Here is a 56106-nt window from a genome sequence, read left to right as displayed (position 1 = left end):
CCACGATGGGCGCGTCGATCAGGCGGTCGTTGGCCTGGCCCAGCTCCTCTACGGTCATGCCGATGCCGGAGTCGGTGATCGACAGCATGACGCCGCCGCCGTCGATCCGGCTGCCGGAGACCGTCACACGGGTCTCGCGCGGCGAGAACGACAGCGCGTTCTCCACCAGCTCGGCGAGCAGGTGGATGACGTCGTTGACGGCCTGGCCGGCGACGGACACGCCGTCGGGCACCTGCAGGACGACCCGCTCGTAGTTCTCGACCTCCGAGAGCGTGGCGCGGGTCACGTCGATCAGCTTGACCGGCTGGCTCCAGCGCCGCGGCGGGTCCTGACCGGCGAGGACCAGGAGGTTCTCACTGTTGCGCCGCATGCGGGTGGCCAGGTGGTCCAGCTTGAACAGGTTCGCCAACCGGCCCTCGTCCTGCTCGCCCTGCTCCAGCCCGTCGATGAGGGTGATCTGCCGCTCGACCAGGGTCTGGCTTCGGCGGGAGAGGTTGACGAACATCGCGTTGACGTTGGTACGGAGCTTGGACTCCTCACCGGCCAGCCGTACGGCTTCGCGGTGTACCTCGTCGAACGCCCGCGCCACTTCCCCGATCTCGTCCTTCGACGAGACGGCGATGGGCGGCACCTGTATGTCGTCCGTGCTGACCTCGCTGGTGCGGAGCTGCCGCACGAGCTCGGGCAACGTCTGGCCGGCGACCTTGAGCGCGTCTCCGCGCAGCCGCCGGAGCGGCCGGACGAGCGAGCGGGCCATGACGGCGGTGACGGCGAGGACCAGGATGATCAGGGTGATGACGAGGGCGATGTTGAGCACGGCCACGTACTGGTCGTTGCTCTGCACGTCGGTGCTGATCGTGGTGACCTGCTCCGACAGCGCCTTCTGCACGGTGTGCGCGCTGTCGACGGTGTCGCTGATGGACTCGAACCAGCGGGAGACGTCGTCGGAGGTCGAGGTGTCGAGCCGGCGCAGGGACAGACCCGTGTTGGTCAGGAAGACGGCCCTGTTCATGTAGAACTCGCCCCGCCCGACCTTCACGCTGGCGACCGTGTTGTCGAAGAACTGCCGCTGGGCGACGGTGGCCGCGGTGCGGAACGCGGTGCGCGCGCTCTCACGCCTGGAGCGGGCGTCGAGGAACGCCTTGTACTCGGGTTCTTCGAACGACCCCCTGACGAGCGCGATCATCAGCAAGCCCCGCAGCTTGGAGGTCTCCTCCTCATAGCGGGCCATCGACTGCAGGGCCGCGGTCGTGGAGATGAGCTGCTCGTCCGTCGAGCCCTGCGTGACCTCGTCGTAGAGCTGCAGCATCTCGGCGATGGCCTCGGAGTATTTCTCCATCGTCGGGAGCGGCGGCAGCAGCGAGCCGGACACCGTGGCTCGCAGCGAGGTGAGCTGGGTCAGCCTGGTGCGTACGGTGGCCAGCTTCTTGCGGCCGAGATCGGACAGTGAGTCCTCGGCCGCCGTGGCCGCCGCGCCCGTGCGCGCCACGCTGGCGTTCACGATGCCGCGCTGGGCCTCGAGCTGCTCCTTCTCGGCCGACGCCCTGTTGGCGGCGACGAACTGCGCCGAGAGGTCGCGTTCGAGCGCCATCTCGCGGGACAGCTCGCCGAGCTGCGCGACAAGGGCACTGACGTTACTGATGTGCTGATACTGCTGTGCGCTGCTGACCGAGGTGGTCACGCGTAGCCCGCCCAGCATAACGGCTACCAGCGTGGGAATGGCAATGAGAGAAATGAGACGGGTTCGCACCCGCCAATTGCGGAGGGCCATCGCGCTACCGGGTGCGGGCACCGGCTCGGCGGACTTCTCGTCAGCCACGGACTGACCCGGCAGAGCGGGGGCCCCGACACGACCATGTTTGGTCGTCGTTGTCCTCACTAGTGGCAACCTCTCGCGTGGCCTGCTTCAGGGACTTGGTCACTCTGATGAATGCTCGCAGGCAAGTTTGGGCCCAATTTGAGCATGAACCTCACTAGTTAGCCAACGCCTCACAGATTTCAATCGGTCCATTTTGTTCGTTGATTTTTCAACAGATTAATTCCGGCGCGTGGAACGCTAGAACCATGACAAAACGGACACAAGATCATCAACGGAACTCAAAGGGCGCTTGTCATCCATCCACCCCATCTATTGCTTTTTCTTGAAAAACTCGGATATGCGTGACATGGCGCTTCTGCTTTGATCTACCCTCCGGTACGCTTCACGCTCGGTGTCGCTGATGCCGCATCTCCAGACGTGCTTCCCCTGGTAGGAGAACCCCCCGATGACCCGCACCCTGCGCTGTCGCGCCCTCGTTCTCGGCGCCGCAGTCGCTCTCACCCTTACCGCCTGTGGCGGGAACAGCGACTCCGCTGGCTCGTCGGCCAACAGCAAGGGTTTAGAGAAGACCGTAATCAAGGTCGGGGCGTTGCCGATTCCCGACGCCGTGTCGCTCTATATCGCCAACGCCAAGGGCTTCTTCAAGGAAGAGGGCCTGACGGTCCAGCCGGTCGTCATCACCGGCGGCGCGGCGGCCATTCCGCAGGTCAAGAGCGGTGCGCTGGACATCTCGCAGACTAATTACGTCTCGACCTTCCTGGCCGTCAGCAAGGGTGAGAAGCTCAAGCTGGTCGCGGATATGTATCAGGCCGGCCCGAACACCTTCAACATCATGGTTCCGAAGGATTCACCGATCAAAACGGTCGCTGACCTCAAGGGAAAGACCGTCCTGGTCAACAATCTCCGCAACGTCGCCACGCTGGCCGTGACGACGCAGCTGAAGGTGGCGGGACTCACCGAGACCGACGTCAAATTCGCCGAGAAGCCGTTCCCCCAGATGGGCGATGCGCTGAAGAGCGGTCAGGCTGACGCCTGCTGGATCACTGAGCCGTTCATCACCGCCCTCCAGAGTGCGGCGGGCTTCCGCAAGCTGGCCGACACCATGACGGGTGAGACCGAGGACCTGCCCATGGCGGGCTGGATGGCCACGGACGGGTGGGCGCAGAAGAACCCGAAGACGCTGGCCGCCTTCCAGCGGGCGGTCGCCAAGGCTCAGGACCTCGCATCGAGCAACCGCAAGGAGATCGAGGCGATGCTGCCCACGTACACGAAGATCGACGCGAAGACCGCCTCGGTCATCACGCTGGGCACCTACCCGAGCGCGTTGAGCGCGACCCGGCTGCAAAAAGTGGCCGATCTCATGCTCGACTACAAGTACCTCAGCAGTCCTTTCGACGTGAAGTCGATCATCGCGGCACCGTCCAACGGATGACACGTGCACAACTGCTCCGCGGCGTCGTCGGCGCCGCGGGCTTTCTTGTCGTTGGAGAGCTGGTCATCCGGTTCGGGCTGAGCAGCGGCGTGGTCTTCCCGCCGCCCTCGGTCATCCTGTACCAGGCGGTGCTCCTCCCGGCCGACGGAGACTTCCTGCAGGGAGTGCTCACGACGCTCACGAACTGGGCGCTCGGCCTGCTGATCGCGGTGTTGGTGGCCGTCCCGGCGGGAGTCCTGCTCGGCGCGCTCACCCCGGTGGAGCGCGCCGTCCGGCCGCTGCTCGAGTTCCTGCGGCCCATCCCCTCTGTCGCGATCATCCCGCTGGCGATCCTGCTGATCCCGGTGGACGAGCTGCTGAAGGTCTCCGTCATCGTCTACGCGTCCGTCTGGCCGATATTGATCAACACGTTGTACGGCATGCACGACGTCGACCCGCTGGCCAAGGACTCGCTGCGTAGCTTCGGATTCGGAGGGCTGGCCGTGCTCGGCAGGGTGAGCCTGCCCAGTGCCGCGCCCTTCGTCGCGACCGGCATCCGGATCGCCGCCGGGATCGCGCTGATCATCGCCATCAGCGCCGAACTGCTCGCCGGAGGCACCGCGGGCCTGGGGGTCTTCGTGATCCAGGCCGGGAGCGGAGACAGGACCGACCTCATCATGGCGGCCACGTTCTGGGCCGGCGGATTCGGCCTGCTGGCCAACGTGGCGTTGCAGGCGGCGGAGCGCCGCCTGTTCCGCTGGCACCGGGCGCGGACGGGGGCGGCGTCGTGAAGTCGCTCGCCAGGCTCTGGCTGATCCCCGCCGTCATCGTCTTCTGGGAGCTGGTCGCGCGACGGCTGGAGAACACGGACTTCCCGCCGCCCACCACGATCGTCTCCCGCATGTACGACCTGTGGTTCTCCGGCCCGGCCGCACGACTGTTCCTCACCGACGAGGCGATGGCCAACATCCTGCCCAGCCTGGGGCGCATGTTCGCCGGCTGGATCCTGGCCTCGATCATCGGAGTGGTGCTGGGCGTGGTCCTGGGGCGCTCGCGGGTGGCGGCCGACTACGTGAACGCGCTGATCGAGTTCGGCCGAGCCATCCCGCCGCCGCTGCTGCTGCCGTTGTTCCTGGTGGTGTTCCGGGCGGGATTGCAGATGCAGCTCGCCGCGATCGTGTTCGGGGTGATCTGGCCGGTGCTGCTCAACTCGATGGACGGGGCCAGAGCGGTGGACCGGACCTACACCGAGACCGCCATCGTCTTCGGGCTGTCGAGGGCGCAGCGCCTGCGCCAGGTCGTCATCCCCGCCGCCTCACCCAAGATCTTCGCGGGCCTGCGGCTGAGCCTGTCGCTCGCGCTGATCCTCATGGTGATCTCCGAGGTGTTCGGCAGTACGGACGGCATCGGCTACCAGCTGCTTACCATGCAGCGAAGCTTCGACACGCCTGGCGTGTGGGCGACGATCGCCCTGCTGGGGGTGCTCGGCTTCCTGGTGAACGCGCTTTTCGTACTCGCGGAACGTCAGCTGCTGGTCTGGCACCGGCAGGCCACCCGAACGCCGTGACCAATATTCTTGGAAGGGAAACATGCCACACTCCGACGACCTCCTCTGGGGAGCGGTTTCCGGCATTTCGCGTTTCGCCGCTCTGTTGACCATGGCGGAGCTGGGCGTCGCCGACCAGTTGGCGGACGGGCCGCTCGACACCGAGGAACTGGCCGAGAGGTGCGGGGCACACGCCCCCTCGCTCCGCCGGGTCCTGCGTGAGCTGGCGAGCATGGGGGTCGTCCGCAGAGCCGGTGCCGACGGCTTCGACCTGACCGACGCGGGCGCCGTGCTCCGCTCCGACGTCCCCGGCTCGATCCGGTCCTCGATCCGCATGCTCGGCGAGGACGGCTTCTGGTACGCGATGGGCCGGCTGCCGGACACCGTGCGTACCGGCAGTTCAGCATTTGTCGCGAAATATGGCCAGCTATACGAGTATCTGGCGACAAATCCTGATTCGGCGAGGATCTTCGATGCCTACATGACCGCCAGGGCGATCCCGCTGACGGAAGGTCTGGTCAAGCGGTACGACTTCGCGGGCGTGGGCACCCTGGTGGACGTCGCCGGGGGCAGGGGGCACATTCTGGCCACGGTCCTGCACGCCCATCCGGACATGCGCGGCATCCTCTATGACCTCGACCACGTGGCGGACGGGGCCAGAAAGCTGCTGGCCGCCGAGGGGCTGGCCGATCGGGCCGAGGCCGTGGCCGGTGACTTCTTCGCCTCGGTGCCGGCGGGCGCGGACGCCTACCTGCTGGCCAGCGTCATTCACAACTGGGACGACGGCGATGCCGTGCGGATTCTGCGCAATGTCCGCCATGCGATGAACCCCGGCGGGCGCGTGCTGGTGCTGGAGGTGGCGCTGCCCGACGACGACGCGCCGCACCTGGGCAAGGATCTCGATCTGCGCATGCTGGCCATCTTCGACGGCGCCCTGGAGCGTAGCCGGGAGGAGTACGCGACGCTGTTCCAGCAGGCCGACCTGGAGCTGGTGGAGGTCATCGAGCTGGGCGCGGGAGCGAGCCTGCTCGAGGCCAGGCCGGTCTGACGCGTAGGGCGGCACGGATGACGGTGGCGGGATCGCCGAGGTGGTAGATCCGCTCCGACGGTTCGATGCCGTCCAGGAACTCCTGGTAGCGCACGGCGTACGACAGGTGGGCCAGCGGTTCGGCGACGGACAGCGCTCGGGCCGGATCGCAGCCCGGCACCTGGGATGTCCAGGCGTCGATCCAGGCCCGGGCGGCCGCAGGCCGTTTGGTTTCGGGCAGGAAGTCGCAGACCCGGACCCCGTCCAGCACCGGGTTGCCGAGATGCGCGTCGGCGAAGTCCACCACCACCGGCGGGCCGCCGTCGCTGCGCCAGTTGCCCGAGTGGAAGTCGCCGTGCACGATCGTGTCGGGCAGGCCGCATTCGTCCAGCATGGGCCACCGTTCGACCAGCCGGTGGGCCCCGGCCAACTCCTCGGCGGTCAGCTCGCGGCCGACCGGCCCGGCGAGCAGGTCGCGGACCTGGCCCGCGATGACGGACCCGCGCAGGTCACGCAGCCCGAGCCCGGCCGGACCAGCGAACCCGAGCCCGGCCGGACCGGCGAGGCCGTGCCCGGCTGGGCCTGCGAGGCCGTGCCCGGCTGGACCGGCGAGCGCGGACTGTGCGGCGACCATGCGGGTCACCGCGCTGGTGATGGCCTGGACGGAGGCGTCCCAGCAGTCCTCGCCGGGTAGGTGTTCGAGCAGGACCCGGCCCGGTCCGGCCGCGATGACCGTGGGCACCAGGCCGGGGTCCAGGTTCGCGAACGCGCCGATGACGGCGCCCTCATCGGCGGCGAAGTGCGGCGTGGTCTTCAGCCACACCGTGCCCCGATCGGTGGGCAGGAGAAACAGCCCCGCCAGGTTCCAGGTTTTGCGCTGCCGGATCGGCCCGGTCACCGGCCGACCCGCGGCGGCCAGCAGCTCCGTCGCCCAGCCGAACACCTCCCGCAGCCCCGCCACGCGGGCCCACGGCGACCGCAGCCTTTCCGGCCTGGTCAGTGCGGCCTCATCGATGGGTCGTCGGGTCAGCAGCCCGGGCGCGGGCCGCCGCAGGGCCTCGACATGGTAGGTGACGTGACCGTCACGGCCGCCTTCCCCGCCGTCGACGCGCAGCAGCCGCAGCACCAGCACCTCGACGTCCAGCACCCCCTGTACGTACGCGATGACCGGCTCGACCTCCGCCCACCACGGCACGTCCACCGCGAATGGCCCGACGACGCCGAGGTAGTCCGCACCCGAGGTCACCCATGCACTGACCGTTCGACCCATGCCGCCAGTGTGAACAGTCCGCGCGACATCAGCGACCCAATATCCGCGAGCCGCGGGCGGCCGGGCCGCCCGCAGCTCTATCGGGTCATTGGACGGTGATCTTGTCCACTTCGACGGTGATCCCCTTGACCTGCGGGGTCGAGGTGGCCGTCGTCACGTTGCCGACGCCGGGACTGACCCCCTTGATCTTCATCGAGTACGTCAGGGTCCCTCCGGGCGCGCCCGGAGTGCTCGTGACGACCAGGTCCTGGGTGGGCGGACCGCTGATCTGGGCGCCCGCCGTACCCTCGTCGTTCTCCGCACCCACGGTCAGGCCGGCGCCGGCGGGGGCGTCACCCGGCAGGTTGGCCGGGTCGTAGGCGTAGCTGATGTCCTCCACTCCATTGAGTCCGATCCACTGCTGGAACACCTTGGTGCTGGTCGTGCCGAAGGTGTTCACCCGCCACTCCAGCACCAGCCAGCGGCTGACGCCGTCGGTCAGTATCCCGGCGAAGACGCCGGGGGCGCCGGTGCCGTCGAGGTCGGTCCAGTAGGAGGCGAGTACCGCGTTCGGCCGCGCGGGGTCGGGCAGCGTCTGCGGGAGGAACGCGATGTCGTCGCCGCCGTTGCTGCCGCCGGCGATGCTGTAGCCGTTGGAGACCACGCCGATCCTGGTGTAGGTCTTGCCGGCGAAGGTGAAGGCGGGCACCGTGAAGTTCACTGCCTGCTCGTCACCGATCGGCGTCGGGGTGATGCCGAAGGCGTCCAGCGGAAGATATCCGGCCGGCCCCTGGCCCGGCGCGATGGTCGGCTTGTCGGGTTGCCGGCCGGCCAGCGTCACCTTGGTCGTCGCGATCTGGGTGCCGACCTTGGTGGCGCCGGTCACGCTGTTCAGCCGCAGGCGGGAGTCGAGCGTGCTGAGCGCGGTCACCTCGGCGTTGGCCAGGCCGTTGTTGTGCACGGTGACCGTACACGTGGATTCGCCGGTGTTCCTCGGGATGGTGGACGGCGCGCAGGTCTGGTCGACCGGCACGATGCCTTCCTGGCGGAAGAACGCCACCGGCAGGTGCAGCGCACGCGAGCCGCCGACCTGCTTGAGGTTCACCTGGCCGAAGTACTGCCCGTCGGGCAGATCCGGTGCGGTGATGAGCACGTTCAGCTTGGCGCTCTTGCCCGGCGCGACGGTGAAGCGCGCCGGCAGCACCGTGACGTCGGCGCCGCTGACGGTCGTGCCTGAGGCGGTGAAGGTGAGTGTCTTGTTGGTGGTGTTCGTGACCGTGCGCTTGGCGTTGATGATGCCGGGCATGGTCGGCGCGTTCACCGAGGGCAGGTTGAGATCGATCCGGTTGAGCGGGTCGGCGGCCGAGGCGAGGAAGTTGGCCGCGCTCTCGTCCAGGGTCAGTCCGGGGTCACCGGCCTTGGTCAGGTCGATGCGCCCGCCGCCCATGTCGAACGCGTCGGCGGCGGTGGTGCGGTCCGGCTTGGTGACGGCGGTCTTGGCCGTGGTCTCCAGGGCCGACTTCACCTGTCCCGGTGTCCAGGTCGGGTGCAGGGCGAACACGAGGGCGGCCGCGCCGGTCACGTGCGGCGCCGACATGGAGGTGCCCTGGATGACCTGGTAGAGGTTGCCGGGCGGCCCTTCGAGCGGTGACTCGGGAGTCGGGGTCATGCCCGCCAGGATGTGCAGTCCGGGCGCGGTGACGTCCGGCTTGAGGAAGTCGCCGCCGGGACCGCGCGAGGAGAAGTACGTCATCACGTCGCCCTGCCAGCTGGCCTTGACCCCCTGGGTGAACGACGCGGTCGCGCCCGGATGCGCGGTCAGGAAGCTCAGCAGGGTGTCGGTCGCGGGCTTGTCGACGTGCACCGACGGGATCCAGTGAGCGTCGGTGAAGACGTCGAACGGGAAGGCGTTGTAGAGGATCATCCCGGCGGCGCCGCCCTGCCTGACGTTGAAGCTCTTCAACACCCGGTTCGGGCCGCGCTCACAGGCGACGATCTTCCCGGTGAAGATCCCGGCCGGTGCCGGGGTGTCGCACAGCGCGTTGGAGTACGGGGGAGCGGACGCCAGCACCACGGGCAGCGGCGCGGCGATCCCCGAGGTGACGGAGGCGCCCTTGATCGTCGCCGTCGCGCCGCCACCGGACAGCGTGATCGTGGACTGGAACGTTCTGGTCTGCGTGGACGCGGCCACCGTGGTCACCCACGGGCTGCGGTGGTCGGTGGTGTTGGCACCGGGCCCCGAGTTGCCCGCCGACGCCGAGACCAGCACGCCCGCCGCGTACGCGTCGAGGAACGCCAGCTCGACCGGGTCGCTGTACGGGTCGCTGCCACCGGAGATCGAGAAGTTGATGACCCGGACGCCGTCCAGGATGGCACGTGCCACCGCCTGCGCCGCGTCGGACGGGAAACAGCCCTCCGCGCCGCACACCTTGTAGACCGAGACCTCGGCGGCGGGCGCTATGCCGTGGATCGGGCCGCGGCTGATCCCCAGCGGGTTCGCGTCGGCCACGGGGCCGCCGGCCGACGTGGTGGCGGTGTGGGTGCCGTGGCCGTTGGAGTCACGGGCGCTGTCGGGGTAGACCTCGCCGCCGAAGACCGCGTTGTAGGTCTCCAGGAACGGCTGGCCGCCGATCAGCTTGTTGTTGCAGGTGAAGGGGTCGCTGGCCGGGGTCAGCGGGTTGTCGCCGAAGTTGCAGACCCGGGCTGTGCCGTCCTTGGTCGGGGCGGGGGCGGGCAGGCCGCTCGGCGCGGCGAAAGAGGGGTGCTCGGGCCAGGCGCCGGAGTCCAGCACGCCCACGATCACGCCCTTGCCCGAGGAGTTGCTGCCGCCGAGCTGGCTGTAGATGGTGCCGGCGCCGATGAACTGCGGGCTGGAGTCGGTGAGGAGCTGCTGGGGCTTGTCCTCCTGTACGGCGACCGCGCCGGGCAGCTTCAGCACCTCGGCCACCTTGTTGCCCGGAATGCGGAGCGCGATGCCGCCATAGACCGTCCTGACCCGCTGGCCCACGACGGCCCCGGGGACCTTGCTCGCCAGCGCGCCCAGGAACTCCTTCTCAACGCTGTCGATGTGCTGGCCGTACTTCTTGGCCTCGGCACTTCTGGTGTCAAGAGCCTTGCCGGTGACGGCGGGACTGGTGCCCGGCAGCCCGGGCAGCCCGCCCCGGTAGGCGGCGAGCGAGTCGTAGTCCAGCTTGACCATGATGTTGATCGGCGTCGGCGAGGTGACCCGCAGCAGCGCCTGATCGCTCTTGGCCAGCTTGCCCGTCGGAGACTTGGCGCCCTCGACGAGCTGGGCACCGGTGACGGGAGTGGCCTGCCACTTCGCTTTCGAGGGAGAGGGCGTGGGGGTGGCCCGCGCCGCGGCGGGGCTCATGACCACCACCATGCTCAACCCGATGGCCACCGCGGCCAACCGTCGCACGCGGGATAAGCGGGGACTGGGTAACACAAGAACCTCCTCATCGAGGTGCCGCATGGACTCACCACGCCGCCAAGGAGGCATCAGGTCACCCTGCGTCGAGGCACACCGGAGAGATCACTGAACCCTCCCCGGTGGGTGACGAGCTGAAAGGGGCCGCCCTGTCGGGCGGCTCGGTTTCCGACCGGAGTGTAACCAGCGATCACGCGGCCGAGAACCCTATCGAGTTGCCAGAATCCTGCCGACAATCCAGCACATTTCACGATGTCCAATGGTCGGTTCTGCGGCCAGCCGGTAGCCCGCGATTGCAGCCACCTGGAAGCCCATCCGGGCGCCACCCGCAATGCCTGGAAGCCGCCCGCGAGCGAGGCTTGACGGTATGACCGCCACACGGCGCGCCTAAGAGAGCATCGGACGGACGGAAGGGACAGCGGCATGCGACAGGTTCGACTGGGACAGACCGGTCTGCGGGTCTCCGTGATCGGATTCGGGACCTGGGCTTTCAGCGGCGACTGGGGCGCCGTCGACCTCCGGGAAAGCGAACACGCCATCCATCACGCCCTGGACCTGGGCATCAACCTCTTCGACACCGCGCATGGGTATGGCGTCGCGGAGCGCCTGCTGGGCAAGACCCTACGGTCATGTCGCGACGACGTGGTCATCGCTACCAAAGGCGGGCTCCGCGCGGAGGGCGACCGCCAGCTGCGCGACGCCGGCAGACAGTGGCTGCGCGCGAGCGTCGAGGAGAGCCTGCGTAACCTCGGAACCGACTACATCGACCTCTATCAGGTGCACTGGCCCGACCAGCACACCCCACCCGAGGAGACCGCCGGGGTGCTGGAAGAACTGGTCGGGGAGGGCAAGATCCGTCACATCGGAGTGTCGAACTACGATGCCGAGCAGATGGCGGCGCTGGCCCGGTTCGGCCGGGTGGAGACACTGCAGCCGCCGTACCACCTGTTCCGCAGGGAGATCGAGGACACCGTCCTGCCCTATGCCGCCGCGCACGACATCGGTGTGCTCGTGTACGGGCCGCTGGCCCACGGACTGCTGTCCGGCCGGTTGACCGAGTTCACCAGCTTCGACGCCGACGACTGGCGCGGCAAGAGTCCCGACTTCACCGGCGAGGCCTTCAGCAAGAACCTGGCCGTGGTGCGGCGGCTGGAGCAGGCGGCGCGGGAGCGGGGCATCAGCCTGCCGCAGTTGGCGCTCGCCTGGACGCTGGCCAATCCCGCCGTCCACGTCGCCATCGTGGGCGCACGCCGGCCCGCCCAACTGGACGGCACCACTCCGGCGGCCGGCATCCAGCTCTCCGAGGCCGACCTGCGCACGATCGACGCCATCCTGGCGCAGGCCATACCGGTGTGGGGCCCATATCCCGAAGGGATGTGATCTTCAGCGACACACCATCCGTGATGTCCATATAAGCGACAAACTGGAACAATCACTGTTTTCTGTTATTTCAGTGGTGATGTTCCCGTCTCCTGGTCGGAGCATCGGAGGCTCCGGATCGGGGTGATGGATGTACGCGCGGTCGACGTACGAGGTCGAAACGGTGCTGGCGGCCGGGGCGGGCGATCACGGAGCGGTCGACGAGCTGGTCAGGAGCCATCTGCAGCTCGTGTACAACATCGCCGGGCGCGCCATGAACGGCCATCCGGACGTGGACGACGTCGTGCAGGAGACGATGGCCAGGGTCGTGACCGGGGTGTCCGGGCTGCGTGACCCCAGGAGCTTCCGATCCTGGCTGGTCGCCATCACCATGAACCAGGTGCGGGAGTGGCGGCGGGCCACCGCCGGCACTTCCGCCGCCCTCGACGAGGTGCTGGGCATGGCCGACGCCAGTGCCGACTTCGCGGGTCTCACCGTGACCCGGCTCGGCCTGTCCGGGCAGCGCAAGGAGACCGCGGAGGCCGGTCGCTGGCTCGACGGCGACGACCGCGAGGTGCTGGCGCTGTGGTGGCTGGAGGTCGCGGACGAGCTCACCCGGGCCGAGTTGGCCGCCGGGCTGGACCTGACCGAGAAACACGCCGCCGTCCGCGTGCAGCGGGTCAAGCAGCGGCTGGAGTCGTCCCGCGCGGTGGTGCGCGCGCTCTCGGCCCAGCCGCGCTGCCCCGGGCTGGTGTACGTGGCCGACGGCTGGAACGGTACGCCGTCGCCCCTCTGGCGCAAGCGGCTGTCGCGGCACGTACGGGAGTGCCAGACCTGTACGGATCAGTTGTCGGACCTGATCCCGGCCGACCGGCTGCTGGCCGGGCTGGGCCTGGTGGCCATCCCGGCGGGTGTCGCGGTGGGGCTGCTGGAGCTGGCGCGGACGGCCGCCGTACCGGCGCTGAAGGGCGGCCTGATCGCCAAGGGCAAGGTGGCGGCCGGTGCGGCGGGTTCGTCGTTGGCCGTGAAGCCCGTCGCGATCGTCGCCGTCAGCACCGCGCTGATCGCCGGCGGCGCGGTGGTCGTCCAGAACCTGCGGCCCGAGCCGCAGCCCAACCGGGCCGCACCGGTGATCGCCACCTCCCTACCCGCGTCCTCCCCACGCCCGACCCGCCCCTCGCCGACGCCGACGCCGACGCCGACGCCGACAAAGACGCCGACGAAGACGAAGACCCGCCTGGTCAGCCCGTACGGGCGCATCATCGACGCGGCGGACCAGGCGCCGCCCAAGAACCGGCGCCCCGCCCCGCTGCCCCGGCGCGCCGCCGGCACGCTGGCCATCGGCGGGAAGCACGGCTACTCCAGGTACGGCGGCGCCCCGCAGATGACGCACCGGGGCGACTACATCACCATCACCGGCAAGGGCTATCTCGAAGTCCGGTGGGGCATCCTCTACCGCAGCCGGATCGGCGACTTCCGGCCCGCCACCTGGACCGGGCTGAAGGGCAAGCTGTTCCACGTCGCCTCGGGCGGCGGGCGGCGGATGGACGACGAGCAGGCGCCGGGCGTCACCTGGATGGGCGCCCCGGAGGTCGGCTTCGTCCGGCTGCCGCGCGGTCAGCAGCAGATGTGGCAGAACGAGTTCTACTACCTGAACGGCCAGGTCACCTTCCACAACAACGAGAGCGGCACGGACATCGACCTCAGCGTGGCGCCCAGGACCTGGAGCGAGGTCTGGGGGGACATCTCCACCGGGCTCGACCCCGCCAAGGGGATCGTCCGCTACGGCCTGACCCGCGACACCGGCGACGACCGCGCCCCCGTCCCGCAGTACCTCACGAGGGCGCGGCCCGCCGACCCCGCCCAGGTGCCCCAGCGCAGCCGGGTCTCGGTGTCGTGAGAATTTCTGTTATCTCCGGCGGCCGCGTGCGTCTCCTGTGACAAGAGTGACCCCTGTGAAAGGACCTCCATGACCACGCAGCCCTCCCGCCGGAGCCTGCTGAAGGCGGCCGTGACCATGGGTGCGGGCGCCGCCGTACTGCCCGCGCTGCCCGCCGCCCTCTCCTCCGCCGCGGCGCTCAAGCACCCCGGTCTGCTGCACACGCAGGCGGATTTCGACCGGATGCGGGCCCAGGTGAACGCCGGATCCCAGCCGTGGAAGGCGGGCTGGGACAAGCTGGTGGCCAACGGCCGCTCCAAGAGCACCTGGAAGCCCCGTCCGCTCGAGACGGTCGTCAGAGGCGGTACGGGCGCGAACCATGTGCAGCTCGCCATCGACGTGGCCGCCGCCTACCAGAACGCGCTGCGCTGGAAGATCAGCGGCGAGAAGGCCCACGGCGACGCCGCCCGCGACACCCTCAACGCCTGGTCGGCCGCGCTGAAGGCGGTGACGGGCAACGCCGACCGCTTCCTCGCGGCCGGGATCCAGGGCTGGCAGCTGGCCAACGTCGGCGAGATCATGCGCGGCTACCCCGGATTCGACCTCGACCGCTTCAAGAAGATGATGCTCACGGTCTTCTACCCGCTGAACGACCAGTTCCTGAAGGGGCACAACGACGCCTGCATCACCAACTACTGGGCCAACTGGGACCTGTGCAGCATGGCCTCCATCCTGGCCATCGGCGTCCTCTGCGACGACCAGGCCAAGGTCGGCCAGGCCGTGGAGTACTTCAAGCACGGCAAGGGCAACGGCGCCATCATGAACGCGGTGCCGTTCCTGCACCCCGGCGGTCTCGGCCAGTGGCAGGAGAGCGGTCGCGACCAGGGCCACTCCAGTCTGGGCATCGGGTTGATGGGCGTGCTGTGCGAGATGGCCTGGAACCAGGGCATCGACCTGTACGGCTACGCCGACAACCGGTTCATGAAGGGCGCCCAGTACGTCGCCAAGTACAACCTCGGCGAGACCGTGCCGTTCACCACGTACAAGTGGGGGACCGGACAGAAGTGCGCACCCCGCGAGCAGACCGAGGCCTCCACGGCGGGGCGCGGCGCGAACGACCCGATCTGGGCGGTGCTGTACAACCACTACGGGGTCCGCCGCGGGCTGGCGGTGCCCTACCTCGAGGCGTACAGCAAGCGGGTCGCCCCCGAAGGGGGAGGCGGCGACTACGGCGGCGCCAAGTACGACCACCTCGGCTTCGGCGCCCTGACCTTCACCCGGGCCACGGCCACGAGCGGAGGCGGAGGCGGGCTGCTGCCGACGGGCGTTTCGCGGACCTTCGAGTCGGTCAACTACCCGAAGGCATATATCCAAGCCACCGGCCGGATCGGGGCGACCGCGCTCACGCTGCGGATCGTGCCCGGCCTGTCCGACGCCAAGGGTTACTCCTTCGTCGACTCCGAGGGCCGCTACCTGCGGCACAAGGACTTCCTGGTCCGGTTCGACACCAACGACGGCACCGCGCTGTTCAAGCGGGACACGACCTTCCACGCCCGCCCGGGTACGGCGGACGGTTCGGTGCGGCTGGAGTCGGTCAACTACCCGGGACGGTTCATCCGTCATCGTGACAACGTCCTCCGCCTGGACAAGGCGGAGGACACGACGTTGTTCCGCGCCGACAGCTCCTTCCGCCCAGCCACCTGACCTGGGGGCGGCGGTCAACAGGCTGAGGGGGTGGGGTCCGCTTCGAGGATGAGGCCCGCGCTCGCCTCCAGTTCGGCGATGCTGGCGCGTACCCGTGCCGCCTGGCTGTCGGCCAGGTGGTCGAAGATGGTCAGGGCCTGCTGCCAGGTCTCGATCGCCGACACCGGGCAGCCGGTCGCCGCCAGCGCCTGGCCGAGGATGTGCAGGGTGCGGGCCTCGGTGTTGCGGTCGCCGATCTCACGGCAGCGGTCGAGCGAGCGGTAGCACCAGCGGATCGTCTCCTCGTGGTCGCCCAGCGCGGCGTACGTGGTGCACATGTCGGTCAGCGCGATGCCCTCGCCCCAGAGGTTGCCGATCGCGCGGAACGCGGCGAGTGCCGAAAGATGGTGCTGGAGGGCCGTACGCGGCTGGTGGAGACGGATCAGGGCCCGGCCGATTCCGGCCGAGGCGATGCCCTGCCCCCAGGGGTAGCCGAGGTCGGTGAAGATGGCCAGCGCCTGGCGGTGGCACGCGACGGCCTGCTCCGGCGAGTCCAGGTCGACATGCACCAGGCCGAGGGTGTTCAGCGCGTTGCCCTCGCCCCAGCGGTCGCCGAGCTCGCGCTGGAGCGCCAGCGCGAGCTCGGCGTGCGGGAGCGCGTCCTTGAACTGCCGCCGGTCCCAGAAAGCCACCGCCAGGCTGGTGCGGACCGGGGCCTCGGCGTGCGCGTCGCCCAGCAGCAGCGCCGCCTCCAGCCCGATCTCGTGGCTGGCGATCCAGGAGTCCCAGTGCTTGCGCAGGTTGAAGAAGCTCCACAGCGCGCACGGCAGCCGCCAGGCCAGGGTGTACTGGCCGAGCTCGAACGCCTGCCGTACGGCGGCCATGAGATTGGCGTGCTCGGTCTCGAGCCAGAGCAGCGCGTCCTCGTGGCCGGAGAACGTGTACGGCTCGCACGACGGCGCGAGCGGGGGGAGCGGGAGCTGCTGGTGCTGGGGGTTGAGCACCTGATCGGCCCGGTCGACGGTGTGCAGGTACCACGACAGCAGGCGCTGGACCGCGGCCAGCCGGTCGGCCTCGGACTCCTCGGCCTCGACCAGTTCGGTGGCGTAGACCCGCATCAGGTCATGCATGCGATACCGGTCGCGGGCGCCGGTCTCCAGCAGGCACCGATCGGTCAGGATCTCGAGCAGCCGCTGAGCCTCGACAGGCGGCACGCCGATCAGCGCGGCGGCGGCGCCCACCCCGAACGCGCGCCCCCGGTGCAGGCCGAGCAGCCGGAACGCCCGCGCCGCCCGCGGGTCGAGCGCCTGGTACGACCACGAGAACACGGCCCGCAGGCTCATCTGCGGATCCTCGTCCACGCCGAGCAGATCGAGCCGGGACCGCTTGTCCCGCAACTGGGCGACCAGGTCCGCCAGCTGCGCGCCGGGCCGCCGGGTGACGTGCTCGGCGCTGATCGCCAGCGCCAGCGGGAGGTGGGCGCAGAGCCGGGCCAGCTCGGCCGCGGCCTCGGCCTCGGCGGACACGCGCCCGGCCCCGAGGATCTTGCCCAGGAGCGTCTGCGACTCCGCCTCGCGCAGCCTGCGCAGGAACACGTGCCGCGCGTCATCGTGTACGGCCAGCCCGGCCAGGCGGGTACGGCTGGTCACCAGCACCAGACAGTCCGAGCCGGGTAGCAGCGGCCGTACCTGGGCGGTGTTCCGGGCGTTGTCCAGCAGCACCAGCACGCGCCGCCCGGCCAGCGTGCTGCGCAGCAGCGCGGAGCGGGCCTCGACCTCGGCGGGGATCTGGTCGGCGGGTACGTGCAGGGACCGCAGCATCATCTCCAGCGCGGTGGCGGGCGCCATCGGCTCGCCGGGCCCGAACCCGCGCAGGTCGACATGGAGCTGCCCGTCGGGGAACCGGTCCCGAACCTCGTGGGCCCAGTGCACGGCCAGCGCGGTCTTGCCCACGCCGCCGGTGCCACCGATCGCCGCGATGACGATGGGCCGGTTGTGCCCCTCTTCCGGAAGCAGCTCGTACAGCTTCGCCAGGTCCGCGTGGCGGCCGGTGAACCGGGCGATGTCGGACGGCAACTGGCGCGGCACCGACGGCGGGGGAGGAACCTCGGGCGCGGGCGGCGCCGACGCGGGTTCGTCTCCTGGCACGGCCTGCGTGGGCTCGCGCGTCAGCCCGGCCGGCGTGGGCTCGCCGTTCAGCACGGCCTGGTGGAGACGGCGCAGCTCGTGGCCGGGGTCGATGCCGAGCTCCTCGCGCAGCAGGCCGGCGACGTGACGGTAGACCTCGAGCGCTTCGGCCCGGCGCTCGGCCAGATGCAGGGCCAGCATCAGCTGCTCCCACAGCCGCTCACGCAGCGGGTGCTCGGTCGTGGCGGCCTTGAGGTCCGCGATGATCTCCTCGTGGCGGCCCGTACGCAGCCCGAGATCGAACCAGCGCTCCAGCAGCCGCATCCGCTCCTCTTCCAGCCGGGACACCTCGTCGCGGTGCAGCGACTCCGACAGGACGTCGACCAGCGCCGGGCCCCGCCACAACCCGAGCGCCTCGCGCAGCAGGCCGGACTCTCCCGACCGGTCGCCCGCGCGCCCCGCCCGCGCCGCCTGTACGGCGAGCTCGCGGAACCGCTCCATGTCGAGGCTGCCGGCGTCGGCCCGCAGCACGTAACCCGCCCCCAGGGTCTCGATCAGCGGCGGGCCGTCGACGCCGCCGTCCAGCACCCGGCGCAGCCTGGTCATGTGGGTGTGCAGCGCCCCGCGCGCCTGTTTGGGCGCTTTGTCGCCCCACATGTACTCGATGAGCTTGTCCAGTGACACGTGGTGGTTGGCGTTCACCAGCAGCGTCGCCAGCGCGATGCGCTGCTTGGCCGCGGAGAGCCGTACCGGCCCGCCGTTCCGTGTCATCTCCAATGGTCCCAGCACACTGAACCGGATCCCCGTACCCGTTTCCATCCGTGGACCTCTCCGCGATCTCCCGGCGGCATGACGCGCCATCCCCAATGGCGCGATCACCCCGTTCGCAATCTCCACCCTGCAACAAAGGAGGACGGTTTCCGCGGGTATGGAAATACATCCTGCCCGGAGACCGGCTTCATGCCCATCCTTAATTCGGCGCTTTCGTGCGGGCGACAGGTAGGCGAAAGGATGACGACAGTGCCCTTGTTTAGCGTGATGACCGCAGGGGTCAGAAATTTCACGCATTCAAGGGGGAGAAAGATGCGCAAAAGAAATCTCGGGATGGTCGTGGCGTCGGCCTTCGTACTCGCCGGCGCGCTCATGTCCACCCCCAGCGCGTCCGCCGATACGGCGGTGGCCGCGGCCGATCCCATCGACTGCGGCGGCTGGTGGCACTTCACCGGAAACGACCCGAAGTCTGCCCGCATGGTCCGCTGGAACGGCACGCGGCCGCAGTTCAACCTCATGTACGGCAAGATCCAGGGCATCCAGCACGGCTGGGCGCAGCTGTCCGGCGCCAAGAAGGGCGACTGGGTCACCCTCGACGTGACCAGCGACGGGGGCCGCACCTGGGGCTACTGCGGTCCGTTCGAGGCGCGATGGGACGGGGACCTCGTGACCACGCCCGCCGCACGCACCTCAAGCGATCCGAACCTGCAGTTCCGCGCCTGTGGGGCACCGAGGGGCGTGCCCGGCAGCCGCGCCATCTGCACCGCGCCCTGGTGACGGAGCCCGCGTCCTGGCCGGTCCTATGACACCGGCCAGGACGCGGACGCGGGTGCCATCGGACGGCATCGCCTATTGACGAGGCCGGTCAGATTTGGGCCTTCTCGCGAGAAGACATCCTATCTATGCTCACACATACTCGTTAGTTAACTTTCCTAATGAACGAGTAGGAGCACCCCCCGATGCATCGATCCATACGGCTCGTCGCACTGGCCGCGATCGTCGTCGCCCTCTTACCCGCCGTTCCCGCCCAGGCCGCCCCCACCAGGTATGAGGCCGAGAGCGCCACGATCTCCCAGGGTGTGGTCGAGTCCAACCATGCCGGATACAGCGGTACCGGCTTCGTCAACTACGACAATCTGACCGGCAGCTACGTCGAGACCACCATCAACGCCGCGAGCGCGGGCACCGCCTCCATCACGCTGCGCTTCGCCAACGGCACCACCGTCAACCGCCCAATGTCCATCGCGGTCAACGGCACCACCGTCAACCGGGACTTCCCGGGCACCGGCGCGTGGACGACCTGGCAGGACGTCACGATCACCGCGCCGGTCAACGCGGGCGCCAACACGGTCCGGGCCACGGCGACGACCGCCAACGGCGGGCCCAACCTCGACTACATCGAGGCCGACGTCGCCGCGCCGTCGAACGACTACCAGGCGGAGGACGCCACGATCTCGCAGGGCGTGGTCGAGTCGAACCACGCCGGGTTCACCGGGACGGGCTTCGTCAACCTCGACAACGTCGTCGGCTCGTACGTCGAGTTCACCGTGAACGCGGCCACGGCGGGCAACGCCACGCTGGCCTTCCGCTTCGCCAACGGCACCACCGTGAACCGGCCGATGGCCATCGCGGTCAACGGAACGACCGTGAACCGGGACTTCCCGGGCACCGGCGCCTGGACGACCTGGCAGGAGGTCACGGTCCCGGCGGCGCTCAACGCTGGCGCCAACACCGTCCGCGCCACCTCCACCACGGCGAACGGCGGGCCCAACCTCGACCGGCTGAGCGCCTCAGTCATCGGACCACCCGACACGGAGAAGCCGACCGTGCCGGCCAACCCGCGCGCCACGGGCACCACGTCCGGCTCCATCAGCCTGGCCTGGGACGCCGCCACGGACAACAGCGGCACCATCAAGGACTACCGGGTACGCGAGGGCGACACCGTCGTGGCCACCGTGCCAGGAGCCACCGCCCAGATCACCGGCCTGGCGGCCAGCAGCACGCACACCTACACGGTCACCGCCCGCGACCCGTCGGACAACGAGTCGGACCGCAGCGCCACCGTCACGGCCACCACCCAGCCGGCCGGCGCCGGCACCCCCGTCGCGGCCAACGGCCAACTGCACGTCTGCGGCGTTCGGCTCTGCAACGAGCACGGCAAGGAGATCCAGCTCCGCGGCATGAGCTCGCACGGCCTGCAGTGGTACTACCAGTGCCTCAACACCGCGTCACTGAACGCGCTGGCCGACGACTGGAAGGCCGACGTGCTCCGCATCTCCATGTACATCCAGGAGGACGGCTACGAGACGAACCCCCGGCTGTTCACCGACCGGGTGCACAACCTGATCGAGCAGGCCACCGCCAGAGGCATGTACGCGATCGTCGACTGGCACATGCTCACCCCCGGCGACCCCAACTACAACCTGGCCAGGGCCAAGACGTTCTTCACCGAGATCGCCCAGCGGCACAACGGCAAGAACAACCTGCTGTACGAGATCGCCAACGAGCCCAGCGGCGTCTCCTGGTCCACGATCCGGAGCTACGCCAACCAGCTCATCCCCGTCATCAGGCAGTACGACCCCGACACCCCGATCCTGGTCGGCACCCGCGCCTGGTCCTCCCTCGGTGTGTCCGACGGCGCGAGCGAGACCGAGGTCGTCAACAACCCGGTCAGCGCGACCAACATCATGTACACCTTCCACTTCTACGCGGCTTCCCACGGCACCGAATACCTCAACACGCTGTCGAGGGCCGCCGACAAGATCCCGATGTTCGTCACCGAGTTCGGCACCCAGACCTCCTCCGGTGACGGGTCGAACAACTTCACCAGGTCGCAGCAGTACCTCGACCTGATGGCCCAGAAGAAGATCAGCTGGACGAACTGGAACTACTCCGACGACGAGCGCTCCGGCGCCGTCTTCACCGAAGGCACCTGCCCGAACGGCCCCTTCACCGGCACCTCCCGCCTCAAGGCGGCCGGCGTCTGGGTCCGCGACAGAGTCCGCACTCCGGACGACTTCTGACCGGCTCGTGCGGCCTGGTACGGCTCGCCGTACCAGGCCGCACGCTCTTTTGAGCGCGACCAGGCGCCCGCCGGGACACAGGACGGCCACTTCCGCACGCGGCGGGCTGCCGTCCCACCTGCACCATGCTCGGCAGGGTCGGTCAGGTGCCGGTGACGATGTCCAGTCGCCAGGCGCTGAGGATACCGGCCGTGGCGTGTGAGGGAGCGAGGTCGCTGACCCGCAGGGTCCAGCCGCCTCCCGCAGGCTGGCCCACGAGGGGTGTGACCACGGACGGTGGTTCGGTCTTGTACTCCAGCAGCTTCGAGGTGTCCAGTTCCTCCCGATGCGACAGGACGACCCGCCGCCCGGTGGGGGAGTGCAGGACGATCCGCAGGTCCTCGGGGTGGGTGTGGTCGAGGTCGATGAGGATCTTCAGGGTGCGGACGGTGCCTTCGGCCTCGACCGTGATCGTGTCGGCGACACCGTGCGGGTCGCTGTCGGGGATGCGCAAGGCCGGCTTGGAGATCCCGCTGACACCCGCGCCGTTGACCCCCACCGGCCCGGCCTTGAAGCGGATGGTCGCGCCGGGCTCGCCGATCGCCGAGAGGGTCAGCCCCGACTCCGCGCCATTCCACATCAGGCTCGCGGGGACCGTCGAGTGCGACAGGGCCGTGCCGTCGACCCCGCTGTACAGGTCGCGGCTGTCGCCCGCGTTGAGGTTGTTCTCCAGGTCGAGGTGGCCGTCGGCCTGGAGCAGCCCGATCTGGAAGTGCCGCAGCGGGGTTCCGTCCTGCAGCTCGTTGGAGCCCCGGGTGTCGCAGTGGTACACGGCCAGTCCGCTCGCCGGCAGGTGCAGGTCCAGGCCGAGCTTGGACCGGTTCTCCACCAGGAAGTACTCCTCCGGCTGCGGCGTGGTGTAGCGGAACACTTTGCCGTAGTCCGCGTGCCTGGCCTCGAACGCGCCGCCCGCGTTGAGGTCGATCTTGTCCGGACACCAGCCGGCCAGCTCACGCAGGTAGGCGTTGATCGCGGCGGGGGTCTTGCCGCCGTTCAGATGGTTGCCGGAGCTCATCAGGCAGTAGCGGCCCAGGCCCGCGCTGGTGAAGTCGTCGCCGTCGCGGCGGCCGTAGTCGTACAGGTCGGGAAAGCGGCAGAGCATGTGCCCGGATTCGTGGCAGAACGTGCCGATGGTGAGCTGCTCCGGCCCTTCCCCCATGCTCGTCACCATGTAGAAATGGGTGCGCATGTTGCCGAAGACCTGCTCGTGGACGCTGTTGTGCGGCCACAGGATGCTGTCGCGGATGTACTGGGTCTTCCCGGCGTACATGATGATCACCGCGTCGACGACGCTCTGGCCGAGCGAGTCGTAGCGGCTGAGGTCGATGCCCGAGTCCACGGCCGCCTGGAGCGCTTCGGGGACGAGCAGGTCGTGGTTGCGCGGGTCGGCGTACACCGTGATGTCGCGGCTCATCCGGAACGGGCCGACGACGTCGTTGGTGTACTGCAGGAGCCCGTTCGACATGGTGGCGAAATACTCGTTGACCGAGCACGCGTTGCCGTTCTCCCGGTAGCCGGGCGCGTTGAGCAGCGCGTCCACCTGCGCTTTGGTGACCGTGGTCGGCTGGTCGGGGAAGTCCACGAGGATGGTGAGCCCGCGTACCGTCCCCACGCTGAGCCGGCGGCCCTCCAGCAGCCCGCCCGCCGGTCCCTGCGTCATCGCGACATCCCGCGCCGCCGCCATGACCGTGCCCCGCTCGCGCAGGTGCCGGGGCACCCCGTCGGGCGCGTCGTAGGAGTCGACCCGGACCCCGGTGGACCGGAACCGCCCATCCTCGACGTTCGCGTAGCAATAGACACCGGCCGAGGTGTCGTAGACGGCCGTGTAACCGTCGACGGTCTCATAGCGGGCGTAGTGCTCGTCCCCGAAGACGACGAGCCGCACCTCGTCGCCGTCCGCCTGCGCGAAACTCAGGGTCTCTCCGAAAATGGCGCTCATCGAGGCCTCCCGTGCTGAGTCAGATGTCCTTGATGGTGGCCGGGCAAAGGGTCGCCGGCCTGAGTAGCCCCGTACTCAAAGCGGCACCTACGCCCAGAGGTCGCGGATCTTGCCGATGACCTCGACGATGACCGACACCTCGGCCGCCCTGAGCGAGAGCCGTTTCAGCGCATCGAGGATGCGTGACTTGTCCGGTTCGGGCTCCGCCAGCTCGCGCCGGAGGTCGGCCGCGTCCCTGCGTGCCTTCGCCGGCTCGTCCACGGTCGTCTCGTGCTCGCCGAGCAGCCTGTCCAACTGGTCCAGGAGCTGCTCCGTCGCCGGTGAACCGAAGGTGTTCACGGTGGCGCGGGCGTGCGTGCCCATCGCGATGGGAGCGTTGACGTTGCCGCCGGTGATGCGGATGTTGGGTTCGGTTCCCATGGGAAGCTCCCTGCTCGTCATGTGCCTGGCCGGAGGCCGTTGACCGTCGCCGACGCGTGTTCCCCGAAGGCCATCGGCACGTTCACCGTGCCGCCGTTGCCGGCTGACACGGTGATGCCGGCCGCCTGCATCCGGTAGGCGCCGGTCTCCACCTTCCGTTCCTCCAGGAAGTCGAGGACCGCCTCGGTGAGCCGCTGCTCGATCATCTTGATGTACTTTCCGACGTCGAGCACCTGGATGTGGGTCTGGAGGCTCTCGCTGGCGCCCAGCTCGCGGACGCTGAGGCGGGCGCCGTAGGGATAGACGATGTGGTCGCGCGGGTTCGGCGTCATCGCGCTCTGGCGTACGGACTCCACGGCCGTACGGACGACCCGCACGGGAGCGGCCAGCACGTCACGCAGCAACTGGAGCTTCAGCACCTTGAGCGCCTCCCAGGTGACCCGCCCGCTGGTCATGGTGGGGAGGCTGTCGACCACGTGATAGTGGTCGTGGGCCGGAGGGAGCACGGTGACCACGAACTGCGTGTAGAGCATCCGGCCTTCGACGGCCAGGTAGATGAACGCGGAGGTCAGCGCCTCCTGGTCCTCGGCGGGCGCGACCAGGTTGCCGTCGAGGTCGCGGATCTCCTGGCCGGCGTTGTTGATCGTCACGCGCTGGTAGTAGCGGACGCCGCCCTGCGGATGGCGGGCGATCGCCGCGATCTCCTCGGCGGTGGCCTGGAACCGGGGCAGGCCGTTCCTGTCGATCATCGGGTGCGCCCCGGCCGCCCGGTCGCGCTGCCCGTCGGCCACCGTGAAGATCCCGCGCGTCACCACGTGATCGCCGATGTCGAGCCGCTGGATGCCCTCGTTGGGCCGGAGTACGCGGTCACGCATCTCGATGAGGCGCCCGCGGACGAAGGCGTGCAGCTCCACCGGGTCGATGTCGACGGGGTCCGCCCGCCGCGACGGCTTGTGGCTCTCGCGTACGCGGTCGAGCTCGACGGCGATGGACCAGTTGCGCTGGATCCGGCCGGCGCCCATGAACGCGTCCTCGTTCGCGTACATCGTGACGTTGCCCCACTGGGCCCTGCGGATGTAGTCGAGGCGGCGGGCCAGCCTGGGGTGCGTGGTCGCGATGATCGGTTCGGGCGCGCCCGGCTTGAGGCTGCCGACGAGCGTCAGGTAGATCGCGATCCGGTACACGAGCGCGATGCCGAGCGTGACGACCGGAATGAGGAACTGCTGCAGGACGGAGCCGGTGCTCCCGCTTCCGTACAGGCCGGAGAACGGCAGTCCTGAGGCGAACAGGTACGCCGCCGCCGGAATGAGCGCGGTCATGATGGCCAGAAAGATCAGCGAGAAGACCGAATAGCAGGCCCAGAACCAGATCAGCGCCCGTACGATCAGCGGCCCGCGCCGGATCCCGTCCACGGTGAGAAGGGCGAAGGGGACAAGGGTCCACAGCCATCCGAAAGTGCTCAGAGGCGCCATGAAACAACCGATGACGAAAAATCCGGTAATTAGGGCGTCGCGGACCACGAGCATCATGCGAGAGCGCCGGCAGTGGTAGATCACCGGCATGAGGTCGAATCCCCCGTACGAGGGAGGGATCGCCCGAAACTGGTCAAACAGCAGTTCGGCCAGCACCTTATCGCGGAAACCGCTGTCCAGGTAGGCGGCGGCACAGAGGTATCTCGTCACATTGCTCATGCGAGAAGAATTCATATTCCGCGTTCGCGCATGCAGGGAATCCGCTCCGGGGCTGTCGAGCATCGTGGCCGCCTCCCGTCATTCGTGCGTGGAGGTGAGCCTATAGTTGGCGAATGTCTCGGAGATGCCTCGTTATCAAATAGTCTCTTTCGGAATGCTGGCAAGCGGAGAATAACGCGAATTAAGCATTTGTCCCATTTTTTCGGGATTATTCCGGGAGGGGTGCATTGGTGGATGAATCGGGGTCCGGTCAGCTATGTGGGCGATGTGGAGCCGACGCTGGCAATCTCACCCAGTGCCCGAGATGCGGCGCGGCCCTCGTGGAGCCGCAGCAGCAGCCGGCGCGCCATGACGACTGGGGCTCCCGCGGACCGCGCCGCCTGACGCCGCTGGTCTTCGTCGGCTTGGCCCTGTCGGGTCTCGCTCTGACCTGGTGGTTCCTCGCCGGTCGCCCATGGCCCTTCGCCGATGGAGACGCCCAGGTACGGCAGGACGAGACCCCCATCCTCGCCGAGGTCGAAGAGATGACGCCGACACCGGAGACGGACCCGTCCACGGGCGAGGCCGCCAGGCAGGCCGCGAAGCTCGATGATCTGCTGACCAACAGCCACTCGGCCCGGTCCAGCCTCTCCGAGGCGATCGCCCGCGCGAGCAAGTGCGAGCCGGACGGAAGGGACACCATCCAGAGCATCACCACGAACCGCCGCGACCAGCTCACCCTGGCCCGAGCACTCGACGTGACCGCCCTGCCGGGAGGCCCCGCCCTGAAGGAGTCGCTCGTCGCAGCGCTCGACGCCTCGCACGAGGCCGACGCCGCCTTCCTCTCCTGGGCCCGGCGCCACCTGGGCAAGGGCTGCACCGGGACCATCGCCAAGGACCTCGACTACCGTCGCGGCCTGGACAGATCCGAGGCCGCGCAGGCGGCGAAGGCCCGCTTCGCCGAGGCGTGGCGCCCGATAGCGGAGACCTACGATCTGACCCACTGGAAGGCGAACGACATCTGAGCCGGTGAAGGCGGATCGTCTCTGCGGCGACCCGCCGGCCCAGCGGGACTGAGAGTCCGGCCCGGTGGGCAGTCCCACCGGGCCGGAGTTCTCAGCGCACCCGGGTCTGGGTGGCCAGCGTGCCGCCGCCGGTCGCCTGCCAGCCGGCCACCACCGTCGGGTGGGCGCCGAGTGCGCGGGTCAGCGGGACGGTCACCGTCGTGGTGCCCCGGCCGGAGACGGTGACGACGCGGCTGCCCGCCGTGCCCTGGTCGTCGCGGACGAACAAGTGCGCCTTACCGGCGGCGTTGGCGCGCAACGTCACCTTCACGGCGTTCTGACCGCTCGCCGCGGAGCTCACCCAGCCGCTCTCGGACTCCTTCGCCGCGGGACCGCCGGCGAGCGGGAGGTGAACGCGGACCGCCTGCTCCAGCGACTGCGGCGAGTCCAGGCTGGACAGGCCGGTGTCGGGGATCACCGGGTTGGGCGGGGTGGTCGGCCGTCCGGCCGGCGGCTGGTAGCCCGGCAGCGTCGCGACGCCCCACCGGTACGGGTCACCCTGTACGCCACCCCACGTCGACCAGCCGATCCGGGTCTGGCCGGTCTTGTCCTGGGTGTCGGAGTCGTACACCAGGATGTTCAGCCCGAGGTGCGCGGGATCGACCGCGCCCGGCAGGGTCTCCATCGGGATGGCCAGCTCGACGTCGTACCCGCCGGCGGAGACCTTCGACGCCACCCGCACGCCGGTGGCGGGACCCTGGTGGTTGTCGGCGTCACGCAGGGCGCAGGGCGGCCCCTCGGCCGTCACCGGCAGCACCGCGGCCTTGAACGTGGTGGAAGTGTTCTCCGACGTGCCGCGCGGGTCGAGGGTCACCTCCACCGAGTCGGTACGCCAGTGCCGCTTGCAGTCGGAGGCGGGCAGGCGGGTGCCGACCACGTCGTCCTTCACGTGGACCACCAGGAACAGCGTGTCGTCGCGCCAGGTGACCTTGGCCGTGCCGGAGCAGTCCGCTGCCGACGAGCACGCGGTGCCCTCCCACAGGCGGGAGATGTCCAGGGCGGGGCCGGAGTACTCGCCGTCGCCCTCCACGCCGTCGATCGCGGGCGCCGCCGTGGCCTGCGGGATGGCCACCGCCGGGACCAGTTCGAGCGCGGGCTTGCTCACGCTGGAGCCGTCCGCGCTGGTGGTGGTGATGGTGTAGGCGTAGTCGCCGCCCTGGTTCGAGGTCTTCAGCGAGGGGTCTGCGTTGGTGACGGTGAACGGCACCGTCGTCGACGCCCCGGCCGCCAGACCGCTGTAGGGCGCCTCGGCGCGGTCGGCGGTGAAGCCGGCGGGCAGATCCAGGCGTACGGTGCCGGACTGGGTGGTGCCGCTCACGTTGGTGACCACGACACCCACCGGCCGGGAGCCGCCGGACGGGAGGGTGAGCACCGGTGTGACCAGGCCGCGGAGCTGCGGCACGCCGAGTTCGGCGGTCCACTTCTCGTACTGGGCGACCTGGGGGAGCAGCTGCTGCCCACCGCGTACGGCGGGGCTGATCTCGACCTGCCGGTCGGTGTAGCCGCGTCCGTGGTCGGTGGTCAGCGTGGCCGCGAGGCGGGCCCGGCCGCTCGCGCCCTGAGCGGGGGTCACCGTGAACGTCGCCGATCCCGTACGCCCCGCGGCGATCCTGCCGAGGTCGCCGGAGCCGCTGACCTGCCAGCCCTCGGGGGCCTTCAGTGCCACGGCCGAGCGGCCCAGCGATTCGCGGGACGGGGCGGTCGCGGTGACCTTGACGGTGAACGTCGTAGCCGGGCGGACGTCGAACGTACTGGGACGCAGGTCGAGCAGGGTGCCGAGCGGCACGCTACCGGCCGGGCGGGTCAGCGCGCCGTCGAGGATCGCGGTGGGCGCGGAGGCCGCCGCGGTGCCCGGCTCGGGGAAGGGCACCCGCGAGTCCACCTGGGTGAAGAAGTCGCAGCCCAGCTGGGCGGGGTCGGACGGCACGTCGGGGAAGACGGCCCAGCCCTGGGAGGCGTACGAGCGCTGGGCCTCGCGCTCGATGGTGGCCCAGGTCTTGCCCTGGCTCTGGGAGGCGCGTCCGCTCCACACGCCGTACACGTTCTGCGCCGGGTTCGCGGGGCGGAACGTCGCGGCGCAGGTGGGGCCGACCTGGGAGGTGCCGCGGCCGCCGCCGAGGAACAGGCGGGCGGGCGCGAAGGGGCGCAGCCCCTCGCGGGTGATCTGCTCGGGGAACGCCTTCGGGTCGGCCGCCGCGTAGAACGCCTCGACGGCCAGCCGCGCGGCCTGCTGGTGGTTCCCGTGGTTGCCGGGGGAGGGGGCCGGGTCCATGGTGAGCAGGACCTCGGGACGGGTCTGGCGGACGATCCGTACGACCTTCTCCAGGGTGTCGTCCCCCCAGATCTGGTCGGTCAGCGGGGCGCTGACCGTGTAGTAGAAGTCGACGTCGTCGAGGTTGAACACCTCCCGAACCCCGGCCTTGCCGACCGCGGTACGTTCCTCGGCCTCTCGCAGCAGGCCGAGTGCCGGGCCTTCCTCCGGTCCGACGGCGTTGCCGCCGCCCTCGCCCCGGGTGACGGTGACGACGCCGGTGCGGACGTCGTGGTCCTCGTTCCACTGGCCGAGCGTGGACAGGCTGAACGCCTCGTCGTCGGGATGGGCGCCGACGAACAGCGCGTCGAGGTCGACGGGGGGAGCGGGGGCCTGCTCGGCCAGCGCCGGGGTGACCGGCGAAAGGGCGAGTGCGGCCGCGGCGACCAGCGCGACTATCTTCATGGAACCTCCGGGGGGTTATTCGCGGACCGCCCCCTGGAGCAGCCCGCGGACGAAGTGACGCTGGAGGAACAGGTAGAAGATCACCACCGGGGTCGCGACGATGACCGATCCGGCGGCGAGCAGGGTGAAGCCGGAGGTGTACTGGCCCTGGAAGAAGGCCAGACCCAGCGGCGCGGTACGCAGCGACTCGCTGGTCACCATGATCAGCGGGATGAGGAACTCGTTCCACGTCCACATGAAGACCAGGACGGTCAGCGTGACCACGGCGGGCCGGGCCGGGGGCACCAGCACCTGCCACAGGATGCGCCAGGTCGAGGCGCCGTCGATGCGGGCGGCCTCGACGATGGCCCGGCTGCTGGCCCGGAAGTAGGCCCGCATCCAGAATGTGCCGAACGCCACCGAGAGCGCGACCTGCGGCAGCGCCACCGACCAGAACGTGTCGATCAGGCCGAGCGACCGCAGGTCGAAGTAGAGCGGCACCGCGATGGCCTCGCTCGGCATCATGATCCCGAGCATGAACAGGTAGAACAGCACCGACTGGCCGCGGAAGCGCATGGTGCCGAACGCGTACCCGCTCATGATCGACAACACCACGCTGACCACCACGACGAACGCCGACACCGCCAGGCTCGTACGCAGGTAGGTGCTGAACCGCCCGATCTCCCACGCCGCCGAGAAGTTGCCCACGTGCAGCCCCGCCACGCTGAGCCCCTGCCCGGTGGCGTCGGCGCTGTCGTCGGGGCCGAGCGCGGCGAACAGGATCGACAGGATGGGGAAGAGCGCGAACGCGGCGAACGCCGACAGGATGACGTAGTTGGCCAGCCGCTCCCCACGCGAGATCACGAGGCCCCCCTGTCCGATCTGTCCGCGAAGCGGTTGATCACGAACGAGATCGCGAAGATGACCACCGTCAGGGTCACCCCGATCGCCGCCGCCGAACCGATCTGGCTGAGCCCGAAGGCCCGGTGGTAGACCTCGTACGACGGCACCGACGTGGAGTCGCCGGGACCGCCGCGCGTGGTGATGTACACCAGGTCGAACGTCCGCAGCGCGGCGATGACGGTCAGTGTCAGCGCGACCGCGATCTCCCCGCGCACCGAGGGCAACGTGACCGCGAAGAACTCCTTGACCGCGCCCGCCCCGTCGAGCCGCGCCGCCTCGTACAGCTCCACCGGGATGCGGCTCATCCCGGCCAGCAGCAGCACGGTCACCAGCCCGGTCTCGAACCAGGTGCCGACCACGCCGACGGCCGGCAGCGCGAACGTGTAGTCACCCAGCCAGCCCCTGGTGAGCGAGTCGAGGCCGAGCGCGTCGAGCAGGCCGTTGAGCGTGCCGTCCGGGGCGTACACGCGGCGCCAGGCGACGGCCACCACGACCATGGCGACCACCTGCGGCAGGAACACCACCGTGCGGAAGAACCCGAGCCCGCGCACCTTGGCGTGGTTGAGTATCGCGGCCAGCGTCAGCCCGATGGCCAGCGGCGCCAGCGCGTAGAACCCGACGAGGACCAGCGCGTGGACGAAGGCGTCACGGAGCCCCTCGTCCGCGACGATCGCCGCGTAGTTGGACAGTCCCGCCCACCGGCCGACGGACAGCCCGTCCCAGTCGTACAGCGACAACTGCACGGCGCGGCCGATCGGATAGAGCAGGAACGCCGCGTAGATGACGAACGCCGGCAGTAAATAGAGGTAGGCGACCCGTCTGGGCTCCCCGGGAGGACGGGCCACGCTCACCCGTTCGTCTCCGAGAAGGTCTTGTAGTCCTTCTCCAGCGTGGCCAGGAACTCCTGCGGAGTCGCCTTCTTGGCCAGCAGGTCCTGCAGCGCCGCGCCCAGCGTGTCGGCGAAGGTCGGTGTCGCATAGTCGAGGTAGGGCACCAGGCCGTCGTTCTTGGTCGCGGTGCCGAACGCCTTGAAGACGTCCTGCTGCGCGCCCGCCTTGACGCTCTGCTGGTCGGTGTCGGCGACCGGCAGGTTCCCGGTGGCGGTGAGCACCTTCATGGCGTCGGCGTTGGTGATGAAGTCGATGTACGCCGCCGCCGCGTCGGGGTTGGGGCTCTTGGCGGTGATGGCGAACGGCAGGCCCGTGCCACCGGTCGCGACGGGCGGCGCGTCGGCCGTGACGCCGGGCGGCAGCATGAAGCCCAGGTTCTTGCCCAGGACCTTCTCCATGTCGGCCATCAGCCAGGTGCCGGCGATCATGAAGACGCCCGTACCCTTGCTGAACGCCTGCCACGCCGGGTCATAGCCCTGCCCGTTGAAGCCCTTGTTGAAGTAGCCCTTGTCGACCCAGTCGACGAGCTGCTGGGCGGCCTTGGTGTTCTCGGGCGTGTTCCACGAGGCGCCCTTGCGGCCGAAGGCCAGCGTGCTGATCTGCGCGGCGGGGACGTCGCGGCCCTGCACGGTGCCGAACACGTGGATGGCCGGCCATTTGTCGAGGTTGCCGAGCTGCATCGGCACCTCGCCGGCGCCCTTGGCCTTGGCCAGCGCGGCCTGGAACTCCTCCCAGGTCTTCGGCGGCTGCAGGGCGAGACTGGTCAGCTTGGCGGCGTTGTAGTAGATGCCGACGACCTCGCCGACCTGGGGCAGGCCGTACAGGTTGCCCTCGCCGAACACCTTGCCGTCGGCGCTGTAGCTGGAGTAGCGCAGGACCGAGTCCGGATAGCGCTTCTTCCAGTGGTACGCCTCGGCGTAGACGTTCAGCGGGCGCAGCTGGCCGGCCTTCACGAACGCGCCCATCGAGGACCGGCCGTTGTTGGCCTCCACCACGTCCGGCGGTTCGTTGCCGCTCAGCGCCAGGCGCAGGGTGGTGTTGAGGTCGTCGAAGGAGCGGGAGACCCGCTTGAGCTTGATGTTGGGGTACTTCGCCTCGAACGCGGCGTTGAGCTGCTTCATCTGGGCGGCCTGCCCGCCGCGTACCTCCTGGTCCCAGACGGTGAGGGTGACGTTGCCGAGGTTCGCGGCGTCGGTGCGCACCTCGCTCGGCGCCGCCGACGAGGCCGTCGTCGGCGGAGCCGAGGAGCCGGGCGCGCACGCCGTCGCGGCGAGGGCCACGACGGTGGCGGCGAGTACGGCACGTCCGCGAGGTGTCGAGGCGATCATGGTGTTACTCCTTTTGCGCAGGCACGCGAGACGTGTTCGGGTCCTCGGGCTCGTCGGGTGGGCCGCCTGCCTCGGTCGCGGCTGTGGCTGCCGCGCCTTCGGGCTTGGGCGGTGGCTTACCCGGCGTCTGCGGAGCCATCCCCACGTCGGCGTGGCGGGCGATGGTGGCGGCCGCTCGGCGTACCGCGCCCACCGGGTCGGTGGGCACCAGCTTGTCGAGGAAGGCGTACCGGCGGGCCAGCGAGTCGCCGTAGGCGCCGCTGTGGCCGGCCGCCGCCCGCACCTCGTGCCACCAGTCGGCGATGTCCCCCCAGCCGGGCGCGGCCAGCGAGCCGCCGAACTGCTGGACGGCCAGCGCCGAGCAGACCCCGGCGAACGCCAGCCGGTCGTTCAGCGGCCAGCCGCACAGGGTGCCGAGCACGAGTCCCGCGCCGAAGACGTCACCCGCGCCGGTCGGGTCCAGCGCCGTCACCCGCGGAGCCGGGACGAACGCCTCCTCACCCGTCAGGGAGTCGATGGCCATGGCGCCGTTGGCCCCGTCGGTGACCACGGCGAGGGGAACCCGGTCGGCGATCGCGTACAGCGCGTCACGCGGGGTCTCGGTGGCGGTGTAGGCCATGGCCTCGACCGCGTTGGGCATGAACGCGTGGCAGACCGAGAGCTGCTCCAGCAGGTCGGGCGACCAGGCGCCGGACGGGTCCCAGCCCACGTCGGCGAAGATGAGGGCACCGTCGAGCTGCGCCTTCTCGGCCCAGTTGCACTTGCCGGGCATACCGAGCGGCTCTTCGGCGGACAGCGTCACGATCGCCGCCCTGGACCGGGGCGGGGCGCCGATCATGTCCGAGGCCGACATGGGTGCGGAGTGGCCGTGGGTCACCATGCTGCGGTCGCGGTCGACGGCCATGGAGACCGTCACCGGTGAGTGCCAGTTCTCGAAGCGCCGGGACCTGGACAGGTCAACGGATTCCTGCTCCGCGAGCGTACGCCAGCAGAAGTCGGCGTAGTCGTCGTCCCCGAACGCGGCGGCCAGCGAGGTACGCAGGCCCAGCCGGCTGGTCGCGATGGCCAGGTTGGCGATGCCGCCCGGGCACGAGCCCATGCCGTCGGCCCAGATCTCCGTGCCGGCGGCCGGCATCGAGGCCAGCCCGGTGAACACGATGTCGAGGAAGACCGTGCCCGCTAAGAAGACGTCGAACTGTGGCCCCTCCGGGGTTCGCTGATCGGCTAGAGGGTCATAAGCCTGGCTAGACACGGAAAGTCCTCCTCGACAGAGCGAGATGTGCGCAATCTTGCATGTTTGGCCGCGCACTTCAAGTGTTTCGCGCGGGTTTTTGGTCAATGATGCTCACTCATGCGCGGATATGACTGATACGATGCCTCCGTGCTTCAGCGCCTCAGGCATGCCGAGATCATGCGCCGGGTCCGCCTCTCAGGCGCCACCAGCGTTGCCGATCTGGCCAGCCAGCTCGGCGTGAGCCCGTCCACCATCCGCCGCGACCTTGAGGTGCTCGACCGCGATGGCACGCTGAGGCGCGTGCGCGGCGGCGCTCTCGCCGAGGTCGACGCCGACACCAACCGGCCCTTCGCCGCGGTGGCGGGGGTCGACGAGCAGGACAAGGAGGCCGTGGCCGGCCGCGCCGCGCAGCTCGTCCGCGACGGCGACGTGGTCCTGCTCGACATCGGGACGACGACGATGCGCCTGGCCCGCCGGCTCCGTGGCCGCCGCATCACCGTGGTCACCTCCAGCCTCGCCGTTCTCGACGTGCTCCGCGCCGACCCGGCGGTCGAGCTGCTGCTGCTCGGCGGCATGGTCCGCCGGACATACCACTCGCTGGTCGGGGTGCTGACCGAGGAGGCGCTGCGCCAGGTGTGCGCCGACCGCGTGTTCCTGGGCGTGAGCGGCGTCCGGCCGGACGGCCAGCTCGTCGACACCACGCTCGCCGAGGTGCCGCTGAAGCGGGCCATGATCGCGGCGGCGGGCCAGGTGGTGTTACTCGCCGACCGGCAGAAGTTCCCCGGCACCGGCGCGCTGCGGGTGTGTGGTCCCGAGGACATCGACGTGATCGTCACGAACGAGGGCGCCGACGCGACGACGCTGCGCAACTGCGCCGCCGCGGGCGCCGAGGTGCAGGTCGTGTGAATCGGGTGAAGGGGTGGCGATGAGACTGACCGTCCTCGGCGGCGGCGGCTTCCGGGTCCCGTTGGTCTACGGCGCGTTGCTGCGCGACACCGCGAAGCCGCGCGTGGAGGAGGTGGTGCTGTACGACGTGTCGGCGGACCGGCTGGCCGCCATCCAGCACGTGCTGCAGCAGCTCGCCGCCGGGCACGACGACCCGCCCAAGGTGCTGACCACCACCGACCTGGACACCGCGCTGCGCGATGCCACCTTCGTCTTCTCGGCGATCCGCGTCGGCGGCCTGGCGGGCCGCACCGCCGATGAGCGGGTCGCGCTGGAGCTGGGCCTGCTCGGTCAGGAGACGACCGGGCCCGGCGGCATCGCCTACGGCCTGCGCACGATCCCCGTCGCCGTCCGGGTGGCCGAGCGGGTGGCCGCTCTCGCGCCCCAGGCGTGGGTGATCAACTTCACCAACCCGGCCGGCATGATCACCGAGGCCATGCGGAGCGTGCTCGGCGATCGCGTGGTCGGCATCTGCGACTCGCCGATCGGGCTGATCCGCCGCGCCGCCGCCGCCCTCGGCCTCGACCCGGCGCGCGTGGCGCCCGACTACGTGGGCCTCAACCATCTCGGCTGGCTGCGCGGGCTCTCCTACCAGGGTCGCGACGTGCTGCCCGACCTGCTCGCCGACGACGTGGCGCTGCGGCGGGTCGAGGAGGCCCGGATCTTCGGCGGCGACTGGGTGCGGACGCTGGGGGCGCTGCCCAACGAGTATCTGTACTACTACTACTTCAACCGCGAGTCCGTCGCCGCCATCTCCGGGCCGACCCGTGGCGAGTCGCTGCTCGGGCAGCAGGACCGGTTCTACGCGGCCGTACGCGAGCGGCCCGAGCACGCCCTCGCCGAGTGGGGCAGGGCACGCAGCGAGCGCGACGCGTCGTACATGGCCGACACCCGCGAGATCACCGACGCCGGCGAGCGTGACACCGCCGATCTGGAGGCGGGCGGCTACGAAGGCATCGCGCTCGCCCTCATGGCCGCCATCGCCCGCGGTGAGCCGTCTACCATGATCCTCAATGTCCGCAACGGCAGCGCGGTGCCCGGCCTGCCCGCGGAGGCGGTCGTCGAGATCCCCTGCGCGGTGGACGGCTCCGGGATCCGGCCGCTGGCCACCCGGCCGCTCCCCGGCCGGTTCCTCGGTCTCGTGCAGCAGGTGAAGGCGGTCGAGCAGACGGCCATCGAGGCCGCCATGTCGGGCTCGTCCGCCTTGGCCGTCGAGGCGTTCGCCCTGCACCCGCTGGTCGACTCCGTCGGCACGGCCCGCAGGCTGCTCGACGGCTACCGGGCCCGCATCCCGGAGCTGGCCGCCGTCTTTCACCCGTAGCGCTCCCTGGCCGCCGGCACGTCGAGGACCGTCGTCGGCACGCCTATGGCACTCTTCTGAGCGCGCGGAGTGTGGGCAGGTACGTGGTCAGGACGCGGGCGTATGCGGTGAGCAGATGGGGCAGCTCATCCGCCTGCCGCCACAAGGAGTCGACCATGGCGGTCTCCTCCGCCGACCGGCTGCCGTCCCATTGGTCGGACAGGTCCCACGCGCGTTCCTTGGCCGCTATGGCGGCCTCCACGGCGTTGGAGGCGTAGCGGACGTTGTCCACCATGGGCGGGGCGGCGCCGGCCGCGGTCAGAGCCTGGACGAGGTCGGCGGTCTCCGGCAGGAGCGGCATCCGGTGCCCCCGCCACATCTGGCCCCACAGGCGCTGCCGCCGCGCCTCCGGAGTCCCGTCCTCGACGAGCAGCGGGTTTCCCTCCGGGTCGCACCGCAGGGTCAGCCCGAGCTCCGCCGCGAACGCCTTGCCACCCACCGGGATCCCTTCCGGGGTCCAGCGCTGGTCCATGCTGACGGCGAGCGCGGCGAGCTGACGTTCGTCCTCGGGACGGGAGGCAGGCAGACGAGCTCGTCCGGCTCCATGCACGAGCTCGGATCGCCGGCCGCCGCGCGCCCCCTGGTCAGCGGAACATCGGTGAGCAGGGCCAGCACCGCGCAGACCGCGAGGTCGACCCACCAGGCGATGAACTTCTGGGCCGCTTCCTCGTACTCGTCGGCCAGGCTCTCGGCGAGGAGCACGCGCTGGACGGTGAGCGAGGCCAGCGGATCGAGTCTCAGCCCTCCGATCGGCCGGCCGGACGCGGGGTCCTGCTCGCGCATCCGTTCGGCGGCGGTGGATTCGGCGGCGGTGGATTCGGCGGCGGTGGAAAGGTCGCGATAGTGCCGCACTGCCGCCGCGTGGTCGGTCGCGGCCTGCTCGGCGGCGTCGGCCACGCTCCGAAGGAGCTGATCGATGGAGTCGTCGCTCAACGGCTGCCGGGCGGGGGAGGAGGGGGACACGGTGACCTCCTGGCAACTGGCTGTTGCCGGAAGATTACTCTCGCGTACTGGCCCTCTGGGGGGAAAGGCGCTAGCTCGACATGCCGTGCACGGTGAGTGCCCAGGCCAGCAAGCCGAAGGCGGTCGTGGAGGCGAGGGTGCGGACCCGGTTCCAGCGCACCCATCGCGCCTCGTCGAACTCCGCCCGGACCGCGGCGAGGTCGGCGATGCCGTCTGGGTCCCCGGCCGCCTTGAGCGCGTCGTTCCGCGGCACGTTGATCGCCATCGTGATGACGAACGTGACGATGTAGAGGACGAGCGCGACCGCGATCCACGGCAGTTCGGGCCGGCCGATATGGGTGACCGCGGCGAGGATGGTGAATATCAGCGCCCCCAGAAAGCCGCCGCCCATGAACCACGGGTTGATGATGGCCCGGTCCATGGCCTGGAACGCGCCGACGAAGGTGCGGTCGTCGGTTTTCCCGAGTCCCGGCATGACGGTGTGCGCGTAGAGGGCGAAGGCGCCGGCCACGAGCCCCATCGTCATGGTGGCGGCCATCAGGGAGACGATGCGTAACGTGTCCATGGGTGTGCTCCTGGCGGGGTGAGGGGGAGCGTGGCTTGTCGACGACGATAGCAAGCAGCTCTGTCGTGGCCCTTTCGTACTGCTGTCTGGTGCTGGATGTTGATGACGAGCAGTTGGATACCCTCGAGATCGTGACGTTGTTCGGCATTCGTCCAGCACAGGGTGTGCGGCTCACCAACATCTTCGCCACGCCCTGGCACGTGACGGACGGCGCGGAGGCGGCGCCCTCAGGCGACCGGCCACGGCTCGGGCGGCCGGAAACGTACTTCACCAGCTCGGCGACCCCTCGGGTGCTGCACCGGATGGCGCTCGACCAGGGGAAGATCGAGTTCGCCGACTGGGACCGGCCGCTGGCGGGTGCGCGGTTGTGGCTGTTCGCGGTGCCGTCGACGCAGATCGTGGCCGTGCTGAGCCTGGACATCGAGTGCGAGCTGGCCGACACGGTCGACCTGCTGGAGGACTGCTTCTACGGCGACCTGAAGATCGACGGCCGCCCGCTGGAGGCGGTGGCCGCGGAGCTGGCGGGCGCGACCGGCGGCTTCTTCCCCGAACGCCACCAGCTGGCCTTCGCCCCCCAGCTCCCGGCCGCCGACTCCAACGGGATCGTCCAGCGGGTGATCTACCGCGGCGATCTGCCGAACCGCGACGAGTTCAGCACGATCACCTACCCGAGCGAGCTGAACAGGCGCCCGGAGACGACCGCCGCCGTGAGCACGTACGTCAGCGTGCTCTGCGGCCAGCCGGACTACGTGGAGGACGGCATCTTCCTGTCGGCCGTGCAGGGGGTGGCGAGCGCGGCGCGGCTGCGTGAGATCCGGTCGGTGGCCTACCAGGCGGTGGAGGCGTTCCGCGGCCGTGACCGGGCCCGGCAGGACACACGGGACCGCCGCCGGAGCCTGTCGTCGCTGACCAGCCAGCTCGGCGACCTGGAGCTGGACCTCAGCTACAGCGTCGAGGCGACGGCGGACCTCGGGATGCTGGTGCCGTCGTTGCGGGTGGCGGGCTACCACGACGCCCTGTACGAGACGATGGGGTTGGTGGGTAAGGCGGAGAACGTGGCCCGCATGCTCGAACGACTCGAACGGGCGATCAGGGCCGAACTGACCACGATCGAGAGCCTGGAGCGGCGGGCGGACGAGGACCGGCAACTGCGGTGGTCGGTGGCCATCGGGTTCGTCTCGGCGGTGGCGGTGCCGGTGACCTTGGTGCTGACGTTTTTCGGGGTGAATGCGCAGGAGGTGGATGTGCGGGTTTCGATGTTCGACGGGCGGTACTGGGGGATTTACTGGTTGACGGCGGCCATCGTGGTGACCGGAGTGGTGGCGTCGCTCGGCCTGTACTTGCGGCAACGCCACACGATGCGCCGGGAACCGCCGCTGAACGACGACTGACAGCCTCGCCTCCGAACGGCCCGCCTCCGAACGGCCCGCCTCTGCCGAATGGCATAGTCGCGGCGCTTGAACAGCGCGGAGATCCGCCAAACGGCGCATGGTCCGCCGCACGGCCGGCCAGCACGCTGGTCGTATGCCAATAACAACCGCACGATCCCTGATCTCGCGCTGGCCTGAGTGGGCGGGCTACGCGGCGGCCCTGTGGTCTTTGTGCTACGGCTCGCTCGGCGCGGCTTGGGCACTTGGCGCGCCCGGCTTCCCCTGGGGCGCTTCCGACCCCGACCTGGACCGAGCGCTGTCCGTCCTCGCCGACGCCACCCCACGCCCCGTCGGCTGGTGGATCGCCGCCTTCGGCCTGCTCGGTACCATCGTCGCCCTGATGCTCGCCCGTGTCGGCGGAAGTGATCCCATCCGCCACTTGCCGACGACGACTCGTGGCAGTGGACGCGGCCTGGCCTCCTTCAAGCCCCTTCTCTCGCCCCTGCTTCTGGCCTGGCCCATGGCGGTCTTACTGATCATCGTGATCCCCGACTCCCGGCTCATGATGGGCTTGGCCTACTCGCCTCTGCTGGCCGTCGCCCCACTCTTCGACCTGAACACGGGCGGCACCACCCTGGCCGACGCCTGGCCGTGGCCGGTGGTCAACCAGCTCGTGTGCGTGTTCGGCGGCCTGCTGCTGGTCGCCGCCGCGCTCACCTACCAGCGACGTCGGCGTGACGCCTGCCAGTCGTGCGGACGTACCGGCCGGGACGGCTGGACCACACCCGAGGCGGCGGCCCGGTGGGGGCGCCGGGCGGTCTACATCGCGGCCACCGTGCCGCTGGCCTACTGCGCGACCCGGTGGTGTTGGGCACTTGGCGTGCCGCTCGGAGTGAGCAAGGAGTTCCTCGACGAGGGCGCGCGCGACGCTCCCGGCATCTGGCTGGCCGGTGCCTACCTGGCCACGTTCGGCGCGGGCGGCGGGCTGCTCACCCTCGGGCTGGTTCAGCGCTGGGGCGAGGTCTTCCCCCGCTGGATCCTCGGGCTGAGGGGCAGGCGGGTCCCCCCGCTGCTCGCCATCATCCCGGCGACGCTGGTCGCGATCATCGTCACGGTGGCCGGTATGACGTACATCCGCTGGGCGCTCTCGGGCCGGTTCACCATGGCGGAGTGGGGCGCCTGGCTGCCGGAGACGCTCTGGCCCGTCTGGGGAGGAGCCCTGGCCGCAGCGGCCCTCGCCTACCACCTGCGCCGCCGAGGCCAGTGCCGTCACTGCGGCCACGCGCCGGTCGAGGATTCCACGTTGCTGGTGCCGTAGGTGCGGCGGCCAGAAAGGCCCTCAGACGCGAACGCTGCGGGGGCGCGCGTCTGGGGGCCTACTTCCTCTTCTGGCGGCTGAGAAATGAGCCGTCCTGGCCCTCGGCCGTCCGTGTCGGCTCCACAGCCCGCCCTTGACCGTCGGGCGGCCTAGCCTCTCGGGTCCGGCTTCCAGTCCTGGACGAGGAGTCCGAGAAGCACCTCGTCAAGGAACTCGCCCATGACCCACGCCGAGGAGCGCAGCACGCCCTCGCGGACGAAGCCGTTGTTCTCGGCGGAGCGCAACATCGCGACGTTGTCCGACAGCGTCTCGATCTGCAGCCGCTGCAGGCCGAGCACGACAAAAGCGTAGTGGCACATCACCGAGACCACGTCGGTGCCGTAGCCCTTGCCGCGGGCGGACGGCAGCAGCCCCAGCCCGATGTGCGCGGACCGGTTGTGGTCGTCGATGCCCCACAGCCCCGCGCTGCCGACCAGCATGCCGCCGCCCAACTCCGCCACTGAGAACCGGGCGGACCCTTGCGCCTTGTCGTCCACCACGTAGGGCGAGTCCTTCGAGCCGGGCGTGATCGGCCGCCACGGCTGGTCATTCATCCGCGAAAAGGTGGCCACGTCATCGCCGAGCTCGGCCTGCAGGATCGGAATATCGCTCTCGTGTCGGGCTCTGAGCTCGACCTTGCTTCCCCTTAGCATGCATGGTTCCTATCCGATCGGGTTGGCCGGCGGCAAACCGATTAAAAGGCACCTTCGTACCTACCGTGGGTTGTCTAGCGAGGCAGTAGCGCCCACACGACGCGTTCGCCCAGGTGGCCCAGAGGCCGTTGGTGAGGGCTGTCCATGGTAGGGAAGGCCCCCACCCCAACAGGCAAGCAGGCGTGACTGATCTTGAATGAACTTGCCGCGACATTGGACGCATGACGAAATTGCTCGCTGCTGCTCTCGCCGCTTCCCTGGTCATCGCCCCTGTCGCCCCCGCCTTCGCCGCTGCCGCGCCGCCTTCGCCGCAGTCCCGCCTTGATCTGCTCACCACCGAGGACGGTATGGCGGGCGCGTTGAGCCAGGTGCGGAGCCCGGGCGGCGTGACCGTGACCTGGCGCTCCGGCACAACTGAGCGGGGCACCGGGGAGCCGATGATCGGCCCTCAGGGACGGTTCAGGATCGCCAGCGGGAGCAAGCCGATCATTGCCGCCACCGTTCTGCGGCTGGTCGATCAGAAGAAGATCGACCTGGACGCCACGGTGGAGCGTTATCTGCCCGGGCAGCTGCGCGGCACCGGCGACGGCGCTGAGATCGACGGTCGGAAGATCACCGTCCGGATGCTGCTGCAGCAGACCAGCGGCCTGCCCGAGTTCTTCAACGCGATCGAGTGGAAGGAGCCCTTCCCGGACTTCCTGCGGGTGGCGCTGACCCTCAAGCCCACGCCCCGCGGCTCCTTCGCCTACGCCAACACCAACTACCTGGTCCTCGGCATGATCGTGACTGAGGTGACCGGCAAGGACTTCCGCCAGGCGAGCCGGGACCTGATTCTCAAGCCGTACGGGATGCGGGACACGTACTGGCCGGCCAAGGGCGACTACGGCATCCGCGGCCCGCACGCCCACACCTACGGGGTGGACCCCCGTCGTCCGCAGGGCGGCGAGGTGGACCTGACCGACCAGTTGCCCACCTACGAGTTCGGTCCCAGCGGCGGCCTGGTCTCCACTCCTGAAGACCTCAACCGGTTCTGGCGTAAGGCCCCGCTGGGCAAGATGATGACCCGGTCAGTGAAGGTCGAGCAGGAAGGCTGGCCCGCGGGCGCCCGCTACGGTTACGGCGTGGCCCGGATGAAGTCGAGCTGCGGCTACACCTACTTCGCCGCCGGTGACATGCCGGGGGCGGCGGTGTTCAGCGGCCGGGACCGGGCCGGGCGCGCCGCCACCGTCTACGTCACCGGGGTGCCCGGCAATCGGCAGCACCTGATCGACGCCTTCGTCGCCGCGATGTGCGACCGCTGAGTCCGGGTGCCAGGCGGACCGCTTCAGTGCGGCCCCGCAGCCATACACCCGGTCCGCTCCATGCACACCGGCACTGCCTCGGCTGCCGCCAATGTCCGGAAAATGGCCGATCAGTGGCCTGGGCAAGCGCATGTTCGTAGGTGAAAATCAGTCCGCATGGCTCGAATCATCGTCGACATTCCCTCGACGGCTTCGTCCCCGGGCCTGACCTCCAGTCACCGGCCCGGACATCGTGCTTGACCCGGTCGACTCGCGAGCCCTCCCGAAGGGAGGGCTACCAGCCGCAGTATGCAACGTGACGTAGGTGCTGAATGAGCGCCCTCTTCCCGCCCGCCGTGCCGCTGACCACGCTGATCTTCGCCATCGTCTTGGCCCTGGTCAAGTCCTGGGAGCCGCATCCGGGGCGGCCGGACTCCAGGAGCCCGACGGCGATGAGTTTCGCCGCGGTTTGCAGTCTGTACCCCACAAGCGATCAACCGCACTCGAGGAGAGCATCATGACCGCTACCTACACCTTCGACGTCTTTTCCAGCCTCGACGGCTTCGGCGCCGCCAGTGGCAACTGGACCGGCTACTGGGGCAAGCAAGGCCCCGAACTCCTCGACCACCGCCTCGCCCTGTACAGCGAGGAGCAGCGGATGGTCTTCGGGGCCAACACGTATCGGGCGTTCGCGCAGATGCTGGCCTCGAGCACCGAGGAGTCCGACGTGCGAGACCCATGGGTAACACGGATGACGAGCCTGCCGGCGACGGTGGTGTCGACCACACTGGAAGGATCCCTCGACTGGCCGAACGCGAACGTCGTGAGCGGCGATGCCGTCGACGTCGTCGCCCGGCTCAAGGAGGAGTCCGAGGTGCCGTTGCGCTCGCATGGAAGCCTGTCGATGAACCGGGCGCTGATGGCCGCCGGTCTGGTCGACCGCGTCCAGGTGACGCTCTTCCCAGTGATCACCGGTCAGACCGGGCAGGACCCGATCTTCCGTGGTGCGGCCGACTTCGACCTCGAGCTGATCGAGAGCCGGACGCTCGACGGCCACACCCAAGAGCTCATCTACCGGCCCACCCTGCACGTCTGAGGTCCGGGCCGGCCGGTCATCGTTGTACGTGCCGATGCGGAGCGGGGTGCAGGTCGCCGAGCAGCGCGTCCCTGGAGGTCGCCGCGGCCTCCTCGGCTGTCGTGATCGCCGCGAGGATGGCGGCGGCCAAGCCCGTCGCGTCCAGCCGCCTCCTGCTCCGCGGGGAGATCTCCAACCGCGTGATGGTGCCGAGCGCGTCGGTGACGGCCACGATCCCGCCCTGATCGGCCTCGCCGGTGAACTCGGCGGCGCTCCACTCCTCCACCCTCGCCTCCGCCTGCTCGGCGGCGGCGATCAACGCCTCCAGCCGCGCCCGCGCATCCTCCATGCCCTCCATCGCTCACTCCCCTCGCAGCACGTTGCGGATGTGGCCATCGAGGGGGTCAGCTGTGCCCGCGGTGTCGGGCGCTCGTCCCGTCAGATCCTCGACGACCTCTGCCAGCCGTTCCCCCATCGCGAGGTGGGCCGCGGCGATCGCCGCGCAAACGGCCTGGGCGAGCTGGACGTGGTCCAGGTCGCGCAGGCCGCGCGGGTCGATGGACAACCCGCGCAGACGGCCGGTGCCGGACACCTCGGCGCGGACGACCTCGGACGGGTCGGCACCCGCCAGCCGTTCGTCCGCCAACTCGCCCAGCGCCCCGGTCAGGGTGCGCGCCCAGTCGTCCGTCTCGCGCAGCAGCCCGTCGACGTCGTCCTGCCGACCTCCGGCGAACGCCTCGACTCGCCTCACGAGGCGTCCTTCGCCATGGGAACCCAGTAGTCGTTCACCTGGGCGGGGTCCGCGATCGCCGGAGTGAGGTGGAGGTCGCGCGCCCCCAGCGCTGGGTTGCCGGAACGGTAGAAGGCGCCCCTCAGATCGTTGAGCTTGAGTTCCAGCTTGTTGAGGGCACTTTCGTAGGAGTTGTACACGTCGGCGAACTGCTTGACCAGATTCCCCGCCGCGCTCATGAACAGGCCGACCTGGGTCATCAGGGCGACCCTCCCGACCGGGTGCGCGCTCATGGCGGCGACGGTGCGCAGAATGGGGGCCGAGGTGGCGTAGAGCCCGAACACCGACAGGTCGTACTCCAGTACCTCTTTGTACTGGCCGTGCATGGCGCCGCTCATCTCGTCGGAGATCTTGCCGAGCTGGCCGTACAAGCCGTTGACGTTGAACCGGACGTACTGCTGCAGTGTGTCCCTCGCCTGGCCCTTCCAGTTGGGGGAGATGTCATCGAAGAAGGCACGCCACAGGTCGGATCGGCTGCCTTCCAGCAGCCCGGCCATGCTCTTCCACTGCTCGCGCCGATCGTAGAACAGGAACGGGTTGCCCAGGTTGAGGGTGGCCGCCACGTCCAGCGCGAGCGCGGCGACGCCGAGCCCCGAAACCGCCATCGCGGCCCTGTTGCTCTGGCGCAGCGGATTCAGCTCCGTGATCAGCCGCTTGTAGAAGCCGGGGTCGGTGCGCGTCGGGGGAGTGACCGTAACGGTCCGCTGTACGGTGCCGCCGGCGTTGGTGATGTGGAGCTGCTGGTTGGCCGCAGGGGTGTTCTGGCCTGGCACGATCAGCTTTGCCGGTTCTCCGGACATCGCGGGTTCCTCCTCACTTGACGGTGTTGGCCCGCGCGGCGGTGACGTAGTTGTCCGCGGCTTTGTAGATCTTGCCGCTGTCGGTACGCAGCACTTCGGAGAGGATGCCGGCGCTGTCCCGCCAGGTGTCGGCGATGGTGTTCAACCGGTTGACGAACATCAGCCCGACAATGGGCACTCCGGCCATGGGGATCAGATTCCAGCCCTCGAAGCGGGGCGTCGCCTGCCTGACGGTGTCCACGCCGGTGGCCGAGTCGTCCATGGTGCCGGCGAACTTTCGCACGTACCCCGCGTTGGTCTCGTAACCTGCCGTCGGGCCGTCGGGGTCCGCGAGTAGTGACGCCTGGACCGGCCGCGCGCGCAGCCGTGACGGGAGGCACGTAGGCGGTGGGCACGCGGGGGTGTGCGGGCACGGGCTCACCAGCGACGACGCAAGGTTACCGGGAGGTGGACTGGCGGTGGATAAACGTTCATCGGTCGGCACATGATCTTTTTACCATGATCGTGATAGGCGGCCGGAGCGAGGTGGAGTTTCTGTCGGTAGTGATCTCTATGGTCCCTGCCATGACGAGCTGGGACGAGATAAGCGACCTCATCAGCGCAGGTGACGCGGACAAGCTGATCGAGCGGCTGATCACCCTGGACGACGCCGGGCGCAAGCTCGTCGCGGGCGAACTGCGTGGCCACATTGCCGTACTGAGCAGGCACGCCGAGGCCAAGCAGGAGGAGCGCTGGGTGGCGGAGACCCGGCGTCGGGAGGAGGACCCGGACTACTGGCAGCACTGGCGCGAGCCCGAGCGCGAGCCGTGGCAGGACTGGGCCGACCTGTTACGCCTGGCCGGGGCCGGCACCCTCAGCGCGGTCAGCGCGGTGGCCTCCTGGGTGACCCGCCGGGACCTCGCGATGTGGCGATCGTTCACCGGCCGCACCGAGTTCGGCGATCCCGAGCCGGTCATCCGGCTCGTCGGCCACCGTCCTGCCGAGTGGCAGGCCGAGCTGGCCGTACGGCTCGGCGCCAAGGTGCGCGGTCCCGGCGACCCCGGCGCGGTCCTCGCGCTGGCGATGCTGCGGCACACCGGGGCGCCGCCGCCCGAGCACGACCCGCTGGTCGTGGCCTGGGCGGTCGCCGGGACCGCGGCTCAGCACGAGCCGCTGGAAGGGGCAGGGACGGCCGCCGTGAGCGTGGTCGAGTCCGACCCGCTGCTTCCCGCGCTGCTGCCCCGGCTCTTCGAGGCCGAAGGAGTCGGCCGGGCGTTGCAGTACGAGAAGGCCGATCCGATCTCGCCGTGGTTCAGCGCCATCCGCGCGGCGGGCGAGCGGGAAGCGCTGCTCGACGGCTGCGTCCGCCGCTTCCTGCGCGGTGGCACCGCACAGGACCTGCGCTTCTTCGCCCGCCTCCACGAACTCCTCGCACCCACCGAGGCCGAGATCGACGCGCGCCGCCGCGACTACCTGCGCCTGCTGCCCGCCGCACCGGGGCCGGTCGCCGAGCTGTCCCTGCGTCACCTGCGGCGGCTCGACGCGCACGATCCCGCCGACGTGGCCGAGGCGCTGGAAGGGCTGCTGTTCCGGGCTGAGGCCAAGCTCGTACGCCCTGGTCTGACCTGGTTCGACCAGACGGTACGCCATGCGCCGGATCGAGCGGACGAACTGGCCGCCGCCCTGGTCACCGCCTTCAACCACGAGGCGTACGAGATCCAGGGCCGGGCCGCCCAGCTCGCCCTCAAGCACGCCACCCGCTTCGGCCCGCTCGGCGCCGAGCAGATCAGGGACGCCATCCCGGCGCTGCCGCCCGCGCTGGGTGCCCAGCTGGTCGCGGTGTACGGCGGGCAGGCCGCCGTCGAGGAGCCCGGACCCGTCTTCACCCCGCCGCCGCTTCCCGAGCCGGTCGCGGTCCCGGCGTTCCCGGCCGTTCCGGAAAGCCCGGCGGAGATGGAGACTCTCGGCTGGACCTCCTGGCGATGGCTGGACGGCGAGCGCTGGCTGGGCGGCTTCGTCCGGCTTGCCGCACGTGACCGGGACGGGTTGAGATCGGCGCTCGAAGTGCCGTACGGCAGCAGCTATCCACAGTTGTTCGAGATGCGGCACTGGCTGCAGGACGACCACTGGCGTGCCGCGATCGCCCGGGAGCTGATCGCGCCGGGGGCTGACCCGGGGGTTCCGGCCGAGCGGCCCGGTCGGCGTGGCGGGCCGGCGTCCGGGAATGGAGTCGCCGTCCGCGCCCCCCTGATGGTCTCGCTCAGGGCGCTCACGGACGATGCCGAGACACAGGCGCAGGCGGGCGGCTTCTCGCTGGCCTACCTGCCCGTTGAGCTCCGAGAGGAGCCGGTTTCCGAGGCGCCGCGGGATCGGCTCCCCGACCCGCGGGAGGTCTCGGGGTTGGACATGTTCGTGCTGCGTCGATTCGCGGAGGTGCTCGCCGCGCTCAAGGACGGCACCCTGCCGCCGGTGCTGCTGGCCACGCCCACCCTCGCCAACGGCATGCTCGATCCCGACGTCCTGGTCTCCCGGTTGGCGGAGTGTGAGGCGGCGCGGGCCGTACCCCTTCCTACCGACCTGCGACAGGCGCTGTTGCGGCTGCCGCGCGGCGCCCATCCGGAGGCGGCGTCCCGGGCGGCGCGGCTGACCTCCGAGGCGGGCCGGACCGTGGCGCGGCGGCTGGCCGACGGCGGCCTGCCCGATCCGGAGGTCAGGGTGCGGTGGAGCTATAGCAAGGACTTCGACTCCTACTTCCTCGACGAGCGTCGGCCTGGCGGGACCGGCCAGGTCTGGCTGACCCCGCGGCTGCGGGCCGAGCCGACCGGGCTGGACCTGATCGACGAATTCAGCACATCATCGGCCGGGACCATGAACGATCATGGCCACTGCATGGGCTGGTGGCCGTCGGTCCTGCCCTCGCACCGGGAGGTCGTGGCGGTCAATCTGGTGCCACGCCTGCACCAACAGTGGGCTCGGGAAAGTACGTACCCTGTCCACCCCGCCATGCTGGCCGCGGCCGACGGCCCCGCCGGTGTGGCCACCGCGCTGGCGCTGGCGTACTTCCTGGCGCAGAAGGACGCGAACGGCGGCGCGTCGGTCCTGGTGACGATGGCGGCCCGTGGCGCCTTGCCGGCCGCCGAGCTGGGGGCGCATCTCGGGGTGCTCATCCGGTGGACGTGGCTGAAGCAGCAGCACATCATGAACGCACTCGAGGCCGCCGCCGACCGCGGTGCCCATCGTGAGGTGTGGGAGGTGCTGCGGACCCTGCTGCCCGCCCTCCTGCCGGACGCCGAAGGCGGGGAGAAGCCTCACGCGGGACTGGCCAAGGTGGTCGAACTCGTTGTGACGGTGGCTCAGCGGGCCGCAGCGAGGGGAGCGATCCCCGAGGTCGAGGCCGTCGTCGGGCAGGGTGGCGGCAGCAGGTTCCGTACGGAGTGCCGCCGGCTGCACGCCTACCTGATCCGCCCTTGATCGAACCGATCGGCGACGCCGAGACGTCTCAGCATTGTGAGACTTCGTCATGTGGCCGGCATCGCCGCGATCGCGATCTGCGCGGCGGCCGTGCTCATCATCTCCCGAACGACGAGCGGGTCGGTGACCGTGCCGACGGCGTGTCCGCAGCAGTGGGGTGGAGGAGGCAAGGCCGGCGGCTGGGTGCCCGCCGCCGCGGAGGTCGACGGGGTCGATGAGCGGCTCGTGCCCGGCCGGCCCGTCGCGGCGATGATCTGCGCGTACCCCGGGGACAACACGCACCCGGGAGGCGAGCGGCTGGCCGGATCGCGGACCCTGACCGGCGACGCCGGGGCCATGGTTCGCGACCTCGGCTACCTTCCGCTCACCACGGACGATCGCAAGGTCATCTGCTCGCTCGTGGGCGGGTCGATGACGAACTACCTCGTCCGGTTCACCTACCCCGACGGCGGGACGCTCTGGGTGGGCAGCGCCGAGGAGCCCAACGGCTGCGTGCGGACCACCAACGGCACGGTCATCACCCGCTCGTACGTCGGCCCGAGCCTGACCGCCGCCTACCGCACCGGAGCGTGGAGACTCCAGCACCCCGACGACCCCTGCCGGGGCGCCGCGGACCGCCGGGGGCAGAACGAGCGGATGGTCCCCGACGAGCCCGTCTCGGTCCTCGTGTGCGGTGAGGCCACCTCGGCGAGCGCACGCCCTCCGAGGCTGGAGTCCGACGCCCGGACGGCCAAGGCCCTGGCGGAGACGCTGAACTCCCTCGCCACCCGGCCGAGCGAGAACGGCTGCGAGCCGATCGCCGGGGCGGCGGACAAGAGGCTCCGGCTCGTGTTCGGCTACGCCGACGGGCCGCCCGCGGGTGTCCGCATCTGGACAAGCTGTGACCCTTCCGTCGACAACACCCTGCTCCAGGCATCAATCAATGACTCTCTACGCGACCAGTTGACCAGGCTCGCCCCCGGCTAGGTAGGAAAACCAGATGCGGCCGGTCGCGGGCCGGGAGTAGAAACGGCGTCATGGACGAGCAGCCCCTGCCGGGTGGCAGGCATGTCGGCGGCGTGCGCATCGGTGACACCGTCCACCGGCCCGCCAATCCGTGGACGCGCACCGTGCACACCGTGCTGGCTCATCTGGAAGCGGCCGGGTTCGAGGGGGCGCCGCGGGTGCTCGGGTTCGACGAGCAGGGGCGCGAGGTGCTGACCTTCCTGCACGGCGACACGATCGGGGAGCAGGTTCCCTGGCCCGCGTGGGCGTGGTCGGACAGCGCGCTCAAGCAGGTCGGGGCCTGGATGCGGCGGCTGCACGACGCGACGGCGACGTACGTGCCCGAGCCCGGCGCGGTCTGGTTCATCGGGCGGCCGTGGCAGCCGGGGCTCGTCATCGGGCACCACGACGCCTCCCCTTACAACGCGGTGTGGCAGGGCGACGACCTGGTCGGGTTCGTCGACTGGGACACCGCCGGGCCGTCGTCGCGGGAGCGCGACCTGGCCTACTGCGCGTTGACCTGGGTTCCGCTGCACGCTCGGCGCGTGGTCACGGAGCAGGGGTTCACGGCGTTCGACGATCGGTCCCGGCGGCTGCACCTGCTGCTCGACGCCTACGGCTATGAGGGCGACCGGACAAAGTTCGGCCCCGAGGTCGTCGACCGGGCGCGGGTGAACGCCCAGGTCATCCGGCGGCTCGCCGAGGGCGGTGAGCCGGTGCACCAGGCATTGCTGCCGTTCGCCGCGAACCTCGAACAGGCCGTGGTCGAGATCGAGGCATTGCCGGAGAGCTTCTGGGTACGCGCCTGACGGACCACACCCAGGAAGGCGTGACCCTTTCGTGATCTAGCTCCGGGTGATATTGTCGTAAAGCGGGTAATGTTAGATGTGAAGTCCAGCAGAGGGCTTCGTCTCGTTTTATCGAGGCGTGTCTCTGTCTGGGCTTTTCTTGGTTCTGGACGGGACCGCCTGCAGTAGATATATGAGGAGCAGGAATGACCGTCCAGCAGGCCCAGGCACTCGTGCTCAGCGAGATGACCCCCGAACAACTTCTGGTCGAGATGGTCAAGCCGGAGACCTCCGAGCTCGACAAGGTACGGATCCGCGAGCGGCTCGTGGCGATGCACGAGTGGCTGGCGAACGACATCACCCGCCGCTACCGCTACCGCGGCGAGCCCGTCGAAGACCTGCGCCAAGCCGCCTACGTCGGGCTCATGAAGGCCATCAACGGCTTCGACGCCGCCCTCGGCCACGACTTCCGCGGCTACGCGGTCGTCACCATGACCGGCGAGGTCAAGCGCCACTTCAGAGACCGTACCTGGGCCATCCGGGTGCCGCGCGTCTACCAGGAGCGCCGCTCCGAGCTCAACAAGCTCGTCTCGGACCTCAGCCAGACCCTCGGCCGCTCGCCGACGGTCGCCGAGCTGGCCGAGAAGATGAAGATCTCCCAGGAGGACGTGCTGCTCACGATGGACGCCTCGGCGGCCTACAGCACGCTGTCGCTCGACGCCCCGACGGGTGTCGACGACGACTCCGCGAGCCTCGGTGACGTCATCCCCGAGCGCGACGAATCGCTGGACTCCCTGGTCGACAAGCACGCCGTCAAGCCGCTCATCGACGCGCTGCCCGTACGGGAGAAGAAGATCCTGCTGCTGCGTTTCTACGGCAACATGACGCAGGCCGAGATCGCCGCCGAGTTCGGGATCTCGCAGATGCACGTCTCGCGCATCCTGCGCAAGGTGCTCGACGACCTGCGCAAGGGCCTGTCGGACTGAACGGCGTCACCGCAACTCGACACCGATGAGGCAGGTGTCGTCGTCGGTGTCCGAGTTGCAGTGCGTGAGCAGGTATTCAAGCCGCTGGTCGAGCGTCGGAGCGGGATGCCCGGCGATGTCGAGCAGGTGGTTCTGGGCGTGCTGGAGCGCCCGGTCCCGGCGCTCGATGAGCCCGTCCGTGTACATCAGCAGGGTGTCGTCCGCTTCGAGCTGCAGCCGCCCTTCCTCGTACGACGCCTCGGACACCGCGCCGAGCAGCAGCCCCGCGACCATCGGCAGCTCCGACGCGTTCGTCCCCCGGACCAGGAGGGGCGGCAGGTGCCCCGCGCGGGCCCAGCGCAGGACCCGGGTGCGCGGGTCGTACAGGCCGCAGATCGCGGTGGCGGTCACGCTGTCGGTCAGGTGGTGGGCGACGAGGTTGAGCCAGGTCAGCAGCTGGGCGGGCCCGGCGCCGGTGGCGGCCAGGCCGCGCAGGGCGTTGCGCAGCACGACCATGCCGGTGGCCGCCTCGATGCCATGCCCGGCCACGTCGCCCACGGACAGCAGCACCTGCTTGGACGGCAGCACGACGGCGTCGTACCAGTCGCCGCCGACCAGGTGGTCCTTCTCGGCCGGGCGGTAGCGGACGGCGATCCGCAGGCCGAAGGCGTCGGTCGTCTCGCGCGTCGGCGGCATGATGGCCCGCTGGAGCTGCAGGGCCAGGCGGTTGCGTTCGGCGGTCTGCTGCTCGCTGTGCGCGAGCTGGTCGCGGGTCGCGGCGAGCGCGACCTCGGTCCAGTGCTGGGAGGAAATGTCCTGATAAGCGCCGCGGACGGCCAGCAGCCGGTCGTCGGTCCCGAAAACCGGCTCCGCCACCACGCGGATGTGCCGGGCGATCCCGTCGGCCCGCTGCAGCCGGAACGCCGTGGCAGCCGACCGCCGATGGTGCAGCACGGTACGCAGGAACCGGCCGATGCCGGCCTCGTCGTCGGGATGGGCGTGCTCGCGCAGCCGTTCCAGGGGGATCGGCTGGTCGGCGGGGGACACGCCGTACAGGGCGAAGAGCTGGTCGTTCCAGGTGACCTGGCCGGTGAGCGCGTTCTCCTCGAAGCCGCCGATGCGGCCCAGGCGCTGGGCGTGCTGCAGGATGCCGGCCAGCCGTGACCCCTCGTCGTGCGCGCGCCAGATCAGCAGCACGCTGTCGCCGTGGCGGGTGAGGCTGACGGCGGCCTCGGTGGTCAGCCGCACCTCGTCGACCAGGGTGGTGAGCGTCATGCGCTCGGTGCGGAACGGCTCGCCGGTCGCGTGTACGTGCTCGACGTTGGCGAACAGCCCGCCGCGTTCGGCCGCCAGCGGGTACGCCTCCAGCAGCAGGCCCCCGTCGACCTGGTGGCGCGGCCGCCCGGCCGGGTCGGTGAACCGCTCGTTGGTGTGCACGATGCGGAAGTCGGTCAGCCGGCCACCGGAGTCGAGATGCGGGCAGAGCACCAGGGCGGGATCGGGCAGCGCGTCGGCCAGATTGACGAGCTCGGAGAAGGCCGGGTTGGACGGCACGCGTCCGGGCGGGTCGCACGGCGCGGGTTCGGACGCCTCCAGGGTGTGCGCGCACAGGTCCGCCAGTGCCTCGATCTGCCGCTCGATCTGCGGCGGCTGCGGCGCCAGGTCGTGCGGCCAGCCGATCTCCAGGACACCCAGGATGCGCCCGCCCGTGCCCGCGGGCACCGCCACTCGCCCGCCTTCCGCCTGCCGGTGGCCGATGGTGGGCAGGCCGACCTCGCGCAGCGCCGGGAACCAGACGGTGTGGCGCTCCATCAGAGCCTGGCGAGCCGGAGTGACCACGCCGGGAGGGACGTAACGCCACCGCATGGCCTCCTCGGCGCTGAGCCCCGCGTAGCCGGCGAGGGTGAGCGAGGCGTCGGGGCCGGCGGCCCACACGGCGACCGTCGTCGCGCCGAGCGGCACCAGCGCGTGCTCCAGCAGCGATTCGGCGACCGCCTGCGTGTCCGTCGCGTCGAGCACACCGCTCTCGGCCGCGCGCAGCCGTACGGAGACGGAGTGGCGACGCCCGTCGTGGCCCGATCGCGCCGAGCGCAGGAACTCGCGAGCTGTCTCGCTGATGCGGTCCTGCGCGGCCTGGTCGATGATGTCGGAGGCCAGCTCCAGCTGCGACAGCCCGGACTGCTCCGCGAGCGTGGCGAGCTGGCGGGCCGCCTGGGCGGGGCCGCAGCGCAGCCGCTCTACCAGGATGCCCTTGGCCAGCTCGATCAGGGCGCGCCCCTCGGCGGCCAGGTGGGCGTCCTGGATCTGCCTGCGCATCCGCTCGATCGTGGCGGCCAGCCGACCGACGTTCGCGTCACCGGCCGGCGCCTCCGCACTGGCATCAGCCGCCGTGGCATCGCCTTCTGGCAGGGCGGTGCCGGGCTGCTGTGATGGGTGCAACGTGCGACTCCTCGGGGTGGACGAGGTGGAGGGGGGACCGCGCTAGGAGTTCATCCAGCGCTGGATCACCTCGATGAGATGGTCGGAGTCGACCGGCTTGGTGACGTAGTCACTCGCTCCCGCCGCGAGTGATTTCTCCTGGTCACCCGGCATGGCCTTGGCCGTGACCGCGATGATGGGCAGGCTGACGTACTGGGGCATGGCCCGGATCGCCTCCGTGGCGGCGTAGCCGTCCATCTCCGGCATCATCACGTCCATCAGGATGAGGTCGGTCTCCGGGTGGGCGACCAGCGTGTCGATGCCCTTGCGGCCGTTGTCCGCGTGCAGCACGTGCATGCCGTGGATCTCCAGCATGCTGGTGAGCGCGAACAGGTTCCTGGCGTCGTCGTCGACCACCAGCACCGTACGCCCCGCCAGCGTGTCGTCGACCTCGCGCCCGGCGGGCGCGCCCAGCTCGCCGGGCCGGACCAGGGGGAGCACGTCGCCCGGCTGGTCGGCGGTCAGGTGCAGCGCGATGCGCTCGCGCAGCTCGTCGAGGCTGGACAGCAGCTCCAGCGGCCGGTGGCCGGCGCGGTCCTGAAGGGTCGCCTCCTGCTGCGGGTTCGTGCGCCAGTTGTTGTAGGCCAGGACCGGCACCTGCTGGAGCGCGGGATCGCCGTCCATGGCCTCCAGCAGCCCGTACGCGGCCCTGTGGGGCATGTCCATGTCGAGGACGATGCAGTGGCACGGCTCGGCGGCGAGCGTGGCGGCGGCCTCCTCCGCGCCGGCGGCGGTGACCACCTCGATGCTCCCCTTGAGGTTGGCCAGGTCGCGGGTGTCGGCCAGGTCGGCCACCACGCTCTCCGCGACCAGGGACAGCAGCCCGCGCTGCCGCTGCTCGATGACCAGGAGCCGCCGCTGCTGCGGGGCCACGATCGTGGGCGGCATGAGCTGCATGGGGGCGGACGGGTGCGGCAGGGACCTGGCGGGCGGACGATCCTCGAAGTCGGGGCGCGCGACCGGCAGGTAGAAGGTGAAGACGCTGCCCTGCCCTGGGATGCTCTGCGCGGTGATGGCGCCGCCGAGCAGGTAGGCGATCTCACGGCTGATCGACAGGCCCAGCCCGGTGCCGCCGTACTTGCGGCTGGTGGTGCCGTCGGCCTGCTGGAACGCGCCGAAGATCACTTCCAGTTGCTGCTCGGGGATGCCGATGCCGGTGTCGATGACCCGCAGGGCGACGGCCGGGCCGTGCGGGCGCGCGGGCACGGGCAGCTCGGCCGGATTGGCCGGTTCGATCCGCAGCTCGACGCTGCCCGTCTCGGTGAACTTGACCGCGTTGGACAGCAGGTTGCGCAGCACCTGGCGGAGCCGCGAGTCGTCGGTGAGCAGCTCGGACGGCACGCCCGGAGCGGTGGTGATGACGAACTCCAGGCTCTTCTGCGTGGTCATCGGCCGGAAGGTGGCCTCGACGTAGTCGAGCAGCTGGCGCAGCGACACCCGTTCGGGGTTGATGTCCATCTTGCCGGCCTCGACCTTGGACAGGTCGAGGATGTCGTTGATCAGCTGCAGCAGGTCGGAGCCGGCCGAATGGATGATGCCCGCGTACTCGACCTGCTTGGCCGTGAGGTTGCGGGTGTGGTTCTGGGCGAGCAGCTGGGCCAGGATGAGCAGGGAGTTGAGCGGGGTGCGCAGCTCGTGGCTCATGTTGGCCAGGAACTCACTCTTGTACTTGGAGGCCAGCGAGAGCTGCTGGGCACGGTCCTCCAGCTCCTGCCTGGCCTGCTCGATCTCGAGGTTCTTGGTCTCGATGTCGCGGTTCTGGGTGGCCAGCAGCGTCGCCTTCTCCTCCAGCTCCGCGTTGGAGCGCTGGAGCTCCTCCTGCTGGCTCTGCAGCTCCGCCGAGCGGGTCTGCAGCTCGACGGTGAGCCGCTGCGACTCCACGAGCAGCTCGTCGGTGCGGGCGTTGGCGACGATGGTGTTGAGGTTGACGCCGATGGTCTCCATCAGCTGGTCGAGAAACGCGCGGTGCACCGGCGTGAAGACGTAGACCGAGGCCAGCTCGATGACGCCGAGCACCTGCTCCTCGGCCACGATCGGCAGCACGACCACCGAGACCGGGGCCGTCCGGCCGAGCCCGGAGGAGACGGTGATGTAGTCGCCCGGGATCTCGGTCATGGCGATGGTCTTGTGGGTGCGCGCCGCCTGGCCGACCAGCGACTCGCCGATGCGGAACCGGGTCGGCCGCTCGGGGTCGGCGGCGAAGCCGTACGCGCTGATGAGCCGCAGCTCGTTCTCCTCCGCCGAGAAGAACGCGCCGTACTGGGCCGCGACCAGCGGCGCCAGCTCGTCCATCACCAGGGCGGCGACGGTGGCCAGGTCGCGATGCCCCTGCATCAGCCCGGACACGCGGGCCAGGTTGGTCTTGAGCCAGTCCTGTTCCTCGTTGGCCCTGGTGGTCTCGCGCAGCGACTCCACCATCGAGTTGATGTTGTCCTTCAGGTCGGCGAGCTCCCCTTCCGCGTCCACGGTGATGGAGCGGGTCAGGTCGCCCGAGGTGACCGCGCTGGTCACCGCCGCGATGGCGCGGACCTGGCGGGTGAGGTTGCCGGCCAGCTCGTTGACGTTCTCCGTCAGCCGCTTCCAGGTGCCGGAGACGCCTTCGACCTCGGCCTGGCCGCCCAGCCGGCCTTCGCTGCCGACCTCGCGGGCGACCCTGGTGACCTCCGCGGCGAAGGAGGAGAGCTGGTCGACCATCGTGTTGATGGTGGTCTTCAGCTCCAGGATCTCGCCGCGGGCGTCGACGTCGATCTTGCGGGTCAGGTCGCCCCTGGCCACGGC

42 protein-coding genes (1 of these 42 cut by a window edge) are annotated in these 56106 nt (G+C 69.9%); 20 read left to right on the top strand and 22 right to left on the bottom strand.

Annotated elements, in window-relative coordinates:
* The coding region (locus KME78_RS03115) for a sensor histidine kinase (RefSeq protein WP_219527162.1) at positions 1-1681 on the bottom strand (1681 nt) is incomplete at its 3' end.
* 583 nt (positions 1682-2264) lie between these two features.
* Between KME78_RS03115 and KME78_RS03110 the strand changes: the two genes are divergently transcribed.
* Genes KME78_RS03110 through KME78_RS03095 form a run of 4 tightly spaced genes read left to right on the top strand, consistent with a single transcriptional unit; the run spans position 2265 to position 5824 of the window.
* The gene (locus KME78_RS03110) at positions 2265-3251 is read left to right on the top strand and encodes an ABC transporter substrate-binding protein (RefSeq protein WP_219527161.1); all 987 of its coding nucleotides are present in this window, start codon (positions 2265-2267) and stop codon (positions 3249-3251) included.
* Entirely contained in the window at positions 3248-4021 is a 774-nt protein-coding gene (locus tag KME78_RS03105) for an ABC transporter permease (RefSeq protein WP_219527160.1), read from the top strand. Before KME78_RS03110 ends, KME78_RS03105 begins: the two co-directional genes overlap by 4 nt.
* Positions 4018-4797, top strand: a complete 780-nt coding sequence (locus KME78_RS03100) for an ABC transporter permease (RefSeq protein ID WP_219527159.1) — start codon at positions 4018-4020, stop codon at positions 4795-4797. Before KME78_RS03105 ends, KME78_RS03100 begins: the two co-directional genes overlap by 4 nt.
* A gap of 22 nt (positions 4798-4819) precedes the next feature.
* Positions 4820-5824 carry a methyltransferase gene (locus KME78_RS03095; protein ID WP_219527158.1) on the top strand — a complete coding sequence of 335 codons (1005 nt, stop codon included), beginning with the start codon at positions 4820-4822 and terminating at the stop codon, positions 5822-5824.
* Here the strand turns inward: KME78_RS03095 and KME78_RS03090 are convergent.
* Together KME78_RS03090 and KME78_RS65900 are read right to left on the bottom strand one after the other, a co-directional pair.
* Positions 5775-7073, bottom strand: coding sequence for an aminoglycoside phosphotransferase family protein (locus tag KME78_RS03090; protein ID WP_219527157.1), 1299 nt, complete (start codon positions 7071-7073; stop codon positions 5775-5777). The genes KME78_RS03095 and KME78_RS03090 overlap by 50 nt on opposite strands.
* Positions 7074-7158: 85 nt before the next feature.
* Entirely contained in the window at positions 7159-10473 is a 3315-nt protein-coding gene (locus tag KME78_RS65900) for a S8 family serine peptidase (protein ID WP_308126785.1), read from the bottom strand.
* Positions 10474-10905: 432 nt separating this feature from the next.
* On the opposite strand from KME78_RS65900, the gene KME78_RS03080 reads away from it, so the two are divergent.
* The 3 genes from KME78_RS03080 (at position 10906) to KME78_RS03070 (ending at position 15424) form a co-directional block, all read left to right on the top strand.
* Positions 10906-11862: an aldo/keto reductase gene (locus KME78_RS03080; protein ID WP_219527155.1), complete on the top strand. Its 957-nt coding sequence runs from the start codon at positions 10906-10908 to the stop codon at positions 11860-11862.
* A 130-nt stretch (positions 11863-11992) separates the two neighbouring features.
* Complete coding sequence (locus tag KME78_RS65895) at positions 11993-13741, top strand: RNA polymerase sigma factor (RefSeq protein WP_219527154.1); 1749 nt, start codon at positions 11993-11995, stop codon at positions 13739-13741.
* A gap of 69 nt (positions 13742-13810) precedes the next feature.
* The gene (locus KME78_RS03070; RefSeq protein WP_219527153.1) at positions 13811-15424 is read left to right on the top strand and encodes an AbfB domain-containing protein; all 1614 of its coding nucleotides are present in this window, start codon (positions 13811-13813) and stop codon (positions 15422-15424) included.
* 14 nt (positions 15425-15438) lie between these two features.
* Here KME78_RS03070 and KME78_RS03065 read toward each other — a convergent pair whose 3' ends face one another.
* Positions 15439-18300: an AfsR/SARP family transcriptional regulator gene (locus KME78_RS03065; RefSeq protein ID WP_219527152.1), complete on the bottom strand. Its 2862-nt coding sequence runs from the start codon at positions 18298-18300 to the stop codon at positions 15439-15441.
* Positions 18301-18612: 312 nt separating this feature from the next.
* Between KME78_RS03065 and KME78_RS03060 the strand changes: the two genes are divergently transcribed.
* Together KME78_RS03060 and KME78_RS66970 are read left to right on the top strand one after the other, a co-directional pair.
* Positions 18613-19077, top strand: a complete 465-nt coding sequence (locus KME78_RS03060) for a hypothetical protein (protein ID WP_219527151.1) — start codon at positions 18613-18615, stop codon at positions 19075-19077.
* A 182-nt stretch (positions 19078-19259) separates the two neighbouring features.
* On the top strand, positions 19260-21323 hold the full coding sequence (locus tag KME78_RS66970; RefSeq protein WP_308126784.1) for a cellulase family glycosylhydrolase: 2064 nt from the start codon (positions 19260-19262) through the stop codon (positions 21321-21323).
* A gap of 142 nt (positions 21324-21465) precedes the next feature.
* Here the strand turns inward: KME78_RS66970 and KME78_RS03050 are convergent, their stop codons facing one another.
* The 3 genes from KME78_RS03050 to KME78_RS03040 all read right to left on the bottom strand — a co-directional run bounded on the left by KME78_RS03050 (position 21466) and on the right by KME78_RS03040 (position 25412).
* Positions 21466-23301, bottom strand: coding sequence for a M6 family metalloprotease domain-containing protein (locus KME78_RS03050; protein WP_219527150.1), 1836 nt, complete (start codon positions 23299-23301; stop codon positions 21466-21468).
* Between the two features lie 87 nt (positions 23302-23388).
* Entirely contained in the window at positions 23389-23721 is a 333-nt protein-coding gene (locus KME78_RS03045; RefSeq protein WP_219527149.1) for a hypothetical protein, read from the bottom strand.
* 17 nt (positions 23722-23738) lie between these two features.
* On the bottom strand, positions 23739-25412 hold the full coding sequence (locus KME78_RS03040; protein ID WP_219527148.1) for an AbeC-like domain-containing protein: 1674 nt from the start codon (positions 25410-25412) through the stop codon (positions 23739-23741).
* A gap of 320 nt (positions 25413-25732) precedes the next feature.
* On the opposite strand from KME78_RS03040, the gene KME78_RS03035 reads away from it, so the two are divergent.
* Complete coding sequence (locus tag KME78_RS03035) at positions 25733-26416, top strand: hypothetical protein (protein ID WP_219527147.1); 684 nt, start codon at positions 25733-25735, stop codon at positions 26414-26416.
* 91 nt (positions 26417-26507) lie between these two features.
* On the opposite strand, the gene KME78_RS03030 is transcribed toward KME78_RS03035, so the two are convergent.
* From KME78_RS03030 to KME78_RS03010, 5 genes are read right to left on the bottom strand one after another with little or no spacing between them, the layout of a single operon-like run.
* Positions 26508-29171, bottom strand: coding sequence for a sugar-binding protein (locus KME78_RS03030; protein WP_219527146.1), 2664 nt, complete (start codon positions 29169-29171; stop codon positions 26508-26510).
* A gap of 15 nt (positions 29172-29186) precedes the next feature.
* A complete protein-coding gene (locus KME78_RS03025) occupies positions 29187-30014 on the bottom strand; it encodes a carbohydrate ABC transporter permease (RefSeq protein WP_219527145.1) in 828 nt (275 codons plus the stop codon).
* A complete protein-coding gene (locus KME78_RS03020) occupies positions 30011-30904 on the bottom strand; it encodes a carbohydrate ABC transporter permease (RefSeq protein ID WP_219527144.1) in 894 nt (297 codons plus the stop codon). Before KME78_RS03020 ends, KME78_RS03025 begins: the two co-directional genes overlap by 4 nt.
* A complete protein-coding gene (locus tag KME78_RS03015; protein ID WP_219527143.1) occupies positions 30901-32271 on the bottom strand; it encodes an extracellular solute-binding protein in 1371 nt (456 codons plus the stop codon). The genes KME78_RS03020 and KME78_RS03015 overlap by 4 nt, the downstream gene beginning before the upstream one ends.
* A gap of 4 nt (positions 32272-32275) precedes the next feature.
* Positions 32276-33523 carry a PfkB family carbohydrate kinase gene (locus KME78_RS03010; protein WP_219527142.1) on the bottom strand — a complete coding sequence of 416 codons (1248 nt, stop codon included), beginning with the start codon at positions 33521-33523 and terminating at the stop codon, positions 32276-32278.
* A 129-nt stretch (positions 33524-33652) separates the two neighbouring features.
* On the opposite strand from KME78_RS03010, the gene KME78_RS03005 reads away from it, so the two are divergent.
* Positions 33653-34411 carry a DeoR/GlpR family DNA-binding transcription regulator gene (locus KME78_RS03005; RefSeq protein ID WP_219527141.1) on the top strand — a complete coding sequence of 253 codons (759 nt, stop codon included), beginning with the start codon at positions 33653-33655 and terminating at the stop codon, positions 34409-34411.
* Between the two features lie 19 nt (positions 34412-34430).
* Positions 34431-35771, top strand: a complete 1341-nt coding sequence (locus KME78_RS03000) for a 6-phospho-beta-glucosidase (protein ID WP_219527140.1) — start codon at positions 34431-34433, stop codon at positions 35769-35771.
* Positions 35772-35814: 43 nt separating this feature from the next.
* Here the strand turns inward: KME78_RS03000 and KME78_RS02995 are convergent, their stop codons facing one another.
* The 3 genes from KME78_RS02995 to KME78_RS02985 form a co-directional block, all read right to left on the bottom strand.
* Positions 35815-36249: a hypothetical protein gene (locus KME78_RS02995; RefSeq protein ID WP_219527139.1), complete on the bottom strand. Its 435-nt coding sequence runs from the start codon at positions 36247-36249 to the stop codon at positions 35815-35817.
* Entirely contained in the window at positions 36213-36773 is a 561-nt protein-coding gene (locus KME78_RS02990) for a hypothetical protein (RefSeq protein ID WP_219527138.1), read from the bottom strand. Before KME78_RS02990 ends, KME78_RS02995 begins: the two co-directional genes overlap by 37 nt.
* Before the next feature lie 70 nt (positions 36774-36843).
* Positions 36844-37338 carry an anthrone oxygenase family protein gene (locus KME78_RS02985; protein WP_219527137.1) on the bottom strand — a complete coding sequence of 165 codons (495 nt, stop codon included), beginning with the start codon at positions 37336-37338 and terminating at the stop codon, positions 36844-36846.
* Positions 37339-37469: 131 nt separating this feature from the next.
* On the opposite strand from KME78_RS02985, the gene KME78_RS02980 reads away from it, so the two are divergent.
* The gene (locus tag KME78_RS02980; protein ID WP_219527136.1) at positions 37470-38729 is read left to right on the top strand and encodes a hypothetical protein; all 1260 of its coding nucleotides are present in this window, start codon (positions 37470-37472) and stop codon (positions 38727-38729) included.
* 133 nt (positions 38730-38862) lie between these two features.
* Positions 38863-40026, top strand: a complete 1164-nt coding sequence (locus KME78_RS02975; protein WP_219527135.1) for a hypothetical protein — start codon at positions 38863-38865, stop codon at positions 40024-40026.
* Positions 40027-40175: 149 nt separating this feature from the next.
* Here the strand turns inward: KME78_RS02975 and KME78_RS02970 are convergent, their stop codons facing one another.
* Positions 40176-40718 (bottom strand): GNAT family N-acetyltransferase, encoded by a 543-nt coding sequence (locus tag KME78_RS02970; RefSeq protein WP_219527134.1) that lies wholly within the window; start codon positions 40716-40718, stop codon positions 40176-40178.
* Positions 40719-40939: 221 nt separating this feature from the next.
* Here KME78_RS02970 and KME78_RS02965 point away from each other — a divergent pair, with 221 nt between their 5' ends.
* Positions 40940-42019 (top strand): serine hydrolase domain-containing protein, encoded by a 1080-nt coding sequence (locus KME78_RS02965; protein ID WP_219527133.1) that lies wholly within the window; start codon positions 40940-40942, stop codon positions 42017-42019.
* 496 nt (positions 42020-42515) lie between these two features.
* Positions 42516-43094: a dihydrofolate reductase family protein gene (locus KME78_RS02960; RefSeq protein WP_219527132.1), complete on the top strand. Its 579-nt coding sequence runs from the start codon at positions 42516-42518 to the stop codon at positions 43092-43094.
* Between the two features lie 16 nt (positions 43095-43110).
* On the opposite strand, the gene KME78_RS02955 is transcribed toward KME78_RS02960, so the two are convergent.
* Genes KME78_RS02955 through KME78_RS02940 form a run of 4 tightly spaced genes read right to left on the bottom strand, consistent with a single transcriptional unit; the run spans position 43111 to position 44946 of the window.
* On the bottom strand, positions 43111-43431 hold the full coding sequence (locus tag KME78_RS02955) for a YbaB/EbfC family nucleoid-associated protein (RefSeq protein ID WP_219527131.1): 321 nt from the start codon (positions 43429-43431) through the stop codon (positions 43111-43113).
* 3 nt (positions 43432-43434) lie between these two features.
* Positions 43435-43824, bottom strand: a complete 390-nt coding sequence (locus KME78_RS02950) for a YbaB/EbfC family nucleoid-associated protein (protein WP_219527130.1) — start codon at positions 43822-43824, stop codon at positions 43435-43437.
* The gene (locus tag KME78_RS02945) at positions 43821-44663 is read right to left on the bottom strand and encodes a hypothetical protein (protein WP_219527129.1); all 843 of its coding nucleotides are present in this window, start codon (positions 44661-44663) and stop codon (positions 43821-43823) included. The genes KME78_RS02950 and KME78_RS02945 overlap by 4 nt, the downstream gene beginning before the upstream one ends.
* A 13-nt stretch (positions 44664-44676) precedes the next feature.
* On the bottom strand, positions 44677-44946 hold the full coding sequence (locus KME78_RS02940; RefSeq protein WP_219527128.1) for a hypothetical protein: 270 nt from the start codon (positions 44944-44946) through the stop codon (positions 44677-44679).
* A 281-nt stretch (positions 44947-45227) separates the two neighbouring features.
* Between KME78_RS02940 and KME78_RS02935 the strand changes: the two genes are divergently transcribed.
* The 4 genes from KME78_RS02935 (at position 45228) to KME78_RS02920 (ending at position 50871) form a co-directional block, all read left to right on the top strand.
* Entirely contained in the window at positions 45228-48113 is a 2886-nt protein-coding gene (locus KME78_RS02935) for a DUF7824 domain-containing protein (RefSeq protein WP_219527127.1), read from the top strand.
* A gap of 51 nt (positions 48114-48164) precedes the next feature.
* Positions 48165-49079: a hypothetical protein gene (locus KME78_RS02930; RefSeq protein WP_219527126.1), complete on the top strand. Its 915-nt coding sequence runs from the start codon at positions 48165-48167 to the stop codon at positions 49077-49079.
* 50 nt (positions 49080-49129) lie between these two features.
* Complete coding sequence (locus KME78_RS02925; RefSeq protein ID WP_219527125.1) at positions 49130-49906, top strand: phosphotransferase; 777 nt, start codon at positions 49130-49132, stop codon at positions 49904-49906.
* Positions 49907-50091: 185 nt separating this feature from the next.
* Positions 50092-50871 (top strand): SigB/SigF/SigG family RNA polymerase sigma factor, encoded by a 780-nt coding sequence (locus tag KME78_RS02920; protein WP_219527124.1) that lies wholly within the window; start codon positions 50092-50094, stop codon positions 50869-50871.
* Between the two features lie 6 nt (positions 50872-50877).
* Here the strand turns inward: KME78_RS02920 and KME78_RS02915 are convergent, their stop codons facing one another.
* Both KME78_RS02915 and KME78_RS02910 read right to left on the bottom strand, forming a co-directional pair.
* Positions 50878-53289 (bottom strand): SpoIIE family protein phosphatase, encoded by a 2412-nt coding sequence (locus tag KME78_RS02915; RefSeq protein WP_246650134.1) that lies wholly within the window; start codon positions 53287-53289, stop codon positions 50878-50880.
* A gap of 42 nt (positions 53290-53331) precedes the next feature.
* Positions 53332-56106, bottom strand: the 3' portion of a protein-coding gene (locus KME78_RS02910) for a HAMP domain-containing hybrid sensor histidine kinase/response regulator (protein ID WP_219527123.1). 936 nt of this gene lie beyond the right edge of the window; 2775 of the gene's 3711 nt are visible here — the last part of the coding sequence; its start codon lies beyond the right edge, outside the window; its stop codon occupies positions 53332-53334.

The organism is Nonomuraea guangzhouensis, assembly GCF_019396345.1.
GTDB classification, from domain to species: Bacteria; Actinomycetota; Actinomycetes; order Streptosporangiales; family Streptosporangiaceae; genus Nonomuraea; species Nonomuraea guangzhouensis.
Note: the sequence above shows the minus strand (reverse complement) of the source record. Positions and strands in the feature narration are given on the sequence as shown.

Coding starts and splice junctions, on each gene's coding strand:
- KME78_RS02920 (WP_219527124.1), top strand. CDS start 50,092: ATGACCGTCCAGCAGGCCCAGGCACTCGTGCTCAGCGAGATGACCCCC.
- KME78_RS03040 (WP_219527148.1), bottom strand. CDS start 25,412: ATGAGCAATGTGACGAGATACCTCTGTGCCGCCGCCTACCTGGACAGC.
- KME78_RS03090 (WP_219527157.1), bottom strand. CDS start 7,073: ATGGGTCGAACGGTCAGTGCATGGGTGACCTCGGGTGCGGACTACCTC.
- KME78_RS02925 (WP_219527125.1), top strand. CDS start 49,130: ATGGACGAGCAGCCCCTGCCGGGTGGCAGGCATGTCGGCGGCGTGCGC.
- KME78_RS03060 (WP_219527151.1), top strand. CDS start 18,613: ATGCGCAAAAGAAATCTCGGGATGGTCGTGGCGTCGGCCTTCGTACTC.
- KME78_RS03105 (WP_219527160.1), top strand. CDS start 3,248: ATGACACGTGCACAACTGCTCCGCGGCGTCGTCGGCGCCGCGGGCTTT.
- KME78_RS02945 (WP_219527129.1), bottom strand. CDS start 44,663: ATGTCCGGAGAACCGGCAAAGCTGATCGTGCCAGGCCAGAACACCCCT.
- KME78_RS03070 (WP_219527153.1), top strand. CDS start 13,811: ATGACCACGCAGCCCTCCCGCCGGAGCCTGCTGAAGGCGGCCGTGACC.
- KME78_RS02975 (WP_219527135.1), top strand. CDS start 38,863: ATGCCAATAACAACCGCACGATCCCTGATCTCGCGCTGGCCTGAGTGG.
- KME78_RS02955 (WP_219527131.1), bottom strand. CDS start 43,431: ATGGAGGGCATGGAGGATGCGCGGGCGCGGCTGGAGGCGTTGATCGCC.
- KME78_RS03000 (WP_219527140.1), top strand. CDS start 34,431: ATGAGACTGACCGTCCTCGGCGGCGGCGGCTTCCGGGTCCCGTTGGTC.
- KME78_RS02985 (WP_219527137.1), bottom strand. CDS start 37,338: ATGGACACGTTACGCATCGTCTCCCTGATGGCCGCCACCATGACGATG.
- KME78_RS02935 (WP_219527127.1), top strand. CDS start 45,228: ATGACGAGCTGGGACGAGATAAGCGACCTCATCAGCGCAGGTGACGCG.
- KME78_RS02965 (WP_219527133.1), top strand. CDS start 40,940: ATGACGAAATTGCTCGCTGCTGCTCTCGCCGCTTCCCTGGTCATCGCC.
- KME78_RS03080 (WP_219527155.1), top strand. CDS start 10,906: ATGCGACAGGTTCGACTGGGACAGACCGGTCTGCGGGTCTCCGTGATC.
- KME78_RS03095 (WP_219527158.1), top strand. CDS start 4,820: ATGCCACACTCCGACGACCTCCTCTGGGGAGCGGTTTCCGGCATTTCG.
- KME78_RS66970 (WP_308126784.1), top strand. CDS start 19,260: ATGCATCGATCCATACGGCTCGTCGCACTGGCCGCGATCGTCGTCGCC.
- KME78_RS03065 (WP_219527152.1), bottom strand. CDS start 18,300: ATGACACGGAACGGCGGGCCGGTACGGCTCTCCGCGGCCAAGCAGCGC.
- KME78_RS03050 (WP_219527150.1), bottom strand. CDS start 23,301: ATGAGCGCCATTTTCGGAGAGACCCTGAGTTTCGCGCAGGCGGACGGC.
- KME78_RS03045 (WP_219527149.1), bottom strand. CDS start 23,721: ATGGGAACCGAACCCAACATCCGCATCACCGGCGGCAACGTCAACGCT.
- KME78_RS02960 (WP_219527132.1), top strand. CDS start 42,516: ATGACCGCTACCTACACCTTCGACGTCTTTTCCAGCCTCGACGGCTTC.
- KME78_RS03015 (WP_219527143.1), bottom strand. CDS start 32,271: ATGATCGCCTCGACACCTCGCGGACGTGCCGTACTCGCCGCCACCGTC.
- KME78_RS03030 (WP_219527146.1), bottom strand. CDS start 29,171: ATGAAGATAGTCGCGCTGGTCGCCGCGGCCGCACTCGCCCTTTCGCCG.
- KME78_RS65895 (WP_219527154.1), top strand. CDS start 11,993: ATGTACGCGCGGTCGACGTACGAGGTCGAAACGGTGCTGGCGGCCGGG.
- KME78_RS02970 (WP_219527134.1), bottom strand. CDS start 40,718: ATGCTAAGGGGAAGCAAGGTCGAGCTCAGAGCCCGACACGAGAGCGAT.
- KME78_RS03110 (WP_219527161.1), top strand. CDS start 2,265: ATGACCCGCACCCTGCGCTGTCGCGCCCTCGTTCTCGGCGCCGCAGTC.